Annotated in this window: 45 protein-coding genes and 5 pseudogenes (1 of these 50 running past the window's edge); 32 read left to right on the top strand and 18 right to left on the bottom strand. The window is 71.3% G+C overall.

Annotated elements, in window-relative coordinates:
- Together AB0F56_RS18300 and AB0F56_RS18295 are read left to right on the top strand one after the other, a co-directional pair.
- Positions 1 to 533: the 3' portion of a sigma-70 family RNA polymerase sigma factor gene (locus AB0F56_RS18300; protein WP_362010437.1), read on the top strand. Its footprint begins 64 nt before the window's first position; 533 of the gene's 597 nt are visible here — the last part of the coding sequence; its start codon lies beyond the left edge, outside the window; the stop codon is at positions 531 to 533.
- Positions 530 to 2,182, top strand: a complete 1,653-nt coding sequence (locus AB0F56_RS18295; protein WP_362010435.1) for an IclR family transcriptional regulator C-terminal domain-containing protein — start codon at positions 530 to 532, stop codon at positions 2,180 to 2,182. Before AB0F56_RS18300 ends, AB0F56_RS18295 begins: the two co-directional genes overlap by 4 nt.
- A 108-nt stretch (positions 2,183 to 2,290) precedes the next feature.
- On the opposite strand, the gene AB0F56_RS18290 is transcribed toward AB0F56_RS18295, so the two are convergent.
- The 3 genes from AB0F56_RS18290 to AB0F56_RS18280 form a co-directional block, all read right to left on the bottom strand.
- Entirely contained in the window at positions 2,291 to 2,800 is a 510-nt protein-coding gene (locus AB0F56_RS18290; RefSeq protein WP_362010432.1) for a DoxX family protein, read from the bottom strand.
- Positions 2,801 to 2,804: 4 nt separating this feature from the next.
- Positions 2,805 to 3,479 (bottom strand): hydrolase, encoded by a 675-nt coding sequence (locus AB0F56_RS18285; protein WP_362010429.1) that lies wholly within the window; start codon positions 3,477 to 3,479, stop codon positions 2,805 to 2,807.
- Positions 3,480 to 3,642: 163 nt separating this feature from the next.
- Complete coding sequence (locus AB0F56_RS18280) at positions 3,643 to 4,614, bottom strand: alpha/beta hydrolase (protein WP_362010427.1); 972 nt, start codon at positions 4,612 to 4,614, stop codon at positions 3,643 to 3,645.
- A 187-nt stretch (positions 4,615 to 4,801) separates the two neighbouring features.
- On the opposite strand from AB0F56_RS18280, the pseudogene AB0F56_RS18275 reads away from it, so the two are divergent.
- Positions 4,802 to 5,293 (top strand): annotated as a pseudogene (locus AB0F56_RS18275) (ATP-binding protein); the annotation flags it as partial.
- A 1,026-nt stretch (positions 5,294 to 6,319) separates the two neighbouring features.
- On the opposite strand, the pseudogene AB0F56_RS18270 reads toward AB0F56_RS18275, so the two are convergent.
- Positions 6,320 to 6,925 (bottom strand): annotated as a pseudogene (locus AB0F56_RS18270) (amidohydrolase family protein); the annotation flags it as partial.
- Between the two features lie 1,054 nt (positions 6,926 to 7,979).
- On the opposite strand from AB0F56_RS18270, the gene AB0F56_RS18265 reads away from it, so the two are divergent.
- The 3 genes from AB0F56_RS18265 (at position 7,980) to AB0F56_RS18255 (ending at position 12,678) form a co-directional block, all read left to right on the top strand.
- Positions 7,980 to 9,266 carry a hypothetical protein gene (locus AB0F56_RS18265; RefSeq protein WP_362010424.1) on the top strand — a complete coding sequence of 429 codons (1,287 nt, stop codon included), beginning with the start codon at positions 7,980 to 7,982 and terminating at the stop codon, positions 9,264 to 9,266.
- A gap of 90 nt (positions 9,267 to 9,356) precedes the next feature.
- Positions 9,357 to 10,592 (top strand): MFS transporter, encoded by a 1,236-nt coding sequence (locus AB0F56_RS18260; protein WP_362010422.1) that lies wholly within the window; start codon positions 9,357 to 9,359, stop codon positions 10,590 to 10,592.
- Between the two features lie 73 nt (positions 10,593 to 10,665).
- Positions 10,666 to 12,678 (top strand): NACHT domain-containing protein, encoded by a 2,013-nt coding sequence (locus tag AB0F56_RS18255; RefSeq protein WP_362010420.1) that lies wholly within the window; start codon positions 10,666 to 10,668, stop codon positions 12,676 to 12,678.
- Positions 12,679 to 12,885: 207 nt separating this feature from the next.
- Here AB0F56_RS18255 and AB0F56_RS18250 read toward each other — a convergent pair whose 3' ends face one another.
- Positions 12,886 to 15,135: an MMPL family transporter gene (locus AB0F56_RS18250; protein ID WP_362010417.1), complete on the bottom strand. Its 2,250-nt coding sequence runs from the start codon at positions 15,133 to 15,135 to the stop codon at positions 12,886 to 12,888.
- A 320-nt stretch (positions 15,136 to 15,455) separates the two neighbouring features.
- Here AB0F56_RS18250 and AB0F56_RS18245 point away from each other — a divergent pair, with 320 nt between their 5' ends.
- The 6 genes from AB0F56_RS18245 to AB0F56_RS18220 all read left to right on the top strand — a co-directional run bounded on the left by AB0F56_RS18245 (position 15,456) and on the right by AB0F56_RS18220 (position 20,434).
- Positions 15,456 to 15,986, top strand: coding sequence for a toxin-antitoxin system HicB family antitoxin (locus tag AB0F56_RS18245; protein ID WP_362010415.1), 531 nt, complete (start codon positions 15,456 to 15,458; stop codon positions 15,984 to 15,986).
- A 131-nt stretch (positions 15,987 to 16,117) separates the two neighbouring features.
- Positions 16,118 to 17,008, top strand: coding sequence for a DUF4097 family beta strand repeat-containing protein (locus AB0F56_RS18240; protein WP_362010412.1), 891 nt, complete (start codon positions 16,118 to 16,120; stop codon positions 17,006 to 17,008).
- A 49-nt stretch (positions 17,009 to 17,057) separates the two neighbouring features.
- A complete protein-coding gene (locus AB0F56_RS18235) occupies positions 17,058 to 18,098 on the top strand; it encodes an ATP-binding cassette domain-containing protein (RefSeq protein ID WP_362010409.1) in 1,041 nt (346 codons plus the stop codon).
- Positions 18,098 to 18,889 (top strand): ABC transporter permease, encoded by a 792-nt coding sequence (locus AB0F56_RS18230; RefSeq protein ID WP_362010406.1) that lies wholly within the window; start codon positions 18,098 to 18,100, stop codon positions 18,887 to 18,889. Before AB0F56_RS18235 ends, AB0F56_RS18230 begins: the two co-directional genes overlap by 1 nt.
- 80 nt (positions 18,890 to 18,969) lie before the next feature.
- Entirely contained in the window at positions 18,970 to 20,196 is a 1,227-nt protein-coding gene (locus tag AB0F56_RS18225; RefSeq protein ID WP_362010403.1) for a cytochrome P450, read from the top strand.
- 4 nt (positions 20,197 to 20,200) lie between these two features.
- Positions 20,201 to 20,434 (top strand): ferredoxin, encoded by a 234-nt coding sequence (locus AB0F56_RS18220; RefSeq protein ID WP_362010401.1) that lies wholly within the window; start codon positions 20,201 to 20,203, stop codon positions 20,432 to 20,434.
- Between the two features lie 99 nt (positions 20,435 to 20,533).
- On the opposite strand, the gene AB0F56_RS18215 is transcribed toward AB0F56_RS18220, so the two are convergent.
- Positions 20,534 to 21,517, bottom strand: coding sequence for a hypothetical protein (locus tag AB0F56_RS18215; RefSeq protein ID WP_362010398.1), 984 nt, complete (start codon positions 21,515 to 21,517; stop codon positions 20,534 to 20,536).
- Between the two features lie 597 nt (positions 21,518 to 22,114).
- Between AB0F56_RS18215 and AB0F56_RS18210 the strand changes: the two genes are divergently transcribed.
- From AB0F56_RS18210 to AB0F56_RS18195, 4 genes are all read left to right on the top strand, one after another.
- On the top strand, positions 22,115 to 23,602 hold the full coding sequence (locus AB0F56_RS18210) for an FAD binding domain-containing protein (protein ID WP_362010395.1): 1,488 nt from the start codon (positions 22,115 to 22,117) through the stop codon (positions 23,600 to 23,602).
- Positions 23,599 to 25,968, top strand: a complete 2,370-nt coding sequence (gene xdhB / locus AB0F56_RS18205; protein ID WP_362010392.1) for a xanthine dehydrogenase molybdopterin binding subunit — start codon at positions 23,599 to 23,601, stop codon at positions 25,966 to 25,968. Before AB0F56_RS18210 ends, xdhB begins: the two co-directional genes overlap by 4 nt.
- A gap of 1 nt (position 25,969) precedes the next feature.
- Positions 25,970 to 26,785: a xanthine dehydrogenase accessory protein XdhC gene (xdhC, locus tag AB0F56_RS18200; RefSeq protein ID WP_362010389.1), complete on the top strand. Its 816-nt coding sequence runs from the start codon at positions 25,970 to 25,972 to the stop codon at positions 26,783 to 26,785.
- Positions 26,786 to 27,206: 421 nt separating this feature from the next.
- Positions 27,207 to 27,560, top strand: coding sequence for a hypothetical protein (locus AB0F56_RS18195; RefSeq protein WP_362010386.1), 354 nt, complete (start codon positions 27,207 to 27,209; stop codon positions 27,558 to 27,560).
- A gap of 104 nt (positions 27,561 to 27,664) precedes the next feature.
- Here AB0F56_RS18195 and AB0F56_RS18190 read toward each other — a convergent pair whose 3' ends face one another.
- Complete coding sequence (locus AB0F56_RS18190; protein ID WP_362010383.1) at positions 27,665 to 28,732, bottom strand: substrate-binding domain-containing protein; 1,068 nt, start codon at positions 28,730 to 28,732, stop codon at positions 27,665 to 27,667.
- A 222-nt stretch (positions 28,733 to 28,954) separates the two neighbouring features.
- On the opposite strand from AB0F56_RS18190, the gene AB0F56_RS18185 reads away from it, so the two are divergent.
- The gene (locus AB0F56_RS18185; RefSeq protein WP_362010381.1) at positions 28,955 to 31,378 is read left to right on the top strand and encodes a polysaccharide lyase 8 family protein; all 2,424 of its coding nucleotides are present in this window, start codon (positions 28,955 to 28,957) and stop codon (positions 31,376 to 31,378) included.
- A gap of 81 nt (positions 31,379 to 31,459) precedes the next feature.
- A complete protein-coding gene (locus AB0F56_RS18180; RefSeq protein ID WP_362010379.1) occupies positions 31,460 to 32,173 on the top strand; it encodes a heparin lyase I family protein in 714 nt (237 codons plus the stop codon).
- Positions 32,174 to 32,209: 36 nt separating this feature from the next.
- Here AB0F56_RS18180 and AB0F56_RS18175 read toward each other — a convergent pair whose 3' ends face one another.
- On the bottom strand, positions 32,210 to 33,331 hold the full coding sequence (locus AB0F56_RS18175; protein WP_362010376.1) for a glycerol dehydrogenase: 1,122 nt from the start codon (positions 33,329 to 33,331) through the stop codon (positions 32,210 to 32,212).
- A 399-nt stretch (positions 33,332 to 33,730) separates the two neighbouring features.
- On the opposite strand from AB0F56_RS18175, the gene dhaK reads away from it, so the two are divergent.
- The 5 genes and pseudogenes from dhaK (at position 33,731) to rpmF (ending at position 37,068) form a co-directional block, all read left to right on the top strand.
- Complete coding sequence (gene dhaK / locus AB0F56_RS18170; protein ID WP_362010374.1) at positions 33,731 to 34,726, top strand: dihydroxyacetone kinase subunit DhaK; 996 nt, start codon at positions 33,731 to 33,733, stop codon at positions 34,724 to 34,726.
- Positions 34,727 to 34,786: 60 nt separating this feature from the next.
- A pseudogene (dhaL, locus tag AB0F56_RS18165) lies at positions 34,787 to 35,425 on the top strand (dihydroxyacetone kinase subunit DhaL); the annotation flags it as partial.
- Positions 35,426 to 35,428: 3 nt separating this feature from the next.
- Positions 35,429 to 35,929 carry a PTS fructose transporter subunit IIA gene (locus tag AB0F56_RS18160; RefSeq protein ID WP_362010880.1) on the top strand — a complete coding sequence of 167 codons (501 nt, stop codon included), beginning with the start codon at positions 35,429 to 35,431 and terminating at the stop codon, positions 35,927 to 35,929.
- A 74-nt stretch (positions 35,930 to 36,003) separates the two neighbouring features.
- Positions 36,004 to 36,792: a crotonase/enoyl-CoA hydratase family protein gene (locus AB0F56_RS18155; RefSeq protein WP_362010371.1), complete on the top strand. Its 789-nt coding sequence runs from the start codon at positions 36,004 to 36,006 to the stop codon at positions 36,790 to 36,792.
- Between the two features lie 105 nt (positions 36,793 to 36,897).
- The gene (gene rpmF / locus AB0F56_RS18150) at positions 36,898 to 37,068 is read left to right on the top strand and encodes a 50S ribosomal protein L32 (RefSeq protein WP_362010368.1); all 171 of its coding nucleotides are present in this window, start codon (positions 36,898 to 36,900) and stop codon (positions 37,066 to 37,068) included.
- A gap of 158 nt (positions 37,069 to 37,226) precedes the next feature.
- On the opposite strand, the gene AB0F56_RS18145 is transcribed toward rpmF, so the two are convergent.
- On the bottom strand, positions 37,227 to 37,739 hold the full coding sequence (locus AB0F56_RS18145; protein WP_362010366.1) for a hypothetical protein: 513 nt from the start codon (positions 37,737 to 37,739) through the stop codon (positions 37,227 to 37,229).
- Between the two features lie 96 nt (positions 37,740 to 37,835).
- Here AB0F56_RS18145 and AB0F56_RS18140 point away from each other — a divergent pair, with 96 nt between their 5' ends.
- Positions 37,836 to 38,399, top strand: coding sequence for a WHG domain-containing protein (locus AB0F56_RS18140; RefSeq protein ID WP_362010363.1), 564 nt, complete (start codon positions 37,836 to 37,838; stop codon positions 38,397 to 38,399).
- A gap of 10 nt (positions 38,400 to 38,409) precedes the next feature.
- Here the strand turns inward: AB0F56_RS18140 and AB0F56_RS18135 are convergent, their stop codons facing one another.
- From AB0F56_RS18135 to AB0F56_RS18110, 6 genes and pseudogenes are all read right to left on the bottom strand, one after another.
- Positions 38,410 to 38,907: a helix-turn-helix domain-containing protein gene (locus AB0F56_RS18135; RefSeq protein ID WP_362010360.1), complete on the bottom strand. Its 498-nt coding sequence runs from the start codon at positions 38,905 to 38,907 to the stop codon at positions 38,410 to 38,412.
- A 108-nt stretch (positions 38,908 to 39,015) separates the two neighbouring features.
- A complete protein-coding gene (locus AB0F56_RS18130; protein ID WP_362010357.1) occupies positions 39,016 to 40,077 on the bottom strand; it encodes an LLM class flavin-dependent oxidoreductase in 1,062 nt (353 codons plus the stop codon).
- Positions 40,077 to 40,601, bottom strand: coding sequence for an SRPBCC family protein (locus tag AB0F56_RS18125; RefSeq protein ID WP_362010354.1), 525 nt, complete (start codon positions 40,599 to 40,601; stop codon positions 40,077 to 40,079). The genes AB0F56_RS18130 and AB0F56_RS18125 overlap by 1 nt, the downstream gene beginning before the upstream one ends.
- Before the next feature lie 238 nt (positions 40,602 to 40,839).
- On the bottom strand, positions 40,840 to 42,339 hold the full coding sequence (locus tag AB0F56_RS18120) for a SulP family inorganic anion transporter (RefSeq protein WP_362010351.1): 1,500 nt from the start codon (positions 42,337 to 42,339) through the stop codon (positions 40,840 to 40,842).
- Positions 42,340 to 42,404: 65 nt separating this feature from the next.
- A pseudogene (locus tag AB0F56_RS18115) lies at positions 42,405 to 42,485 on the bottom strand (carbonic anhydrase); the annotation flags it as partial.
- Positions 42,486 to 42,554: 69 nt separating this feature from the next.
- A complete protein-coding gene (locus AB0F56_RS18110; RefSeq protein ID WP_362010348.1) occupies positions 42,555 to 42,938 on the bottom strand; it encodes a hypothetical protein in 384 nt (127 codons plus the stop codon).
- A 528-nt stretch (positions 42,939 to 43,466) separates the two neighbouring features.
- Here AB0F56_RS18110 and AB0F56_RS18105 point away from each other — a divergent pair.
- Complete coding sequence (locus AB0F56_RS18105; protein WP_362010346.1) at positions 43,467 to 44,642, top strand: DNA gyrase subunit B; 1,176 nt, start codon at positions 43,467 to 43,469, stop codon at positions 44,640 to 44,642.
- A 132-nt stretch (positions 44,643 to 44,774) separates the two neighbouring features.
- Here AB0F56_RS18105 and AB0F56_RS18100 read toward each other — a convergent pair whose 3' ends face one another.
- Positions 44,775 to 45,293: a hypothetical protein gene (locus AB0F56_RS18100; protein ID WP_362010343.1), complete on the bottom strand. Its 519-nt coding sequence runs from the start codon at positions 45,291 to 45,293 to the stop codon at positions 44,775 to 44,777.
- A gap of 59 nt (positions 45,294 to 45,352) precedes the next feature.
- Here AB0F56_RS18100 and AB0F56_RS18095 point away from each other — a divergent pair.
- Positions 45,353 to 45,418, top strand: a pseudogene (locus AB0F56_RS18095) (DUF6368 family protein); the annotation flags it as partial.
- Positions 45,419 to 45,445: 27 nt separating this feature from the next.
- On the opposite strand, the gene AB0F56_RS18090 reads toward AB0F56_RS18095, so the two are convergent.
- Positions 45,446 to 47,065: a nitronate monooxygenase gene (locus AB0F56_RS18090; protein ID WP_362010340.1), complete on the bottom strand. Its 1,620-nt coding sequence runs from the start codon at positions 47,063 to 47,065 to the stop codon at positions 45,446 to 45,448.
- A gap of 289 nt (positions 47,066 to 47,354) precedes the next feature.
- Positions 47,355 to 48,107, bottom strand: coding sequence for a YwiC-like family protein (locus AB0F56_RS18085; RefSeq protein ID WP_362010337.1), 753 nt, complete (start codon positions 48,105 to 48,107; stop codon positions 47,355 to 47,357).
- Between the two features lie 343 nt (positions 48,108 to 48,450).
- Here AB0F56_RS18085 and AB0F56_RS18080 point away from each other — a divergent pair, with 343 nt between their 5' ends.
- The 6 genes from AB0F56_RS18080 to hemG are packed head-to-tail and all read left to right on the top strand — an operon-like array spanning position 48,451 to position 57,565.
- On the top strand, positions 48,451 to 52,119 hold the full coding sequence (locus AB0F56_RS18080) for a nitrate reductase subunit alpha (RefSeq protein WP_362010334.1): 3,669 nt from the start codon (positions 48,451 to 48,453) through the stop codon (positions 52,117 to 52,119).
- Positions 52,119 to 53,657, top strand: a complete 1,539-nt coding sequence (gene narH / locus AB0F56_RS18075) for a nitrate reductase subunit beta (protein WP_362010332.1) — start codon at positions 52,119 to 52,121, stop codon at positions 53,655 to 53,657. The genes AB0F56_RS18080 and narH overlap by 1 nt, the downstream gene beginning before the upstream one ends.
- Positions 53,654 to 54,280: a nitrate reductase molybdenum cofactor assembly chaperone gene (narJ, locus tag AB0F56_RS18070; protein ID WP_362010329.1), complete on the top strand. Its 627-nt coding sequence runs from the start codon at positions 53,654 to 53,656 to the stop codon at positions 54,278 to 54,280. The genes narH and narJ overlap by 4 nt, the downstream gene beginning before the upstream one ends.
- Positions 54,280 to 55,005 (top strand): respiratory nitrate reductase subunit gamma, encoded by a 726-nt coding sequence (gene narI, locus AB0F56_RS18065; RefSeq protein WP_362010878.1) that lies wholly within the window; start codon positions 54,280 to 54,282, stop codon positions 55,003 to 55,005. The genes narJ and narI overlap by 1 nt, the downstream gene beginning before the upstream one ends.
- Positions 55,002 to 56,186, top strand: a complete 1,185-nt coding sequence (locus AB0F56_RS18060; RefSeq protein WP_362010327.1) for a TIGR04053 family radical SAM/SPASM domain-containing protein — start codon at positions 55,002 to 55,004, stop codon at positions 56,184 to 56,186. Before narI ends, AB0F56_RS18060 begins: the two co-directional genes overlap by 4 nt.
- Positions 56,174 to 57,565, top strand: coding sequence for a protoporphyrinogen oxidase (gene hemG, locus AB0F56_RS18055; RefSeq protein ID WP_362010325.1), 1,392 nt, complete (start codon positions 56,174 to 56,176; stop codon positions 57,563 to 57,565). Before AB0F56_RS18060 ends, hemG begins: the two co-directional genes overlap by 13 nt.
- Positions 57,566 to 57,671: the final 106 nt, after the last annotated feature.

The raw sequence follows: 57,671 nt of genomic DNA, 5'->3' as shown, positions 1-57,671 counted from the left end.
ACGACCACTACACCGTGTTCATGAGCCGGGAACCGCTCTTCCTGCGGAGGCGGAGCGACGAGAAGCTCTCCCTCCAGGCCTGCCAGGACGTGGCGCAGGAGGCGTTCCTGCGGGTGGCGCGCAAGGCCGCGAAAGGCGAGCTCGACGAGAAGGTGAACGTCCCGGCGTATCTGCGGGCCGCCGCCTGGAACCTGGCCAAGGACCGGCTCCGCAGCGAGGGCAGGCTGGAGCTCGCGGGCGACGCCCTGACGGTCGCTTTGCCCGAACAGCGGCAGGCGGTGGGCGAGTTCGACCCCTTGCGGGATCTCGTCCTGCCCGCCATCGACGCCATGCCGCAGAGCCGGCGGCGCCAGGTCGTACGGCTCCAGAGCCAGGGGCTCAGCGACGTGCAGATCGCGGCCTCGCTAGGCATGCGCACGGACCGACTCCACAAGGAGCGGCACAAGGCGGTGACCGAACTGCGGGACGCGCTCGGCGCGTTCATCCGCGACGAGCACCGAAGGACGACACGATGCTTGAAGAAGGACAGGTGACGGTTGTGAGCCGCTTCAACGAGGTCAGCGGCGGCCGCCCCGCGCCGGACGTCCCGGCCGGGCTCGTGGAACTGATGAGCCGGCTCGCCGGGCCCCCGGACTTCTGGGACCGGCCCGACGGGGAGTTCGGCCCACTCGCCGAGACGTACGAGACGGGCCGCGAGGAGCGCCAACGGGCCAACTCGCTGTACCGGCTCGGGTCGAAGGCCCTCGGCCGGGACGAGCTGACGAGCGCGGCGCAGTGGCTGGGCGAGGCGGCGGCCGTCGGCCACCCGGGCGCCCTGTTCCGGCTCGCCGTGGTCGCGCTGCGGGCCGGTGGCGAATGGGCCGACGACGCGAGCTATCTCGTCGCCGAGGCGGCCAGGCACGGACACGGGGACGCGGCACGGCTGATCACCGCGCTCGGGAACCGACGCCCGGCCCACGGCACGGCGACGCCCCTGGACGAGGACACCGAGTTCTTCGAGGAGGTCCGCACCGGGCTCGGCGTGCCCGAGCATCTGCTCGCCACCCCGTCGCACGCCGAGCCCGAGCCTCCCCTCCCTGGGACGGCCGACGGGGAAGCGGGCGCGCAGCCCCGGCTCTTCCTCGTACCGGCTCCGCACGTGCCGAGCGAGTACCGGCACCCGCCCGCGGAGGCGTCCGGGGCGGAGAGCGGGCGGCCGCGGCTGACCGCGCTGACGGGCGGACAGGAATCCGGGCCGGCGCTCGCCCTGCCCGAACTCCCCGCCGAGAGCTCGCCCCTGTTCACGCCGCTCCCCGCGGCCGGACCGGGCCGGCGCCCCGAGGAGCCGTGGTGGTCGGCGAACGCCCTGCGGCCCGCCGTCCTCAACGACATGGCCAGGCGGCACCACTCCCCCGCCGTGATCCCCGCCCGCTGGCAGGCCACCCAGCGGGCCAGGGACCTGCTCCACCTCATCGTGGGCGAGGGCGGCACCGACACCCGCACCCTCGCGCAGCGCGGAGGCATGTCCCTGAACGCGACCGCGCTGCTCCTGGAGTGGCTCCGCGCCCAGGGCCTGGTCGTCACCGTCGCGGGCGTCCACCACCCCGGACCGGTCATGGAGCTGGTCACCGCACCCGACCCCGACCGGCTGCTGCTCAAGCAGACCCTGGCCGGGCTGCGCGACGAACTCGACGCCGCCGTCTACCTCAGCAGCTACACGGACGGCGAGATCCGCATCCACGAGGCTGCGCACAGCGCCACCGCCCCACCGGTCGACGAGTGGGCCCCGTTCACCGACACCGGCCACGCCAGCGCCGTCGGCAAGAGCCTCCTGGCCCAGCTCGACTTCGACTCCCGCATGGACCACCTCACCCGCTACCCCTCCATCCCGCTCACCGACCGCACGATCACCAACCCGCGCGCCCTGATCGAGACCCTCGACGGACACGGCCCGCACGCTGCCCAGTTCGACCTGCTCGAATACTCCCGGACGGAGGTGTGCGTCGCGTACTCCCTGGGGCTGCCCGGCCGGGCCACGAGCGTCGCCCTCTCCCTCCCCGCCCACCGGCACCCCCGCCTCCTCACCGCCGCCCACTCCCTGAGCCACCGCGCCACCGGCCTCCTCCTCGCCCAACTCCTCAACGACGACACCCCTCCGACGGCCGCCACCACCACCCCGGAGCCACGCCGTGCCCTGCCCTGAGACGCGACCGCTCCGGGCACGGGGGCGGAGCCCATGCCCGGAGCGTCGGGGTGGCGGGGTACGGCGGGGGTACGGGTGCGGGGTGGCCCGGCGCGTCGGCGGCGCCGGTCAGGAGGGCGCGCCCGCCGCCCGTGCGGTGCGCCGGTGCAGGGCCGTGCGGGTGGCCAGGCCGCCGCCGACACCGAGGGCGAGGGCGCAGCCGAGCCAGCAGCCGGGCCAGGGCAGGAGGCCCAGGGCCTGGTCGGCGGACCAGGCGCCCGGTCCGGTGGACGCCAGGACCGCCGCGACAACGATCAGGAACAGCGGGTACTCGTAACCGTCGTTCTGCACCCAAAGACCGTGCGGCCACTTGACCGTCAACGCGACCGTCATCACGCCGATCGCGCCTGCGGCGGCCAGCGGTGTGAGCGCTCCGGCCGCCAGGAGCACTCCCGAGCCGATCTGGGTGGTGCCGGCCGCGAGCGCCGTCAGGACGCCACCGCGGAACCCGTCGTGCCGGAACTCCTCGGTGCCGCCCGCCAGTCCCTTGCCCCCGAGCTGGAAGCTCACCTTCTGCACCCCGTGACCGGCCAGGAGCAGGCCGGTCACGACGCGCAGGATCAGCAGACCGAGTTCCACCGGGTCAGCCGGCCGCGTGGGCGCCGATGAAGTGCTTCGCGTAGACGACACCGAGGCCGTAGGCGCCGGCATGCGCCTTGACGATCTCCATGACGCCGTCGTAGGTCTCGGTACGCGCCCAGTCCCGCTGGAGCTCGAGCAGGACCTGGACCCAGGTGACGGGCACGGCGCCGGCCCGGATCATGCGCTCCAGGGCGTGCTCGTGGGCCTGCGGGGTGACGCCGCCGGACGCGTCGGCGACGACGTACACCTCGTACCCCTGGCTCAGCGCGGACAGGACCGGCAGGACGAGACAGACCTCGGTCCACAGGCCGGATATGACGATCTTCCGACGGCCGGTGGCGCGGACGGCCTCGACGAGGTTCTCGTCCTCCCAGGCGTTCATCGAGGTCCGGTCGACGAGCTTGTGGTCGGGGAAGACGTCGACGAGCTGCGGCAGTGCCGGGCCCGAGAAGGACTCAGCGGCGACGGTAGTGATCACGGCCGGTACGTCGAAGAGCTTCGCGGCCTTGGCGAGCCCCACCGTGTTGTTGATGATGGCGCTGCGGTCCCCGCTGCCGGTGCCGAAGAACATCTGGGGCTGGTGGTCGACGAAGAGCATCATCGCGTTGTCGGGCGTGAGCAGGTCCGGGCTGGGCACGGCGCCGACACGGTCGAGGTCGAAGTCGATTTCGGGCATGGCTGACTCCCTTGGGTGGTCCGCATGAAAGGTGAAAGGTGTGAAAGGTGCGAATGGTGAGAGGCGTGAACGGTCCGGATCCGCCGGGGGCCGGATCCGGACCTAGCGGGCTGACGCGACGGCTGAAGCGGCGGTCGACGCGGCGGCTGCGGCCGACGGTGGGTCAGACGCTGTAGAGGGCCTTGCGGAGCGCGGCCACGGCCAGCGTGATCGCGGCCTCGGCGCCCTGGGTGCCGCGCAGCGCGTTGAGCATGACGAAGTCGTGGATGACGCCCTGGACGCGGACGGCGGTGACCGGGACCCCGGCCTCGCGGAGCTTGGCCGCGTACGCCTCGCCCTCGTCGCGCAGCACATCGGCCTCGGCGGTGATGACGACCGCCGGCGGCAGCCCGGTGAGCTGCTCGGTGGTGGCCCGGAGCGGGGACGCGGTGATCTGCGCGCGGTCCGCCTCGTCCGTCGTGTACTGGTCCCAGAACCACTTCATGCCGTCGCGGCGGAGGAAGTAGCCCTCGGCGAACTGCCGGTACGACTCGGTGTCGAAGGCCGCGTCCGTCACCGGGTAGAACAGCACCTGGGCGGCCAGGGACACATCACCGCGGTCCTTCGCCATCAGCGTCAGCGCGGCCGACATGTTGCCGCCGACCGAGTCGCCCGCCACCGCGATCCGGGTCGCGTCGAGGCCGTGGCCCCCGCCCTGGCTCACGATCCACTGGGCCACCAGGTAGTTCTGCTCGATCGCCACCGGGTAACGGACGTCGGGCGACAGGTCGTACTCGGGGAAGACGACGGCCGCGCGGGCTCCGACGGCCAGCTCGCGCACCAGGCGGTCGTGGGTGTGCGCGCTGCCGAAGACCCAGCCGGCGCCGTGGATGTAGAGGACGACGGGCAGCGGGCCCTCCTGCCCGACCGGGCGGACGATCCGCGCCCTGACCCGGCCCGTCGGACCGCCCTCGACCGTCACCCACTCCTCGTCGACCTCCGGCTTCGCGACGGCGCCGCTCTGCACCTCGTCGACCGCCTTGCGGCCCTCGCTCACCGGGATCTCGTACAGGTACGGCGGCTTCGCCGTCGCCTCGGCGAACTCCGCCGCGGCCTTCTCCAGCACGGGCCGGTTCCTGTTCTGCTCGTCGGACATGCGCGAACTGCCTTTCCTCGTACGGGCCCCTGGCTGGGGGACGGCCTCACGCTAGGAGCCGGCGAAGCCGCGGAGTGTGCCGTCCGTGCACACGCCATGACCACCAGGGCACAGATGGGATCCTCGCGCGGTTCCTCGTGAACCCCGCCCTCGGACACGCGGGCGATAATCTGACGTTCGCGTCGATGTGTGGGGAATCCCCCTGTGCGCAGGGGGACATGAGGGGGCCGTGTTGTCGTTGTCCGGTGGAAGGCGCCTGGTGGGCCGGGAACGCGAGACGGCCCTGCTCGGGCGCGCTCTGGACGAGGTCCACAGCGGCGACGGCGGTTCGGTGGTCCTGCTGCGCGGGGAGGCGGGGATCGGAAAGACCGCCCTGCTGGAGTGGACGGAAGCGCGGGCGCGCGAGCACGGGTTCGCCGTCCTGCGGGCGGTGGGCGCCGAGGCCGAGGCCGAACTGGCCTTCGGGGCGCTCCACCAGGTGCTGTGGCCACTGCTCGAACGGTCGGAGGCGCTCGCGCCCGCTCAACGCGAGGCTCTGGAGTGCGCGCTCGGGCTGCGCGAGGGAATGCCGCCCGGCGGCTTCATGGTCGGCGCCGCCGCCCTCGCCCTGCTCGCCGAGGCGTCCCGTGCACGGCCTCTGCTGCTGCTCGTCGACGATCTGCACTGGGTGGACGCGTCCAGCGCCGCCGTCTTCGCGTTCCTGCACCGCAGGGTCGGCGAACTCCCGCTGGTGATCGTCAGCGCGGCCCGGCCCGACGCCGCGGCCGTCGAGGGCTGGCCGGCTCCCCCGCTGGACGTGGCGGCGCTCGCGCACGCGGAGGCCGACGCGCTGCTGCGGCGGTCGCACCCGCGGCTCGCGGCCGTGACGGCCGACCGGGTCCTGGCGGAGGCCGGGGGCAACCCGCTGGCCCTCGTCGAGCTGCCGCTGCAACTGCACCAGGACCACGTCCGGGGCATCGTCCCGCTGCCGGACCGGCTGCCGCTCGGTCAGCGTCTGGAGCGGATGTTCGCCGACCGGCTCGCGTCGCTCTCCGACGAAGCCGCCCGGGTGCTGCTGCTGAGCGCGCTCGGCGGCGGCGCGGCGACGCGGAACATCGGCACATGGCTGCGCGCGGTCGCGGGTGAGGACTCCGACGAGGTGCTCGAACGCATCGCGGCCAGCGGCCTGGCCCGCCTTGACAGCAGGGGCGGACTCGCGTTCCGCCACCCCCTGGTCCGCAGCGCCGTCGTCTCCATGGCCTCGGGGCGGCAGCAGCGCGGGGCGCACCGAGCGCTGGCGGACGGGCTGCCGGCGGACGATCCGCGCCGGCTCGTCCACGAGGCCTCCGCCACGCTCCTCCCCGACGAGGAGCTCGCCGGCCGGCTGGACGAGGCGGGCCGGCGGATCGCGCGGCGCGGTGGCGACGCGGAGGGGGCGCTGCTCCTGGACCGCGCCGCCGCCCTCAGCACCGACCCGGACGCGCGCGCCCGGCGGCTCACCTGGGCGGCGGTGACGGCGGCCAGAAGCGGACGGCTGCGGTACACCGCGCGCCTCGTCGAGGAGCTGAAGCGCGGACCGGTGCCGCCGGACATCGCCCCGCTGTTCGCGTACGCGGCCGTGTACGTCGACCCAGAGCCACCGGACCGACTTCGCCTCGTCCTTCACGCTGCTGCCCGAGGCGCTCGACGCGCTGGCCGCGCAGGACCGGGAGGAGTTCGGCGGCCTCGAGGTGCGCTGTTCGTCGGGGTCGAGCGTCGGGGCCTTGGCGAGCGTCGAGTAGAGGATGAGTGCGCCCGGCGCCGCGAGGAGGACGCCGGTGGGGCTGCCGTCGCGGCCTCGGACGATCTGCCCGCCGGGCGGGTCGGGGGTCTCGGCGGTGAAGCCGGCGGCCCGGACGGCGGCGCGGTTGATCAGGGCCGACTGGTAGAGGTGCAGGACGAAGACCGGGGTGTCGGGGGCCGCCGCGTTCAGTTCGGAGACGGTCGGCATCCGCCGCTCGGCGAACTGGTCGGCCGTCCACCCGCCGACCACCCGGATCCACTGGCCCTTGGGGGTGCGTCCGGCCTGTTCCTTCAGCATGGCGAGCGCCTGGCGCAGTGAGGGAACGCCGTCCCAGCGCAGTTCGAGGACGTAGTTCAACCCGCCGCGGATGACGTGCAGATGGGAGTCGTTGAGTCCGGGGATCACGCGCCGCCCGAGTGCGTCGACGACCTTCGTGTCCGGTCCGACGAGCCCGGCGACCGCCCGGTCGCCGCCGAGCGCGACGACCTCGCCGCCCCGGATCGCGACGGCCGACACCGCTGGGCGCCGGGGGTCGCCCGCGACCGGCATGCTGGTCACGCGGCTCACCTCCGATGGGTCCTGGGGCCGCGACGAGCCCTCGCACTGGGGAACGGGCTCACCGTAGGAGCGGCCCGAGCCGCCGTGTGTCCCCTCCGCGCACAGGAGTTGCCCACGCGAGCACAGCCCGTCCGTGCTCCCCTACTCCTTCTCCTACTTTTGCTCCCCCAAGGGCTCCTGGCCCGTTCCTTCGCAGCTCGGGCAGGTGGCGCCGAGGCCGCACCAGGGGCAGGCTCGGCCGTTGTAGAAGCCCAGGCCCTCGCACGCGTAGCACGTGCCCCAGCCGTCGCACTCGCCACAGAGCCGGCGGCCGGGCCACAGAGTCTCCGGCGAGGCCGCGCGCGGGGGACGCTGCCAGCGGGAGTAGAGCCAGATGTCGGGGCCCGGCCCGAGATCCGCAGAGTCGAGCCCTCCGCGCCGACGCTCGCCTCGAAGCGGTCCTTCGTCGCCTTGAGGAAGGGACGGTCGCCGTGGGCCTCGCCGATCGAGACGGTCCAGCCCGCCGCGACGAGCACCTCACGAGCCACGTCGACGGTGGTCTCGTACGGCGTGTCGGGCAGGTGGAGGGAGATCCAGTACCGCTTCCCCATGGCACCGCGCGTGGTGCGCCGGTCGTCGGTCCGGGTCTGCACGCGCGGTTCGACGCCGGGGGCGACGGCCGACGCGACGGCGCCCAGCTCGCGGCGCAGAAACTCCACCGCCGAGGCGAACTCCTCCGCCCCGCCCACGATTTCGTCGCTCATGCGTCGCCCCCTCCGTCCCCTCACGGTCGGCCTACCCTCGGCCCGCGCGGACCACGCACACGCGCGCGCGTGTACACCCCACCGGACATGCCGAGCAGGCGGTGGCGAAGTAACGTGGAGAGAGGCGGGAGTCCCGCAGTTCATGCCCAGGAACACAGGCTGCTCGGGACGCGCCGGCGTACTTCGACCGGTGCAGGCACCTCGACTGGCGGCGCCCGAGCCGGAAACTGTGCAGTCGGGGGGCGGAGCAGCTTCCGGCATTGGTGCATTCTCAACCAGGCAGCACAGGAGAGGTACGGATCATGTCCGTCTCCGCCCCCTTCCCCGTCGCGTTCAACGGACCTGTGGACCGGTTCGTCGTCACGATGGGCAACCGCATCATCGTCACCACGCAGAACGGTGGCGTATTCGGCCACGACATCAACGGCAACACCGTCGGACCCGCCTTCAAATTCGGCGGATCCAACGTCGCCTTCAACGGCCCCATCGACCGATTCGTCGTCACCATGGGCAACCGCATCATCGTCACCACCCAGGACGGTGGCGTATTCGGCCACGACATCAACGGCAACACCGTCGGACCCGCCTTCAAATTCGGCGGATCCAACGTCGCCTTCAACGGCCCCATCGACCGATTCGTCGTCACCATGGGCAACCGCATCATCGTCATCACGAAGGACGGCGGTGTGTTCGGGCACGACATCAACGGGAACACGGTCGGACCGCCCTTCGCCTTCGGCGGATCCAAGGTCGCGTTCAACGGAGCCTTCGACCGCTTCGTCGTCACCGTGGGCAACCGCATCATGGTCATCACCCAGGACGGTGGCGTCTTCGGGCACGACATCAACGGCACCACCGTCGGACCGCCCTTCGCCTTCGGCGGATCCAAGGTCGCGTTCAACGGAGCCTTCGACCGCTTCGTCGTGACCACGGGCAACCGCATCATCGTCACCACGCAGGACGGTGGCGCATGGGCGCATGACATCAACGGCACCACCGTGGGGCCGCCCTTCCCGATGAACTTCGTCCTCGCGCACTTCACCTTCGCGGGCGACATCTCCGCCGGGAACCGGCAGCGGACGCTCGACCGCCACAGGTTCGCGCTGACGCGCATCGCGGCGTGCGGAAACCTGTCGGCGGACGAGCGGACGAAGCTCCACGGAGCCTACGACCGCGCGATCCACCACACGACCCTCACCACGGCCGGCGTGAACGCGAGCGCGACGGTCGGTGGCTCGAGCCTCAACGTCAACTTCGGGGTGCTGTTCCCGCAGGGCGATGAGGAGATCTCCCAGACCCTCATCCACGAGATGATGCACTGCGCGGGTTTCACCCACCCCAAGCGGCGTGACGCTCCCGCGGGGAGCAGCTGTGCCTCGCCCAACCCCGCCGTGTTCGACTGCCCCGGCGACAACGGCGTGTACTTCGGCACGCCGCCCCTGCGTGCGGAGTTCTGCATCGCGGGTGACCAGAGTGATGTGCGCGCCCGGCTCAGGGACAAGGCGGCCACGGAGAGCTGCGTGATCGACGACGACGGAGTGGCCACCCTGCACACGGAGGCCTCGCGTCAGCCGCTCGGGGCGTCGTAGCGTCCGCCTTCGCGGGGGATCATCCGGTTATCCGTCTGGTTGTCCGGACGGATAACCGGCCGGACAACCGGCCGATTAGACTCTCCGCCCATGACGACCGCCCCACCGCACGAGCAAGCCGGTGCGAGGCGGTCGCTGGGGCCGCGGTTCGGGCGATTGTGGGCGGCGTACGCGGTCAGTACGTACGGAACCTGGCTCGGGTTCGGCGCGTTTCCCCTGATCGCGGTCCTCGTGCTGGACTCCGGTCCGGCCCAGGTGGCGGCGCTGGCCGCCACGGGGCGGGCGGTGGGGGCGCTGGTGGCGGTGCCGCTGGGCCCGTGGGTGGAGTTCCGGCGGAAGCGGCCTGTCATGGTCGCCATGGACCTCACCCGGTTCGCGGCGCTGACGAGCGTCCCCGTCACGTTCGCGCTCGGGTGGCTCGGCTTCACCCAGCTCCTCGTCGTCTCGATCGTCGTCGCCGCGGCCGACATCGCCTTCAGGGCGGCCTCCGGCGCGTATCTGAAGGCGCTCGTGCCACCGGACGGCCTGCTCGTCGCGAACGGCCGGTTCGAGTCCACGATGTGGAGCGCGACCATGGTCGGGCCACCGCTCGGAGGCGCCGCGATCGGCGTGTTCGGCCCGGTGACGACCGTGCTGGCCGACGCGGTCAGCTATCTGCTCTCCGCCCTCGGCATCCGCTCGATCGGCGGCACGGAACCGGAGCCCCCGAAGGCGGCCGGACCGCGCCTGCGAGCGCGCGATCTGTTCGAGGGATGGCGTCACATCCTCGCCCACCCCACGCTGCGTCCGCTCTTCCTCAACACGATCGTGGTCAACGGCCTGATCATGGCCCCCGAGCCGCTGCTCGCCCTGCTCCTGCTGCGCGAACTCGGCTTCCCGCCGTGGCAGTACGGTCTCGTCTTCGCGGCCCCCTGCCTCGGCGGCCTCGTCGGCGCCCGCCTCGCCCGCCGTCTCGTGGCCCGGTACGGGCAGCGCACGGTGCTCCTCACGGCCGGGACGCTGCGCGCGATCTGGCCCCTGGGGCTGGCGTTCGTCCAGCCGGGCGTCCCCGGGATGGTGCTCGTCATCACCCTCCAGTTCGGCCTGGTGACCTGCTGCGGCCTGTTCAACCCGGTTCTCGCCACCTACCGGCTCCAGCACGCCGACCCCGCACGGCTTGCCCGCACCCTGGCCGCCTGGTCGGTCAGCACGAGCGCCGCCATCGCCGCCCTGACCGCCGCGTGGGGTCTCCTCGCCGCCGTCACCGGCCCCCGCGTCGCGATCGCGGCGGCCGGCGTCCTCCTCCTGGCGACGCCTCTGCTGCTCCCCCGGTCCTCGACGCGCTGATCCGCCCCGGACAGGTCACCCGTACGTGTTCGGGAGAGGCGTGGCGGGCAGCGCGCGGGTCCACAATGCGAGCGTGCAGAGTTGGTTGCAGCCCGGGACCGGCCCCTTCCTCGGGCGGGGCGACGAGGTCGCCGAACTCGTCTCCGTACTGGCGGATCACCGGCTGGTGACCCTGGTCGGGGTCGGCGGGGTCGGCAAGTCCCGCTTGGCGGCGCGGGTGGCGGAGGAAGCGTCCGCCGGCATGTTCGAGACCGTGTACTGGGCTCCGTTGTGGCCCTTGAGCGACCTGGCCCTGTTCGATGCCGTGGTCGCCGACGCGTGCGGGCTCGCCGACCATTCGCCGCGGGATCCGCTCGACGCGCTCTGCGCGTGGATCGGGGCGCGCCGCGTGCTGCTGGTCCTGGATTCGTGCGAGCACGTGGTCGCCGCCTGCGCCACGCTGGTGGCCGAGCTGCTCGCGCGCTGCCCGGGTGTGGCCGTGCTCGCCACGAGCCGGCAGCGGTTGGGGCGTCCCGAGGAGCGGGTGCATCCGGTGGACCCGCTCGATCCGGACACCGACGGGCTGGCCCTGTTCACGGCCGGGGCGGCCGCCGTCGGGGTGCGGTGGGCGGGTCCGGAGGACGTGGTCGTGGCCGTCGAGATCTGCCGGCGCCTCGAGGGCATCCCGCTCGCTCTGCGCCTGGCCGCCGCCCAGTTGCCGCAGCGGCCGGTACGGGTCATGGCGCGGGTGCTCCGCGAGCGGCTGGCGCTCGCGGCCCCCAAGGACGCGGGCGTACGGCCGGAACGGCACCGGACCCTGCGGACGACCATCGGGTGGAGCCACGAACTCTGCGAGCCGGTGGAGCGGTTGCTGTGGGCCCGGCTGTCCGTGTTCCGTGCCGAACCGACCCTGGAGGCGGTCGAGCGGGTGTGTGCGGGCGGTCCGCTGACGGCGAAGGCGCTGACGGAGGCGCTCGCCGGTCTCGAGCAGAAGTGCCTGGTGTCCGTGGTCGAAGGCCGGGTGCGGATGCTCGACACCGTCCGCGAGTACGGGGCGATGTGGCTGGCGCAGCTCGGCGAGGACGACTCCGTGGCCGATCGGCACGCGCGGTACTTCGGCGAGCTGGTGGCCCGGGCGGAGGAGAACTGGTGGGGGCCGGGCCAGGGGGCGGCGTACGCGGCGGTGGCGACGTCGCACGCGGACCTGTGCGCGGCGATGGAGCGGCTGCTCCTGGTGGAACCGGAGGGCGCGGTGCGCATGGTGGGCCGTGTGGGGTTCTTCTGGGCCTGCGGCGGCCGCCTGCACGAGGCGGGGCACTACCTGAACGAGTTCCTCCAACTGGTCCCGGCGTCGCCCGGGGCGCGGGCGAAGGCGCTGTGGGCGCTCGGCGTGGTGCGCTCCCTGCAGGGGGACTACGAAGGGGCGGCGCGGCTCGGCCGGGAGGCGCGGGCCGCCGCGCGGGCCGCGGGCTCCGGTGCGCTGGTCGCGGACGCCGGCTATCTGCTGGGTCTGGTGATGCTGCTACGGGGACGGCCGCTCGCCGCCCTGCACATCGCGGACCGGGAGTTGGCCGCGCGTCCGGGCGACGAGGCGGCGACCGCGCGGTGTCGTCTGGTGCGGGTGTTCGGGCTGACGGGGTCGGGGCACCTGGGCGAGGCGAGGGCGGAGGCGGAGGCGTTGCGGGCCCGGTCGGTGGCGATCGGCGAGCATTGGACGCGCTCGTACACCGAGTATCAGCTCGCGGTGATCGCCCTGTACGAGGACCGCGCCGACGCCGCCGCGGAGCACGCGCGGGCGATGATCCAGGAGAAACGGACGATCGGGGACGCCTTCGGGATCGCCCTCGGCCTCGACATCATGGCCGCGGCCCTGGCGGCGCGCGGCGACGGCGAGATCTCCGCGCAGGCCTTCGGGGCGGGCCAGTCGCTGTGGGAGACCGTGGGACATCCCCAGCGCGGGATCCCTGAACTGGCCTCGCTCCGTGCCCGGTCCCAGCGTTCGGCCCGGCAGGCGGCGGGCGACGACGCGTACGACAAGGCGTACACGTGGGGCAGGTTCACGGACCCGGGGGAGACGGTGGAGACGCTCCTGAGCCTGGGCCGCTGACAGCGCGCCCGTGTCGGGGGGGGCGCAACGCCCCCCCGGCACGGGCACGGTGTCATTGTCGTCGACGCCGAACATCTCCTCGACGGTGATCTTCAGGTCGGGGAAGGCCTCCCCCATGGCCTGGCTCCCCAGGCGCGGCGGAGCCACGCCCTCAGGCCCAGCGGCAGCGTGCCGCTGGGCCTGAGGTGTGGTGATGGCCGTCAGTCTCTAGTCGACCAGTTCGCGCTCCCGGCGGGGAGTCGCCACCCGCCCGGACGGGGCCATGCGGGAGAGCTTCTCGCCCTCGACGTCGAGGTTGGGAAGGAGCTTGTCGAGCCAGCGCGGCAGCCACCAGGCGCTCTTGCCGAGCAGGGCGAACAGGGCGGGCACGATCGTCATGCGGACGATGACGGCGTCGAAGAGGACCGCGGCGGCGAGGCCGAAGCCGATCATCTTGATGAAGTCGTTGTCCTCCACGATGAAGCCGGAGAAGACGCTGATCATGATCGCGGCGGCCGCGGCCACCACCCGGCCGCCGTAGCGGAAGCCGGTGACGACCGCCTCGGAGGGCCGCGCCCCGTGGACGTACGCCTCCCGCATGCGGGTCACGAGGAACACCTCGTAGTCCATGGCGAGACCGAAGACCACACCGATCATGAAGATCGGCATCGTGCTCATGATCGGGCTCGGCTGGTCGACGCCGAAGACATCGGCGAGCCAGCCCCACTGGAAGACCGCCACCACCGCGCCGAGCGCGGCCGTCACGGAGAGGAGGAAGCCGAGGGCGGCCTTGAGCGGGACGAGGATCGACCGGAAGACGACCATGAGCAGCAGGAACGCCAGGCCGACGACCAGGGCGAGGTAGGGCAGCAGCGCGTCGTTCAGGGTCTGCGAGAAGTCGATGAACATCGCGGTCTGACCGGTGACGAGCACCTCCGCGCCGGTGTCGGCCTGGAAGCCGTCGGCGAGGCCGCGGATCGATCGGACGAGGTCCTCGGTCGCGGCGTCGGTGGGACCGGTGGTCGGGACGACGTTGAGGATCGCGGTGTCGCCGGCCTCGTTGGGCGTGGCCGGGGTGACGACGGCGACGCCGTCCTGCGCGGCGAGACGCTCGCCGACGGTCTTGGCGGCGGCGGGCGCGTCCGGGCCCTCCACGGTGATCATCAGCGGCCCGTTGAACCCGGCGCCGAAGGACTCCGAGAGCATGTCGTAGGCCTTGCGCTGGGTGGTGTCGGGCGCCATGGTGCCCTCGCCGGGCAGCCCGAGCTCCAGGCTGGCGGCGGGTACGGCGACCGCGCCGAGGCCGACGACGGCCAGGAGCAGGACGGCGATGGGGTGGCGCAGGACGTAACTGGCCCAGCGGGAGCCGAGGTTGGGCTTGCGGCGGGCGTCCTTCTCGGCACGCTTCGCGGCCCTGCGCTGCCGGCGGGGGCTGAGCGGCTTGCCGGAGAACCGCGCCCGGTCGCGGCGGGCGAGGACCTTGACGGGTGCGAAGCCGAGCAGGGCCGGTACGAGGGTGAGGGCGACGAGCACGGCGATGGCGACGGTGCCGGCGGCGGCCATGCCCATCTTGGTGAGCATCGGGATGTTCACGACGGCCAGGCCGGCGAGGGCCACGATCACGGTGAGTCCGGCGAAGACGACCGCGGAGCCCGCGGTGCCGACCGCCCGCCCCGCCGCGTCGGCGCGGTCGCGGCCCTCGGTGAGCTCGGCGCGGTAGCGGGAGACGATGAACAGGGCGTAGTCGATGCCGACGGCGAGGCCGAGCATCATCGCCAGGGTCGAGGTGGTGCTGGACAGACCGAGGGTGGAGCCGAGGGCGGTGATCGCGGAGATGCCGACGCCGACACCGATGAGGGCCGTGAGGAGCGGCATTCCGGCGGCGATCACGGAACCGAAGGTGAGGACGAGGACGACCGCGGAGACGAGGATGCCGATCTTCTCGCCGGTGCCGCTCATCGCGGCCTCGATCTTCACGGCGTCGCCTCCGGCCTCGGCGGTCAGGCCGTCGGCGCGGGCCTTGGCCAGTGCGTCGTCGAGCGCGTCGTGCGCCTTGTCGCCGACCTCGGTGGCGGAGACCTTGTAGGTGGCGATGGCGTAGGCGGTGGTGCCGTCCTTGCTCACCGCCTGTGTCGCGAAGGGGTCGCTCACGGAGGCGACCTGCGGGGACGCCTTCAACTGCGTGACCAGCGCGGCGACCTTGTCCTTCTGCGCGGGGGCGGAGATCTTCTCGCCCTGCGGCGCGCGGACCACGATGCGCGCACTGGCGCCGTCGGCGCTCGCGGCCGGGAACTTCTCCTCGAGGAGGTCGAAGGCCTTCTGCGACTCCGTACCCGGCATGGAGAAGGTGTCGGCGGGCGGCATCGGCGCGGAGGAGGCGGCGACGCCCGCACCGCAGAAGATCACCACCCACAGCAGGAGCATCAGCCATCGACGCCGGAAGGCGAGACGGCCGAGTTTGTAGAGGAAGGTAGCCACGGCTGGGACTCCTGTCGGTGGGCCGGAAGAGGAAGAGCGGTACGAAAGCGGTGCGAAGCGGTACGAAATAGGCCGAGCGGGATGCGGTGACGCGAGGGGCGCCCTGGGAGATGACACCAACTGGGCGCCCCGATGGCGCCACGTTCGCCGCTGGAGTGGTGCCACCATGACATCACCGCGCCGCCACCGCAAGCCACCTTCCCGCCGCAGCACCACCGCGCCAGGCCCTGAAAGCCAAGAAACAGCAGGTCAGCGGTTGATGCGCCACAAAGAATCCACCATGGCTCGCCCTAGCGCCATGAGTGTGCCATCATGGCGTCATGGACCTCACCCCCTACGTCGACAACCTCCGGCACGAACTCGCCATCGCGGCGGACGCCGGCGGTGAAGAAGCCCGGGCCCTGGCCGAGCGGCTCACCGCACCCCTGGAGTCCGCCACCCGGCTGACCCTGCTCAACGCGCTGTCCGCGGCCATGGGTGAGGTCACCCGCGAGCTGGCACCCGGCTCGGTCGACGTGCGGCTGCGCGGACTCGACCCCGAGTTCGTCGTGACGCCGCCGCCGGCACCCGAGCCGTTCCAGGAGACACAGGCACCGGCCACGGCCCCCGCCGCGTCCGCGCCGCTCCAGGCACCCTCGGATGCCGACGACGGCACCATGGCGCGGATCAACTTCCGCCTCCCGGCCCACCTCAAGGCGCGTGCCGAGAGCGCCGCGACGGCGGAGGGCCTGTCGGTGAACGCCTGGCTGGTACGGGCGGTCTCCACCGCCCTCGACGGCCGGGAACGCGCGAATCCGCCGGGCCGCGGCAAGGACTCGGGCAGCCGGGGCTTCACCGGCTGGGTCCGCTAACACCCAGGGCACCGGGGTCCGGCCCACCGGACCCCGGCCGACTTCACCGGCGGGCCACCCACCCGCCGACGTCACTCATCACCCGCCCCACCAGCGGGAACACCCAACCGAACCAAGAGGACGGAACAGTCATGCCTACGTACGAGACCCCCGAGCCGATCTCCGCCGTCCTCGAACTCGAGGCCGGCACCGCCCGCATCACCGCGGGCAAGCGCAGCGACACGGTCGTCGAGGTGCTGCCGCGCGACGGCTCCGAGGACAACGACGTCCGCGCCGTGCAGCAGACCCAGGTGACCTTCTCGGGCGGCCGTCTGACGGTGAAGACGCCCAAGAAGCGGTCCCCGTGGGGCAAGCCCGGCGCCGTCGAGGTGAGCATCGAACTGCCCGCCGGGTCGGACGTCCGCGGCTCCACGGGCATGGGCGGCTTCCACTGCGAGGGCCGCCTCGGCCAGACGGTGCTCAAGACCGGCCTCGGCGACCTCCAGCTCGACGAGGTGGCGGGCGCCAACCTGAGGACCGACACCGGCCACATCCGCCTGACCCGCTCCACCGGGAACATCGAGGTCGTCGGCGCGGGCCGGATCGAGATCGACACGGTCGCCGGCGCGGCGATCGTCAAGAACGCCAACGGCTCGACGTCCATCGGCGAGGTCACCGGCGACCTGAAGACCAACGCGGCCAACGGCGACATCACCGTCCGCGTCGTGCACGGCAACGCCGGCGCCAAGTCCGCCAACGGCCGGATCGACGTCGGCGTCGCCCACGCCGACGTCGAGGCCTCCTGCGCCAACGGCGGCATCCGGGTCGGCGACGTCACGCGCGGCCGGATCGACCTGCGCACCGCGGTCGGCGACCTCGAAGTGGGCATCCACGAGGGCACCGCCGCCTGGCTCGACGTGACCTCGAAGTACGGCACGGTACGCAATTCGCTCGGCTCCGCCGCCGGACCGGAGTCCTCCGACGAGACCGTCGAGGTGCACGCCAGGGCCGGGGCCGGCGACGTCATCATCACCCGCGCCTGAGGCCCGTACCCCCGTACCGCTCTCCCCGAATCCCTTGAAAGGAAGCGGCATGACGACCACTCAGACATCCGTGCCGATCGCCGCACACACGGCGGAAGCGGCGATCACCGCCGTCGGTCTGCGCAAGTCCTACGGCGACAAGGTCGTGCTCGACGGCATCGACCTGAACATCGCAGAAGGCACCGTCTTCGCCCTGCTCGGGCCGAACGGCGCCGGCAAGACCACCACCGTGGAGATCCTCTCCACGCTCATCGACGCCGACGCGGGCGAGGCCTGGGTCGCGGGCCGCCATCTGACCCGGGCCGCCGACGCGGTGCGCTCCGCGATCGGCGTCACCGGCCAGTTCTCGGCCGTCGACAACCTGCTGACCGCCGAGGAGAACCTGCTCCTCATGGCGGACCTGCACCATCTCGACCGCCGCGAAGGCAAGTTCCGGGCCAAGGACCTTCTGCGCCGCTTCGATCTGTCGGACGTGGCGGGCAAGACCGCCATCACCTTCTCGGGTGGTATGCGCCGCAAGCTGGACCTGGCGATGACCCTGGTCGGCGACCCGCGGATCATCTTCCTCGACGAGCCCACCACCGGACTCGACCCGCGCAGCCGGCGCACCATGTGGGAGATCATCCGCGGTCTGGTCGCCGACGAGGGCGTGACCATCTTCCTCACCACTCAGTACCTCGAAGAGGCCGACCAACTCGCCGACCGTATAGCGGTGTTGGACCACGGCAGGCTGATCGCCGAGGGTACGGCCGACGAGCTGAAGCAGCGCATCCCCGGCGGTCACATCAAGGTGCGGTTCGCCAACATCCTGAGCCTCGACACCGCGGCGGGCATCTTCGGCGTCGCCACCCGCGACGACGAGTCCCTGACCCTCCAGATCCCCAGCGACGGCTCCATCCCGAACCTGCGGGCCGTCCTCGACACCCTGGAGGCCACCGCCGTCGAGGCCGAGTCGCTGACCGTGCACACACCGGACCTCGACGACGTCTTCCTGACGCTCACCGGCCAGCCCCGACCGGCCTACGCCGCCGCTTCGGCCGCAGCTTCCACCGGCGCTTCGACCGTCGCTTCGACCAAGGAGAACGTCTGATGGCCACCGTGTCCTTCGCCGCCAGGGACGCCAGGACGATGCTGCGGCGGAACCTCAAGAAGGCCATGCGCTACCCGTCCCTGACGCTCATGGTCGCCGTCATGCCGATCATGATGCTGCTGCTCTTCAACTACGCCTTCGGTTCCGCCCTGGGCGCCGGCATCAGCGGACTGCCCACCGGCAGCGGCGAGTACATCAACTACCTCGCGCCCGGCATCATCCTGATGGCCGCCACGTCCGGCGCGCTGACCACGGCGATCAGCGTGTGCGTCGACAAGACCGAGGGCATCGTCAACCGCTTCCGTACGATGCCGATCTCGCACGCCTCCTTCCTGACCGGCCATGTCGTGGGCAGCGTGATCCAGACGATGACCAGCATCGTGCTCGTCATCGGCGTCGCGCTCCTGCTGGGCTTCCGCCCGAACGCGACGCCCGTCGAGTGGGTCTCCGCCGCCGGCCTGCTGACCCTGCTCACGCTCGCGCTCACCTGGCTCTCCGCCGGCATCGGCCTGGTCGCCAAGACCGTGGAGAGCGCGAGCAACATCCCGATGCCGCTGACGTTCCTGCCGTTCATCGGCAGCGCCATCGTGCCGACCGAATCGATGCCGACCGGCCTGCGCTGGTTCGCCGAGTACCAGCCCTTCACCCCGATCATCGAGACCCTGCGCGGCCTGTGGCTGGGCACCGAGATCGGCTCCAGCGCGGCCGTCGGCCTCGCCTGGACGCTGGGGCTCTCCCTGGTCGGCTACGTGTGGGCCCGCCGCTCCTTCAGGACCGGCGGAAAGCGCTGACCGAGGCTCGCCCCTCCTCAGCCCACTTCCCTGACCACTCCGCACCATCCCGAGCACGTCCGACGACCGTAGGAGGACCCATGTCCAACGACCCGACACATACCAGCCCGAACACTGACGAACTGCCCACGCTCCCCACCGACCGGCGCACCGGCTGCCCCTTCGACCCGCCGGCCGAACTCACCGCGTTAAGCGACCGGCCGATCCGCCGCATGAAGTACGCGGACGGGCACATCGGCTGGCTCGTCACCGGCCACACCGCGGCCCGCGCGATCCTGGCCGACCCTCGCTTCAGCTCGCGGTACGAGCTCATGCACATGCCGATGCCCATGGAGGGCGCGCCGGAGCAGCTGCCCCCGGCGCAGGTCGGCGACATCGTGGGCCTGGACGCCCCGGAGCACACCCGCTACCGGCGCCTGCTCACCGGCAAGTTCACCGTCCGCAGGATGCGCCAACTCACCGAGCGCGTCGAGCAGTTCACCACCGAGCGGCTCGACGCGATGGAGGAGGCGGGACCCGGGGTCGACCTCGTCGAGGCGTTCGCGCACCCCGTGCCCGCGCTCGTGATCTGCGAGCTGCTGGGCGTACCGTACGCCGACCGGGAGCTCTTCCAGGGCCACGTGGCGACGATCTTCGACCAGACCGCGGGCCCCGAGGCCATGGGAGAGGCGTACCTGGCGCTGCTCCAGTACCTGAACGAACTGGTCCTCGCCAAGCGCGCCGAGCCCACCGACGACCTGCTCAGCGATCTGACCACCTCCGACCTCACGGACGAGGAGCTGGCCGGAATCGGCGGGCTGCTCCTCGCCGCCGGGCTCGACACCACCGCGAACATGCTGGGCCTCGGCACCTTCGCCCTGCTGAGCAACCCGGACCAGCTCGCCGCGCTGCGCGCCGACCCGGGCCTCGCCGAGCAGGCCGTGGAGGAACTGCTGCGCTACCTCAGCGTGGCCGACCCGCTGCCGCGCTCGGCCCTGGAGGACGTCGAGGTGGAGGGCCACCTCATCAAGGCGGGCGAGACGGTGACCATCTCCGTCCAGGGCACCAACCGCGACCCGCACAAGTTCCCCGAGCCCGACCGGCTCGACATCCGCCGCAAGGCCACCGGCCACATCGCCTTCGGGCACGGTGCCCATCAGTGCCTGGGGCAGCAGCTGGCCCGCGTCGAGATGACCGTCGCGTTCCCGGCGCTCTTCGCCCGCTTCCCGACCCTGCGGCTCGCGGTGCCGGCGGAGGAGGTTCAACTGCGCGACCGCTCCAACATCTACGGTGTCATCAGCCTGCCCGTCACCTGGGACAAGGAGTAGCCGCATGACCGACACCCGAGAGCCGCTGCACCTCAGAGTCGACCGCGACCGCTGCGCAGGCGCCGGGATGTGCGCCCTGACGGCCCCCGAGGTCTTCGACCAGGACGACGACGAGGGCCTGGTGGTACTCCTCCGCCCCGTCCCGGCCCCCGAACAGCGCTCCGCCGCCCGCATGGCCGTGGGCCTCTGCCCCGCCGAGGCCATCACCCTCACCACCCCGGCCCCGAAGGACGCGTAGCCACGCGCTCCCTCCCCCGGACCGAGAACCCGCACCGCACAGCGGTGGGGGCTCTCGTGTTGTACGGGCGCCAGAAGAGTCCCGCGCGCATGTGGTCCATCAGGTCGTCAGCCTCCGGCGCAGCCAAGGGCTGCGGGCGGCCGGCAGCCGGGCCAGGGTCCGCTCGAACACCCGCACGTCGTGCCGGAACAGGCTGTGCGCGCGCGGCAAAGGCGGTTCGTCGCGGAGGACGCCGTGGGGCATGCCGCCCGACGCGGGGTTGGGCAGGTGCGGCTCAGGGAGGACGAGCCACCGCCAGACACCGAACGACAGCGGCACCAGGTGAGCCGAGGCACCGGCGCGGTCGGCCGGAGCGGCCAGGTCGGCCGGGGTCCAGGCCTCCCCCGTCTGCGGATGGACGGGCACCAGCAGGATGTCGGCGTCCGCATCAGGAGTGGCCGGTCCAGGCCCGGCGAGAACGGCGCGCAGGTGCGGTGGGCCCACGGGGAGCAGCGCGTCGAGGGCACGCTGGAACACCTCGTTGGTCGGCCCGTCGGGAACCTGCACGGGCCGGCCCTCCGATGCGACCAGCAGGTGGGCCAACGCCCGCCCGGCGGCCGCCTCCCAACGCGGGCTCCAGGACCACCAGTACTGCAACCCGGCCGGCAGTCCCCACGAGGTGATCGGCTCGAACGGAGGCGTGCCCTCCCAGTCCGCCATCAGCTCCGCCCAGGAGAGCGGTACGGCCTCTTCGGCACCGTCGACGGGGAGGCGGCGCACGGCGTCCGGGGCGAGCCAGACCGCCTGCCAGAGCGAACAGTCGTCGATCCGGCTCGCCACGGGCAGCCCGCAGGCCTCGCAGGCCATGTTGGGACCGTCGGCCCCGTCGAGGCCGCAGCAGTAGCCGCCCGCCCGCTCCGGGATCCACACGGTTCCGCGCACATCACCGGGGGCGATCACGATCGCGCCGGGCGCGCCGTAGGAGAGGGCGAAGACCGGCGCGTAGAACCCTCGGGCGAGCGCCTCGTCCGGATCGACGTCCTCCCATCGCCGCCACGGCGGCCCCCAGGGCTCCGGGTCGACGGCGAACGTTCCGGGGTCCATGAGGACGGGGAGTTGAAGCCCGTTCCCGAATTTCTGATGAGCATGAGCCGGCAGGGCGACTTGGGACAGCGGGGCGGTCAGCTCGGCGCCGCACCCCACACACACGAAAACGAACAAACGTCCTCCGTCTGGGAAGCAGAGGCATCATCACCACTCAACGGCGACGGGGGCCAATCATTTTCTCGCTACCGATCGACGTCGGCCACGACCGCTGCTCCTTGACCTCAGTGGCATCAGCAACTACGTTGCGCTCAGCGTCGGACCCAACGACCGAGAGGAGGCGACCGGCGGATGAACACCAGCTCTGACCTGGCTCGCCTCGCCCACATCACCGTCTGGGTCACGGGTCGCATCGCGCACGGCTGCTGACACGCCGGCCGCCGAAGCCGTTCCCATGCGCCCTTCCGCGGCGCGTTCCGGGCTTCTCTTCACCGCCCCCTGCTCTTCGCACGCCGCCGGCGCGCGCCCCTGCCGCGCGCCGCTTCGCGCGCCCGTTCCTGCCACGCGGCGCCGCTGAACACAGAAAGCTGCCTGAAATTGGCGAATCTGGCGAATACTGTTGAATCGACCGATCATGCCCCGGAACGAGGGTCTGACATGGAAACGGCGCGGATCACCGTCAACGGGAACGAGGCACCGATCTCCCCGGCCGCACCCCACACCACCGTGCTGGATTTCCTGCGCGAGCGTGGCCTCACCGGCACGAAGGAGGGCTGCGCCGAGGGTGAGTGCGGGGCCTGTTCGGTCCTGGTGGCCCACCCCGGGGTGAACAAGCCCACCGACTGGGTGGCCGTCAACGCCTGCCTGGTCCCGGTCGCGGCGCTCGACGGTCAGGAGATCGTCACCTCCGAGGGTCTCGCCACCCCCGGCGCGCCCGGCACGCCGCCCACCCTGCATCCGGTGCAGGAGGAGATGGCGGTCCGCGGCGGCTCCCAATGCGGTTACTGCACACCGGGGTTCATCTGCAGCATGGCGGCCGAGTACTACCGCCCCGACCGCTGCGCGCACGCAGCGTCGGCGGCCGACTCGGGTGCCGTATCTGCCGACCACACCGACCCCGAGCACGGCCCGAACGGCTTCGATCTCCACGCGCTCAGCGGAAACCTGTGCCGCTGCACCGGCTACCGCCCGATCCGCGACGCCGCGTTCGCCGTCGGTCAGCCGACCGACGAGGACCCGCTGGCGCGGCGGCGCGAGCAGTCCCCGCCCGCGCCGGCCGTCACCGAGTACACCCAGGGCGGCCGCGCCTTCCACCGGAAGGAATCCCTGGCCGAGACACTGCGGTTGCTGCACGAGCGGCCCGACGCGGTGGTGGTCGCGGGCTCCACCGACTGGGGCGTGGAGGTGAACATCCGCTCCCGCAGAGCGGATTGTGTCGTCGCCGTCGACCGGCTGCCCGAACTGCGGGAGCTGCTCGTCGAGTCCGACCACATCGAGATCGGCGCAGCGCTCACACTCACCGAGATCGAACGACGCCTCGACGGCAGCGTGCCCCTTCTCGCCGAGCTGTTCCCTCAGTTCGCGTCCCGGCTGATCCGCAACGGTGCGACCCTCGGCGGCAACCTGGGTACGGGCTCCCCCATCGGCGACAGCCCACCCGTCCTGCTCGCGCTGGAGGCGGCGGTGGTGCTCGCCGGCGTCGACGGTGAGCGCGAGGTCCCGCTGGCGGAGTACTTCACCGGCTACCGGCAGAGCGTGCGCCGTCCCGGCGAGCTGATCCGCGCGGTGCGCGTCCCGCTGCCGCTGTCGCCGGTGGTGGCCTTCCACAAGATCGCCAAGCGGCGTTTCGACGACATCTCCAGCGTCGCCGTCGCCTTCGCGCTCGACATCGAGGACGGGACCGTCCGCAAGGCGCGGATCGGCCTCGGCGGCGTGGCCGCCACCCCGATCCGTGCCCTCGCCGCCGAGGAGGCCCTGGAGGGCGAGGCGTGGACGGCGGAGACCGTCGAGGCCGCGGCGCAGCTGCTGCGCGCGGCGGGGACGCCGATGAACGACCATCGCGCCAGTGCCGGATATCGCTCCGCGATGCTCGGCCAGAGCCTGCTGAAACTGTACGCGCAGACCACCGAGGCGGTGTCGTCATGAGCCAGTTGTCCGCTCGACCCGAGAAGCCGGTCGTCGGTGTCTCGATGCCGCACGAGAGTGCCGCTCTGCATGTCACCGGCACCGCGCTCTACACCGACGACCTGGTGCACCGCACCAAGGAGGTGCTGCACGCCCACCCGGTCCAGGTCATGAAGGCCCACGGCAGGATCACCGCGCTCCGCACCGAGCCCGCGCTCGCCGTGCCCGGTGTGGTCCGTGTGCTGACCGGCGCCGACGTGCCCGGCGTCAACGACGCCGGGATGAAGCACGACGAGCCGCTCTTCCCCGACGAGGTCATGTTCCACGGCCACGCGGTCGCCTGGGTGCTCGGCGAGACCCTGGAGGCGGCCCGGCTCGGCGCGGCGGCCGTCGAGGTGGAGCTCGACGAGAAGCCCTCCGTGATCACGCTGGAGGAGGCCATCGCGGCGGAGAGCTTCCACGGCGCCCGGCCCACGATGGTGACCGGTGACGTCGACGCCGGCTTCGCCGAGTCGGCCCACGTCTTCACCGGCACGTTCCAGTTCTCCGACCAGGAGCACTTCTACCTGGAGACGCACGCGGCGCTGGCCTACGTCGACGAGGCCGAGCAGATGTTCGTCCAGAGCAGCACCCAGCACCCCTCGGAGACCCAGGAGATCGTCGCGCACGTCCTCGGTCTGCACAGCCACGAGGTCACCGTGCAGTGCCTGCGGATGGGCGGCGGCTTCGGCGGCAAGGAGATGCAGCCGCACGGCTTCGCGGCCGTCGCCGCGCTCGGCGCCAAGCTGACGGGCCGGCCGGTCCGGGTCCGGCTCAACCGGACGCAGGACCTGACCATGTCGGGCAAGCGGCACGGGTTCCGCGCCGAGTGGAAGATCGGCTTCGACGCCGACGGCCGCATCCTGGCCCTGGAGGCCACCCTGACCGCGGACGGGGGCTGGAGCCTGGACCTGTCGGAGCCCGTGGTCGCCCGGGCGCTCTGCCACATCGACAACACGTACTGGATCCCCAACGCGCGCGTGACCGGTCGCATCGCCAAGACCAACAAGGTCTCCAACACGGCCTTCCGCGGCTTCGGCGGGCCGCAGGGCATGCTGGTGATGGAGGACATCATGGGCCGCTGCGCACCGCTGCTCGGCCTGGACCCGATGGAGCTGCGGAAGCGGAACTTCTACCGGCCGGGGCTCGGCCAGTCGACGCCGTACGGACAACTGGTCACCCAGCCGGAGCGGATCACCGCCGTCTGGCAGCAGGTCGAGGAGAACGGGGGCATCGCCGACCGCAAGCGCGAGATCGCCGCCTTCAACGCCGCCCACCCGCACACCAAGCGGGCGCTGGCGATCACCGGTATCAAGTTCGGCATCTCCTTCAACCTCACCGCCTTCAACCAGGGCGGCGCGCTGGTGCTGATCTACAAAGACGGCTCGGTCCTGATCAACCACGGCGGCACCGAGATGGGCCAGGGCCTGCACACCAAGATGCTGCAGGTGGCCGCGACCACGCTGGGGATCCCGCTGCACAAGGTGCGGCTGGCCCCGACCCGTACCGACAAGGTGCCCAACACCTCCGCCACCGCCGCCAGCGCGGGTACGGATCTCAACGGCGCGGCGGTGAAGAACGCCTGCGAGCAGTTGCGCGAGCGGCTGCTGCGGGTGGCCGCCACCCAGCTGGGCGCGAACGCCTCGGACGTCCGGATCGTCGAGGGCGTCGCGCGCACTTTGGGCAGCGACACGGAGCTGGCCTGGGACGAGCTGGTGCGCACCGCGTACTTCCAGCGGGTCCAGTTGTCGGCGGCCGGTTTCTACCGGACCGAGGGGCTGCACTGGGACGCGAAGGCGTTCAAGGGCTCGCCGTTCAAGTACTTCTCGTACGGCGCCGCGGCGGCCGAGGTCGAGGTGGACGGCTTCACCGGCGCGTACCGCATCCGGCGCGTGGACATCGTGCACGACGTCGGCGACAGCCTCTCCCCGATGATCGACATCGGTCAGGTCGAGGGCGGTTTCGTGCAGGGCGCGGGCTGGCTGACGCTTGAGGACCTGCGCTGGGACGCCGGTGACGGGCCGAACCGGGGTCGGCTGCTGACCCAGGCGGCGAGCACGTACAAGCTGCCGAGCTTCTCGGAGATGCCCGAGGAGTTCCACGTGACGCTGCTCCAGAACGCGACCGAGGAGGGTGCGGTCTACGGTTCCAAGGCGGTGGGTGAGCCCCCGCTGATGCTGGCGTTCTCGGTACGCGAGGCGCTGCGGCAGGCCGCCGCCGCGTTCGGGCCGAGCGGGGTCGCTGTCGAACTGGCCTCGCCCGCGACGCCGGAGGCGGTGTACTGGGCGATCGAGGCGGCTCGCGCGGGCGTCGCACCGAGGCGCGCCGAAGTGCTGAGCGGTGCCTGACATGACATGGGCCGCCGCGGTCGCACGGCTGCGAGCACGCCGGGAGTCCGGCGTACTGGTGACCGTCGCGACCGTGCGCGGCCATGCCCCGCGCGACGCCGGCGCGAAGCTCGTGGTGGGGCTGACCGAGACATGGGGCTCGATCGGTGGCGGCAATGTGGAGGCGGTCGCGATCGACCGGGCCCGGCAGATGATCTCCGTCCCCAAGCCCGCGCCGGAGCCGGAGCTGATCGACTTCGCCCTGAACGACAAGGTGACCAACCGGCATGGCGTGCAGTGCTGCGGCGGTACGGTCTCGGTGCTGCTCGAACCGCTGCCGGTGGTACGGGCGGTGGCGATCTTCGGCGTGGGCCACGTCGGCCTGGAACTGGCGCGGATCCTGGCACGCCAGGACCTCGACCTCCATCTGATCGACAGCCGCGCCGACATCCTCACCAAGGAGCGCCTCGACGTCCTGGCGGACGCGGTCGCGCAGGTGCACGTCCACCACACCCCCTTGCTGCCCGAGGAGGTCCTGGAGGACCTGCCGCCCGGCACCCACGTCCTGATCATGACCCACGACCACGCGGAGGACGCCGCCCTGTGCGACGCGGCCCTGCGGACCGCCCACTTGGGCTCGATCGGCCTGATCGGCTCGGCGGCCAAGTGGACCCGCTTCCGCAAACGCCTCGCCACGGAGGGCGGCCACGCGGACTCCACCATCGACCGCATCAAGACCCCGATCGGCCTCCCGGACATCACGGGCAAGGAGCCCGCGACGATCGCGGTGAGCGTCGCCGCGGACCTGCTCCGCACGTTCGAATCGGAAGGGGACTGACAGCGAGGGCCCGGGGCCAGGGACTCACCAGCTTTTGCCGGCCTGCTCGCGGACGGTGCGGTTGATCCGGTTGACCTGACCGCCATCATGGTCGTGGTCGACCCGGCGAAGCTCGCGCGGATGGACCTCCCCGTTCAGGGTCCGTCGCTCGAACCTTGAGGAGACGGCTCACCTTTCGACGCGGGCCGCCGGAACCCGCGCACTTCCCTCATGCGCCGACGGCAATATCCGCCAGTTGGCTGAGCCATGGCCAAAAAGCTGAATGCGGCCGGGCATCAAGACCTTCACGTCAGCCACCCGGGCCCCGAATTGGCCTGGACTGACAAGGCCATCACAGAGCGCTTCAAGCTACCTTTCCTGTCGATCCAGCGAGCACGCGCACGATTTCCACGTCCATCAACCGCAAAGGAATGAGGGCCTCATGAAATCAAGGCTGGCCACAGCGGCCGTTCTCGGCGTCGCCGCTATGGGAATGACCCTCACCGCACCCGCCGCGCACGCGGCCTCCCCCTCCCCCACGTCCGCCGCGACCTGCCAGAACTGGACCGTGAGCAGCGGGCAGGGCAAGGGTTCCGGCACGCACTGCTCCGACGGTGTCGTGTCCGGCTGGGTGGAGGACACCAAGGCCGACGGACGGTGTCCGTACGTGATCCTGAACACCAGCGGCGGCGCCATCCACAGTCCGTGGGTCGGGCCCAAGGGGGCGAAGAAGAACTTCTCCTTCTCGGGAATCTGGGGGACGGTGACGTACTCCATGGGCTACGTCAACTGCTGAACCACCCCGGCATTCCGAAGACTCCGGGGCTTGGGTTCCGACGAACCCAAGCCCCGGAGCACCACCTCCGAATTCCGCTACGAATCAGGCCCCTTGCGCGTCGCTCAGCTGCCGCTCGACGAGCGGGCCCGTAGCTGCGGGAGCACGAACAGCCGGTGCCGTGGGGCGTCGGGTTGGTCGAGTCTCCGTACCAGCAACTCCACGGCGGACGCGCCCACTTCGTACTTGGCGGGGGCGACCGCGCTCAGCGGGATGTCGGCGAGGCCCGCCACCTCGTCGTCGTACGCGACGATCGCGACGTCGCCCGGCACCTGGATCGACCGCGCGCGCAACCGTCGCAGCAGCGCGAGCGCCTCGTTGTCGGGGTGGGCGACGACGGCGTCGACGCGGCCCTCCGCCACGGCGTCGAGGAGCTCCTCGATCGGGCCGTCGTACCCCCGGTCCCCGGGGCCCGTGTCGGGGATGTCCAGGACGGGCGCCGGACCGGGGGCTTCGAGGCCCGCCGCGCGTACCCCCGCTTCGAAGCCCTCGATGATCCACGGCGCGGTCGGGCTCGCCCCGCGGACGAGCAGGACGAGGCGGCGGCGGCCCGCGTCCGCGAGGTGCCGTACGGCGAGGCGCGCTCCATGGACGTGGTCGGAGACGACGTGGTCGATCCCGGCCGACTCGTCCGCGTCCGGGCGGCGCTCCACGATCACGACCGGGACGGGCAGCTCCTCGTACCAGCCGCGCGGCCCCGACGGGACCACGAGCAGCCCGTCGATCCCGTCGCCGATCATCCGCTCGACCTGCGCGCGCTCCTCGTCGGCGTCGTACCCCGAGATGTCGAGGATCAGGCGGACGTTCCGAGCCGCGGCGGCTTCCCGCGCGCCCTTGATGACCTCGGGGTAGTAATAGTCCGCCGCCGGCACGATCAGGCCGACGACCCGCTCCCGGCCCGGGCGCCCAGGCGCCTGAGCAGCCCCCTCGGCGGGAGCCGTCTCCGCCCAGGTCTCGGGGAGCATGGCCCCGCCGTGCACCCGCGCCACCAGGCCACGGTCGGCGAGGATCTCGACATCCCGGCGGACCGTGACCGGAGACACCCCCAACTCGGCCGCGAAGTCGCTGACTCGAAGCGAACCCTCCTCCCGCAGCCTGCGCAGGATGGCCTGGTGCCTGTGTTCCGCGTGCACTGCCCCGCTCCCCTCCTAGGACACCCCAGTTCAGGCGCAGTGTAGCGAGCAACCCTCTAGGTCATCGATCGATTCTGAGTGTTTCTGTCTGTACGGACAACGTGAGGCTGTTTCTGTCCAAACCGTTGCCTTGTTGATTTTCAGCGTGTTAGAAACCCCACGCTTACGAGCCAGCGACAGCGCCGAGGCAACGACGCGCTCCTCCCGTAAAGGTCGTCTCCCATGCCATCTCCCTGGCGCCGCCGCACCTTCCTCCACGCCGCCGGTGGAGGCGCGCTCGCCCTCGGACTCTCCGGAACGCTCGCCCGTCCGGCCGCCGCCACGCCACAGCAAGTCCTCCCGTCCGACGCCGAGTTCGACGTGCTGCGCGCCAAGTGGCGTGACCTCATCCTCGGTACGGGCTTCAGCCCCACGGCGGAGCCGTACCGGACCATCCTCACCACCCTCGGCACCACTGCGGCCGGCTTCGCCGCGACCATGGCCCCGGCGAGCGGTTCGCTCTGGCCCGGCCGTTCCTGGACCGACCCCGAGCCGGACCTCGACGCCGAGTCGTACGCCTTCTCGGCGACGATGAACGACAGTTACAACCGGCTGCGCACCATGGCCGAGGCGTACTCCCAGCCGGGCACCGGACTGACCGGGGACACCGGCCTCCGTGACGCGATCCTCACCGGCCTCGACCACCTCCGCGCCGAGGTCTACAACGAGACCACCACGCGCTACGGCAACTGGTACAACTGGCAGATCGGCGCCCCGCAGGCCCTGATGGACACCTGTGTGCTGATGTACGAGCACCTGTCGGCGGAGCAGCTCGCCGGCTACTGCCGGGCCGTGGACGCCTTCGTACCGGACTCGGTCTTCGACTCGTACACGGGAACCAGTACGGGTGCCAACCGGGTCGACCTGTGCCGCGGGGTCATCCTGCGCGGGATCGTCGGCAAGGACGCGGGCAAGATCGCGCGGGCGTCCCAGGCACTGGCCCCGGTGTTCCCGTACGTCACCTCGGGCGACGGCTTCTATGACGACGGCTCGTTCGTCCAGCACCGCAACGTCCCCTACATCGGCGGCTACGGCGCGGTGCTCCACGACGGTGTGGGCCGACTGCTCGCGCTGCTGCGCGGGGCGAGCTGGGAGGTGACGGGCGCCGGCACCCAGCTCTTCCTCGACACGATCGAGAAGGCCGTCGCCCCGTTCATCTACAACGGCCTGATGATGGACAACGTCAGCAGCCGGGGCATCAGCCGCATCGGCACCAACGAACACCAGCGCGCGCACGGCCTGATGGCGACCATCCTGCTGCTCGGCCAGGGCGCGAGCCCCGAGGAGAACGCCCGCTGGCGCGCGATGGTCAAGGGCTGGCTGCAGCGCGACTACTACTACCCCGCGCTGAAGAACCCCGGCCTGAGCCTCATCAGGGCCTCACTCCTGCAGGCCCTGCAGGACGACACCTCAGTGAAGGCCGCCCCCGAGCCCGTCGAGCACCGGCTGTTCCACAACATGGCGCGGGCGACCCACCGTCGTCGCGACTGGGCGGCCTCCGTCTCCATGGCCTCGAACCGCATCGCCCACTACGAGTTCGGGAACGGCGAGCACGCCCGCGGCTACCACACCGGCGCCGGCTGGCTCTCCTGGTGGGGCAGCGACTTCGGCCTGGAGCAGTACTCGGACGCCTACTGGCCCACGGTCGACCCGTACCGCCTGCCCGGCATCACCGCGTCGCGCAAGCCGCTGGCCGACGGCGAGGGCGGCAACTGGGGGCAGCCGATGCCGGACGCCGCCTGGGTCGGCGGCACCACCGACGGCGAGTACGCCGCCGTCGGCCAGCACCTCAAGGGCATCTCCAGCACGATGGTCGCCAGGAAGTCCTGGTTCTTCCTCGACGACTCCGTCGTCTGCCTCGGCGCCGGCATCACCTCGGCCGACGGCCACGCCGTCGAGACGACCGTCGACAACCGCGCGCTCGGCGCCACCGGCGCCCCGGTCCTCACCGTCGACGGCAAGACACAGTCGCAGGCGCAGGGTTGGACGGGCACCTTCGAGGGCGCCGAGTGGGCTCACATCGCCGGGCAGGCAGGCTACGTCTTCCCCGGCGGGGCCAAGCTCCACGCCGTGCGCGAGGAACGCACCGGCTCCTGGCGGGACATCAACACCGGTGGCTCCCCCGACCCGATCACCCGCCGCTACCTGACCCTCTTCACCGACCACGGCGTCGACCCGACCGACGGCGACTACGCCTACGCCCTGCTGCCCGGGGCCAGCGCGCGGGCGACCGCTCAACGCGCGTGCGACAGGGGTTGGTTGAGGATCCTCACCAACTCGGCGGACCAGCAGGGCGTACGTGTACCGAAGTCGGGCTTCACGGCCGTCAACTTCTGGACCGCGGGCACCGTCGACAAGCTCCGCGCCAGCGCTCCCGCCTCCGTCCTCGTACGGGAGCACCGCAACGGCACGGCGACCATCGTCGTCTCGGACCCGGCGCGGCAGGCCACGTCCCTGGACGTCGTCTGGAACCGGCGCGTGAGCAAGGTGCTCTCGAAGCCCGCGACGGTCACCGCCGCCACGACCGGCTCGTCCCTGAAGCTCGTCTTCGGCGATCTCACCGGCCAGGCCGGCGCCCCCCAGAAGATCACCGTCCGTCTCGGCTGACCCCAGACCGCGAGGTGCCCGCCCCGGCCGGGCCGGGCACCTCGCGCGGAATCCCGCTCCCCCACCCCACCGGAGGAATCCATGCGTCTCAGCAACGTCCACGGTGTCGCCCGCTCCGCGCTCCCCCTCGCCGCGGCGTTCTCCCTCGTCCTCGCGACTCCGGCGCACGCCGCGGTCGAATGGGACGGCGACGCGGACAACGGCGGCACCGCCGTGTTCGCCTCGATCCTGTGCGACTCCCCTTCGTACGTGTACCAGCCGGACTGGAACGACGGTCGCGGGAAGATCTTCGGCTTCACCAAGGCAGCGGGCTCCGAGCGGTGCGAGGGGCACGGCATCGCCGGCCGTACCCTCACGTCCGGCCGGACGTACTGGTTCGGCTGGGAGTCCATGACCAAGACGGGCAACGCCCAGACCGTGTTCCAGTGGAAGTCCTGGGGAACCGGCGACGAGCACGACCAGAACTACCCGGTGCTCATGAAGGTCGAGGACAGCCGGCTGAAGATCTGGTACGTCGCCCCGGGCGAGCAGTGGATCTCCGCCGGCAGCGTCGCCTGGACGCCGGGCACCTGGAACAAGATCGAGCTCGGCATCAACGCCCAGACCTCGACGAGCGGTTCCTTCGCCCTGTACGTCAACGGCCAGCTGGTCGTCGACCGTCAGAACGCGCGGACCTGGGACCTCAAGGGCAACGTTCCGCGCTGGGGCTCGTACGGCTCCACCATCTTCGACGTCGAGTCGGTCCACTGGGTCGACGGTCTGAAGATGGGAACGACGCGCGCCGACGTCGACTGACGCATCGTGCGGGCGCTCCGCATGACGCCGCCCGGGTCAGCCGTGCTTCTTCGCGTAGGCGCGGGCGTAGGCGTCCGCGGCGACGAGTGAGTCCATCACCATGTCGGGCGTGACGGCGAAGGGCATGTTGTGCGTCGTCTCGCCCTCGGCGGTGGCCGCGCGGGCGATGGCGAGGAGCTCGTCGCGGCCCGCGTCGACGAGGCCGATCTCGGCGAGGGTGGTGGGCAGACCGACCTCACGGCTGAAGCGGAGGAAGGTGTCGATCTCCTCGGTCGGGGAGCCCTCCATGACGAGTTGGGCCAGCGTGCCCATGTTGACCTTCTCGCCGTGCATGAAGGCGCCGGTGTTCGGCGACGCGGTGAAGCCGTTGTGGATGCCGTGCGCGGCGGCCAGGCCACAGCTCTCGAACCCGAGCCCGGAGAGCAGCGTGTTCGCCTCGGTGATCTTCTCCAGGGCGGGGGTCACGACGTGCTGTTCGGCCGCGAGCTTGGCCTGGACGCCGTACTCCATGAGGGTCTCCCAGCACAGCCGGGCAAGGCTGAGGGCGGCGTCGGTGGCCAGGCCTCCGGCCATGGCGACACTCCGGGCCTGGACGCAGGCGCGGGCCTCGTACCAGGTGGCCAGGGCGTCACCCATCCCGGAGACGATGAAGCGGCTCGGGGCGTTGGCGATGTACGTGGTGTCGACGAGGACGAGGTTCGGGTTGCGGTGCAGCCCGAAGAAGTACCGGTCGAACGCTCCGTCCTCGGTGTAGATGACCGCGTGCGCGCTGGTCGGCGCGTCGGTGGACGCCACCGTGGGTGCGCTGACGGACGGGATGCCGTCGCAGATGAAGCCCACCGACTTCGCGGTGTCGACGGTCATGCCGCCACCGATCCCGATCACGACCTTCGCGCCGACCTCGCGGACCCGGGCCACGATCCGGTCGATCTCCACCTGTGTGCACCTGCCGCCGAAGGTCTCCCGCGTCATCCGGACGCCCGCGCCGGCGAGGGACTTCTCCGCGGTCTCCCCGGCGAAGCCCCACACGCCCTCGTCGGCGAGGACCAGCGCGTGGTCGCCCAGTTGGGCCACGTGCTGCCCCAACTCCCGCATGGCCCCCGCGCCCTGGACGTACTTGGGCGGGCTGATCAGGACGCGCGTGGTGACGGTGTTCAAGGGAGACCTCCTGTGGGGGCCAGGCGCTTGCTTGCCCTTCTTCCTGCTGTGCCGGAAGAAATCAGGGAAAGAAATGAGACGGGCATCCGGAGGATTCACGGAGCCTTCGAGTGGAGTATGGCACAGGGAATTCGAGCCCCGAATACGATGGCGATGGAGAATGCGGGCGAGAATTCCAAGGGCCTGCGAGATGAGGACCTTCGCCCAGGGCCTGGGGGACCAACGCCTCGTTCCTCAGGCGCACCGAGCGGGTGAGACTCGGATCGACACACCTCTTTTCGATATTCCCGTCATCAGCTCTGCCGCGGACGCCAAAGCCGCCTTTCAGAACTCCGCCACGCCGCCGCGCCGCCGCGGAAATTTCGCTACGAATAAAGCCGCACGAGGGAGACACCCGCCTTGAAGAAGCTCATCAACACTCCTCAGAGTGTGGTCTCCGACGCACTACGGGGCATGGCGGCGACACATCGAGAGCTGAACGTGCACGCGGAGGCCGGGATCGTCACCCGGGCCGGCGGGACGGTTCCGGGCAAGGTCGGCATCCTGTCCGGCGGCGGCAGCGGGCACGAGCCGCTGCACGCGGGCTTCGTCGGCCACGGCATGCTGGACGCCGCCGTCGCGGGCCCGGTCTTCACCTCACCGGTCCCGGACCGCATCCACGAGGGCATCACCGCCGTCGACTCCGGCGCCGGTGTGCTGGTCGTCGTCAAGAACTACACCGGCGACATCCTGAACTTCGGTATGGCCACGGAGGACGCCGACGACGAGGGCATCGCGGTCGAGACCGTCGTCGTGGACGACGACGTGGCCGTCGCCCGCGGTGAGGGTGCGGGCCGCCGAGGCACGGGCGCGACGCTCTTCGTGGAGAAGCTGGCCGGCGCCCTCGCCGAGACCGGTGCACCGCTCGCGGAGGTCGCCGCGCTGGCCCGCAGGACCAATGAGCGCAGCCGCAGCTTCGGCGTGGCCCTCTCCTCCTGCACCACACCCGCCAACGGTGCCCCCAACTTCGAACTGGGCGCGGACGAGATCGAGATCGGCGTCGGCATCCACGGCGAGCCGGGCCGCCGCCGCGCTCGCCTGACGACCGCGGCCGAGACGGCCGAGATCATGCTCGACGCGATCCTCGAAGACCTCCCCGAGGCGGACGGCGACCCGGTGATCCTCCTCGTCAACGGCCTGGGCGCCACCCCGCCGGTCGAGCTCTATGTCGTACGCGCCGAGGTCGAGCGGATTCTCACCGCGCGTGGCATCCACACGGCCCGCTCGCTGGTCGGCAACTACGTGACGAGCCTCGACATGGCCGGCTGCACCCTGACCCTGTGCCGCGCGGACGAGTCGATGCTCGACCTCTGGGACGCGCCGGTGCAGACGCCTTCGCTGCGCTGGGGCGTCTGAACCCCCGCCATCCGGCCCCCTCCCCTCACCCGCAGGCCCCCCATCAGGAAGAACGATCCCGTGACGGCTGCTACCCCCACCCCCGACCCCGCTCTCGATGTCACGTACTTCCGCCGCTGGCTGACCGCGGCCTCCCAGCTCTTCGAGCGGGACGAGGCACGTCTGACCGCCTTGGACGCGGCGATCGGTGACGGCGACCACGGCGCGAACATGGTGCGAGGCTTCGCCGCGGCACGCGTCGCCGCCGACGAGTCCCCGGCATCGACTCCCGGTGAGCTCCTGGGCCAGGCCGGCACCACCCTCACCAACACCGTCGGCGGCGCGTCCGGCCCTCTCTTCGGCATGGCGCTGCGCCGTACCGGCAAGCGGTTCGGCTCCGAGACCGACGTCCCCGCCGAGCAGTTCGCGTTCTCGCTGCGTGCGGGAGCCGAGGCCGTGAGCAAGCTCGGCGGCGCGGGTCTCGGTGACGCGACGCTGCTGGACGCCCTGCTCCCGGCGCTCGACGCCCTCGACGCCGAACTCGCGGCCGGTACCCCTCTGACCGAGGCCCTGCGGAAGGCGCGCGCGGCGGCCGAGCGAGGGGCCGAGGCCACCGGCCCGATGCAGGCCCGGAAGGGCAGGGCCAGCTACCTCGGCGAGCGCTCCATCGGCCACGAGGACGCGGGTGCCAACTCCGTCGTACTCCTCTTCGACGCCCTCACCATGGCGGCGGACCCCTCGTGGGAGCCCGCCCCGGCGACCACCGCGGCGCCGCAGGAGTCTGTCGAGACAGCTCGGAGCACGCCCCGGTCGGGTGGTGGACGCGTCGGTGTCGTACTCGTCTCGCACAGCCGCGAAGTGGCCGATTCCACAGCCGAGTTGGCCAAGGCCATGGTCGGCTCCGGTGACATGGCCCCGGTTCTGGCGGCCGGAGGCACCGACGACGGCCGGATCGGGACCAGCGCGGAACGCATCCACGCCGCGGCCGTGAGGGCCGACGAGGGCAAGGGTGTCGCGATCCTCTGCGACATGGGCAGTGCGGTGCTCACCGTCCAGGCGCTGCTCGGCGACGGCGACGAGCGCACGATGCCCGCCGACTCCCGGATCGTGGACGCGCCGTTCGTCGAGGGAGCTGTCGGCGTCGTCGTCACCGCTTCGGTGGGCGGGGACATCGACATGGTCGTGGCGGCCGGCGAGGACGCGCGCAACTACCGCAAGGCCTGAAAGGCTGAAAGGCCCTGCCCGACCGAGGGCGTTGACGCTGGCCCCCGGTTCGCGGCCCCGCGAGAATGCGGGCCATGACCGATGACTCAGCGCATCCCGCCGTCCGCGTCGAGCGTGAGGGGCCCGTGACGACCGTCGTGTTGTCACGGCCCTCCGCCCGCAACGCCGTGGACGGACCGACGGCCCGCGAACTGGCCGACGCCTTCCGCGCGTTCGACGCGGACCCCGACGCCTCGGTCGCCGTCCTGTGGGGCGAGGGCGGGACGTTCTGCGCGGGCGCCGACCTCAAGGCGATCGGCACCGAGCGCGGCAACCGGGTGGAGCCGGACGGCGACGGCCCGATGGGCCCGACTCGGTTGCACCTCTCCAAGCCGGTCATCGCGGCCGTCGCCGGTCACGCCGTGGCCGGCGGGCTGGAGCTCGCCCTGTGGTGCGACCTCCGCGTGGCCGAGGAGGACGCGGTCTTCGGGGTCTTCTGCCGCCGATGGGGCGTCCCCCTGATCGACGGCGGCACGGTCCGGCTCCCCCGCCTGATCGGCGAGAGCCGCGCGATGGACCTCATCCTGACCGGCCGAGCCGTACCGGCGGCCGAGGCGTACGCCATGGGCCTCGCCAACCGCCTCGTCCCGCCGGGCCAGGCCCGGGCGGCGGCGGAAGAGCTCGCCCGGGAGATCGCGGCCTTCCCCCAGCTGTGCCTGCGGCACGACCGACTGTCCGTACGGGAGCAGCACGGCATGCCCGAGCCCGAGGCCCTCGCGGCGGAGCTCCGACACGGCATGGTGCCCCTGTCGGCGGGCGAGACGACATCGGGAGCCGCCCGCTTCACCGCAGGCCAGGGAAGGCACGGCTCCTTCGGCGACTGACGGCCTCCTCGCCGGCCGACCAGACCGAGGCCCTTTTGCTAATGGAATCCATTTTCATATACGGTCTCGGGGACAGCACCGCCCTCGCCACACCCAGGAGCCCCCATGGCCGTCCCCAAGCGGAAGATGTCCCGCAGCAACACCCGTCACCGCCGCGCACAGTGGAAGGCCACCACCCCGCAGCTGGTGCCGATCACCCTCGACGGCTCCGTCCACCATGTGCCGCAGCGCCTGGTGAAGGCGTACGAGCGCGGTCTGCTGCGCCCCGAGGGCTGAGCCCACACCCCGTACGAACGACGAACGGCTACCCGTCACCGTGCTCTCGGGATTACGCCTGCCTCCTCCGCCCGAAGGAGCCCGTCCCCGTCGACGACGACTTCCCGGCCTGGGAGACGTACGGCATCGACGACGTCTGGGCACACGAACCCTCGGATTCAACGGCGGCCTGATTCAACGGGCTTGCGCAGCACGGAGGTGGGCAGCGGCTCTGCTCCGCGAGCGGCCCACAGCACCACTCCGATGTAGAGGATCTGCTCCGGGATACGCTGCCACAGAGGCGAGGCGGGCTCGCCCGCGAACGGGATCTCGGCGACGGCGGCGTGGATGTTCGCCGGCAGCATGACGACGAACAGCAGCGCCAAGCAGTAGCCGGCGGCGCGGCGGGTCCGGCCGATGATCAACCCGACCGCGCCGAGGAACTCCAGCACGCCGGTGAGGTAGACCATCGCCGAGGCGAACGGTACGGCCGACGGGACCATGGCGACGAGGTCGGCATGGTTCGGCATGACGGTGACGCCCGCCGGGACGAAGTGAGCACTGGCGGTCATGAACAGCATGACCGCGACCGCATGGGCCGCCGCCGCGGGCCAGGTCGCGAAGCGCCGTACGCCGAGTGCGCCGAGGCCACGCAGCAGGGCCAGCGAGGTGAGGAGAACGGGCAGGGTCATCTTCGCACTCCGGGGATCTAGTCATTGTCAAGTTCTTGGGTCGAACGTAAGCCCGGTGCGATATCTTGTCAATGACAAGTTGAGAGGATCGCGCCTGTGCCCAAGAGCGGATACCACCATGGAGATCTCCGCCGGACGATCGTCGCCGCCGCCGTCGCGGCGATCGACGAGTCCGGCCTCGACGGGTGGAGCCTGCGCGAGCTCGCTCGCCGCGCGGGGGTCTCCCACGCGGCGCCCGCCCACCACTTCGGCGACAAGACCGGCGTCCTGACCGCCATCGCCACCGATGGGTTCACGCTGCTCGCCGACGCCCTCGAAGCCGCGGAGTCGGACTTCCTCGCCGCAGGCCTGTCCTATGTGGACTTCGCCGTCAACCATCCGGTGCACTTCGCGGTGATGTTCCAGCCCAGCCTCTACCACGCGGACGACGAGGCCCTCCAGCAGGCGGAAACGCGCGCCGGTGACGCGCTCCGCAAGGGGGCCGGCGCGGCGGCCGCCACCTCGAACGATGCCCCCGAGCACACCACACTCGCCGCGTGGTCCATCGCGCACGGCTTCGCGAATCTGTGGATCAGCGGGGCGCTACGACCGGCACCGGGCGCCGACGCCGTCGACGCGGCCCGCCCGGTGCTGCGGATGCTCCTCAAACGGTCGTCGTGAAGGAGCCTTCTCAGGTGGTGAAGCGGCGCCGGATGTCCGGGCGTTCGGCGAGGTGCTGGGGGTAGCCGGGGCCGAAGCGCGGGCGTGTGTCGTCGGCCGTCATCGGCTCCTTGCAGGAGGCGCAGACGACCTCGGCGTCGCCCTCGTGCCCGCAGCGGTCGTGGTGGAAGACCACCGGCGGCCCCTGCTCGCCGCTGAGCCAGCGGTTGCCCCAGGTGTTCATCGCGGCGAGCACACCGAAGAAGTCGCGGCCCTTCTCCGTGAGGACGTAGTCGTAGCGCACCGGCTCGTGCTGGTAGGCCTGCTTCTCCATGAGGCCTTCGTCGACCAGGCGGCGGAGCCGGTCGGTCAGGGTGTTGCGGGCGATGCCGAGCTCCTGCTGGAACGCGTCGAACCGCTTGATCCCGTAGAAGGCCTCCCGCAGGACGAGCGGCGTCCACCAGTCCCCGAGCATGTCCATGGTGCGCGCGACGGAGCACGGCCAGTTCGCGAAAGAGGTCCGCCTCATGAGCTCAGCATAGAGGTCTCATGACGGGACTCAGCAGGTCGCCCGCGTTCCTGGACGCACCCGCCGCGCGCGGGCCCTCTGACTCTCGGGCTCGGGCTCGGGCTCGGACTATCGGGCCCCCTCGGCTTCCATCTCCCGTACCAGGTCGAGCGCTCGGCCCAGAGTGGTCAGCCGGGCTTCCAGCGTCTCGCCGGCGGGGTAGAAGCGGATGGTGTCGACGCCGGCGTCGCGCCACACCCGCAGCCGGTCCCGCACCATGTCCTCGGTGCCGATGAGCGTCGTACCCAGGACCATCTCGTCGGTGACCAGATCCGCCGCCCCGTCCCGGTCGCCGGCCTGCCAGCGTTCGCGGACCTCGGCGGCGACGTCGGCCCAACCCTGGCGGCTGTACGCGCTGTTGTAGAAGTTGGTGCTCGCGGAGCCCATGCCGCCGAGGCTGAAGGCCAGTTCCTTCTTCCGGCCGGCCACCATCGCACGCAGCGCGTCCTCGTCCTCGGCGAAGGCCACCTCGGCGCCCTGGCAGATGTCGAGGTCCGCGCGTGAGCGGCCGGAAGCGGTGAGGCCCGCGTCCAGGTGGTCGAAATAGGCCTCTTTGGCGCCCTCGGGCACGAAGCTCGTACCCAGCCAGCCGTCGGCGATCTCGCCGGTCAGGTGCAGCATCTTCGGCGAGAGGGTCGCCAGGTGGATCGGGATGGGGTGCTCGGAGCGGACGGCCACGCGCATGGGCTTGGCCTCTCCTCCAGGCAGCGGGATCGTGAACTCCCTTCCGGTGTACGAGACTTTCTCCCCCGCTGCGGCCTGCCGCACGATCTCGACGGTCTCCCGCATCCGTGACAGCGGCCGGTCGAAGGGCACGCCGTGCAGCCCTTCGATCACCTGCGGGCCGGACGGGCCGAGCCCAAGGAGGAAGCGCCCCTGGGAGATGTGCGACAGGGTGATCGCCGCGCGGGCGATGGCCACCGGCGTACGGGTGGCGAGCTGGATGATCCCCGAGCCGAGGAGCATGCGCTCCGTCCTGGCGGCGAGGTACCCCAACGGCGAAGGCGCCTCCGCGCCCCAGGCCTCCGCCACCCAGCAGATGTCCAGGCCCAGCTTCTCCGCCTCGGCGACGAAGTCCACCGTCTCCTGCCAGTCGGCCCCGGACGCCTCGATCGTGGTCGACGTACGCATCACACATCCGCCTTTCCGGACTCTTCCGCGAGCTTCTTGATCGCCGTGAGCGTGGCGCCGATGTTGGCCTCGAACTCGCGCATCCGCACGAAGACGATCTTCTGTTCCTTCTCCGGCATGCTGTCGATGGCGACGGACAGACCCGAGCGGCCCGGCCCCAGCTGCATCCACTGCCGCAACAGCGTTCCGCCGTCCTCGGGTTGGAGGGTGAACCGCCAGATCGCCGCGGGCTGTTCGGGGTCCTCGACCGCCCAGGCGAACACCCCGGGCGGCTCGCACTCCACGACGTGGGAGGTGGTGGCCCATTCCCCCAGCGCCTCGTGCCTGCTGCGGCCCACGAAGCGGGCCCCCGGGGCGGGTCGTGTCCCGCCGTCCAGCCACTCCACCGACTGCAGCTCCGCGCTCAGACGCGGCATCAACTCGATGTCGGAGACCAGCTCCCATACCCGTTCGGGCGGGGCGGCGATCCAGATCGGCACCTCGACCGTCGGCTTGTCCGCGTAGCGTGTGCCTGTCCACTCCATGGGCTTGTCGCCTCCTACGTTCCGTAGTTGAAGTCACGTCACGAGCAACCGCGCTGCGGGTCAGGCGAGTTCGTACCGCTCACCGGTGGGCACGCGGCGCATCGGACGAAATCCACGGCGCCCAGCATCGACTAGTGAGTCTATCTAGGCAACTCTTCTGGTCATTGACTTACGGCAGACATGGGAGGACCGCGAACGGGGGCGACGCGGCGCGCGTCGCCCCCGTATGCCCACCGGTTCAGTGCGGGCTGCTCACCGAGCCGGCGGACGCGCCCTCGGCGCGGACGGCCTCGGCGTCGGCGCCGCTGTGCCGTTCGGCCCACGTCTCCAGTGCTGCCCGGCAGGCGTGGTCGAGGTGGTGGACCCCGGAGAGATCCAGGACCACGCGTCGGTCGGCGGGCAGGGCTTCCAGGCTGTCGAGTATCTGCGGCAGCCGAAGGAAGGTGACCGTCCCCTGGAGCCGTACGCGGACCGCGCCGCGCCCGTCGTCACTGTGCTCGATCCGCAGGTGCGAGGCCTCCCAGGCGGCCTTCGCGACCGACAGGACGAGGCCGATCAGGACGCCCTCGAACATGCCGACCGCGACGATCGCCGTCGCCGTCGCCACGAGGACGAGGGCCTCACCCCGGTGACGGTGCCAGAGTGTCATGACGCCCTTGAACGGGATGAGCTTCCAGCCCGCGTGCACGAGGATCCCGGCCAGCGCCGCCAACGGGATGTACGCGAGGACGGCGGGCAGCAGGGCGACGAAGAGCAACAGCCAGACACCGTGCAGGACTCGGGACGCCTTCGTCCGGGCGCCGGCCTCGACGTTGGCCGAGCTGCGCACGATCACCGCGGTGAGCGGCAGGGCACCGAGCAGGCCGCAGAGCGCGTTGCCCGAGCCCTGGGCGACGAGTTCCTTGTCGTAGTCCGTCCGCGGTCCCGAGTGGAGCCGGTCGACCGCCGCCGCGCTGAACAGCGACTCGGCGGAGGCGATCAGGGCGAACGCGAGGACCGTGCCGAGGAGGGCGGGATCGGCGAGCGACGAGAGGGCCTCGACGCCCGGCAGATGGACGGCCTCCAGTACGCCGCTCACCCGCACGGTCTCCACCGGAAGGCCGAACACGGCGGTCGCGAGGGCGGCCAGCAGGACCGCCACGAGGGCCCCGGGCACCGCCCGGGCCCGGCGCGGCAACCGCCGCCAGCCGACGATGACGAGAACGGTGCCGGCCCCGAGGGCGAGCGACACAAGGGCCGTACGGCTGCCCAGCGCCCCGACCAGGGCGCCCGGCAGGCCGGTCAGCTTGTCGAGACCGGAAGCCGGGGCGGGCAGGCCCGCCGCGGCGTAGAGCTGCCCGGCGATGATGATCAGGCCGATGCCGGCGAGCATGCCCTCGACGACGGAGAGGGAGATCGCACGGAACCAGCGCCCCCACCGGAGCAGACCCATGGCGATCTGCAGCAGGCCGGCCACCAGCACGATGACCCCGAGCGCGGGGAGGCCGAAGGCCCGGACCGCCTCGAGGACGAGCACGGTGAGCCCGGCGGCGGGTCCGGAGACCTGAAGGCTGCTCCCCCGCATGAGGCCGGTGACGATTCCGCCGACGATGCCGGTGATGAGGCCCAGTTCGGCGGGGACACCCGAGGCGACGGCGACGCCGAGGCAGAGCGGGAGGGCGACGAGGAAGACGACGAGCGAGGCGGCGAAGTCCTGCCGCAGGAAGGGGAACGAGAAGGAGGGGAACGAGCGCGGCATCCGAACGTCCCTCCTCACAGCGCGGACCAGCCGCGCAGCCGGCGCAGGGGGGTGGTGGCATCGGTCGGGGACTGGCCCGCGGTGGGTGGGGCGAACTCCTCAGGGCGCTGTCCGAGTCGGCGGGCGTTGTCGATGAGGGGCTGCATGAATGTTTCCTCCTGGCGCGCCGTGGGGGCGCGTCGGGCTGACAGGTCGGCGCGGAGTGGTGCCGCCTGTCAGCAGAGGAACACCTGGAGGGCGGAGGGTTCGTGGGCGGCGAGGGGTCTCGGCCGAGTGTCCGGGCCACCGGCCGAGGGATGCGTGAGCGGCGGTGAGGTGCGGGCGACGAGCGGCGGCGGGCCGGGAGGGCCTACCGGCGCGGTGACGGCCCGCCGCCGGTCACGAGGGAGGACGGAGCCCCTGGGCGCATCGACCTCGCCGCCCCCGGCATGCGCGGACTCGTACGCCACGGCCGACGCGGCCTGCTGGACACGAGGCTGCTGGAGTTGGGGCACCACGGGCCCGGCGGCGGAGGTGGGCAGGACACACGTGCCGCAGAGGAGCGCGAGGACGAGAAGGAGCGTCGCGCGCAGGGCCACGGACACGCGGGAGGAAGACATCGCGAACACACCTCCCTCCGGTCGCGCCATCACCAAACTTCACCAAAGCAAGCCCAAGGGCGAGTCAACGAAGAGTAATGCGCCCATGTGGAGGGCACGCCGCAACACCCGTGGCGTACGAAGGTTTTCGAATGGAATCAGCCTGATGTTGACGCGAACGGCAGCGTCGGAAGGGGTCCACACGCCGAGAGTCCGTCAGGTCGAGCCCTGCGTGGCCCGTCCTCACGGCCGTCGATGGAGGCCACCACGTAGCCGTACGCCGCGCGGCGCCGACCGAATTCTCGCGCGAGCTCCGTCACCGGACACCACAGAATCGGAGGCCTCGAGGCTGCCGAAAATCGGCTCGGCAGCGGGATTGCCGGCACCTCGGGCGCCCTCCGACCGGCGTTCGTGAGCCCCAGGCCGTTCGACTCCTGACAGGCCGCCACCCGCCCACCCACGACCCCGACAAGTAGGCTCTGACCTGGTGTTTTCCGCCCAACTCTCTAGGCTGGAGGCTGCGCTGGACACCCGTTGGAGGGGGACTTCATGAGTGACGCCACGAATCCGTACACGGCCGCCCACATTCAGGTGTGGGAGGGGCTGGAGGCCATCCGGAAACGCCCAGGGATGTACGTGGGATCGACGAGTGAGCGAGGGCTGCACAACCAGGTGTACGAGGTCTCCGACTGGGCGGTGAACGAGGTTCTCGCCGGTCGTGCCCACCACGTCGATGTCACGCTGGAACCCGGCGGCTGGGTGCGGATCGCCATCGATGGACCCGGGATTCCTGTCGAGGCCGCCGGGCACGCGGGTGGACCTGCTCTCGAAGAGCTCCTGACTCGGATGCACGCGGGGCCGCGGCGCGACGGCCACCGTTTCGTGGAGGTGGGCCTCTGCGGCATGGGCCCCTTCGTCGCCAACGCCTTGTCGAGCCGTATGACGGCGGAGGTCCGGCGCGAGGGGGTGCGCTGGGTACAGCACTTCGACTGCGGCACTCCAGCCGGCCCACCGTCGGCCGAGGGGCCCACAAAGGGAACCGGAACCGTCATTGCGTTCCGACCCGATGCCGACATCTTCGGTGCGGCGGAGTGCTCGTTCGACGCGCTGGCGAAGCGCTACAGAACATTGGCCTTCCTCAACCGCGGCCTCAGCATCTCCCTGACCGACCGTCGCCCTCCGAGCGAGCGATCGGAACGGTTCCTCTTCCCGGGCGGTGCCAAGGACTTCGTCGCCTTCATCGCCGCGCAGGCCGGGACATCCGATGCGACGAACGTCTTCGGCTTCGAGCACGAGGATGCTCGGATCGCCGGGTCTGTCGAGGTCGCCCTGATGTGGAGCCGCACCCTCACGGGCGGCATCCATGGCTTCGCGAACAGCAAGCCAACCCCGGGGGGCGGGACGCACGTGGCGGGCTTCCGAGAGGGGGTTGCGGCAGCGATCAACACCTTCGTACGAGACAGGCAGCTGCTGTCCGAGACGGATACCGATCTCACCCCTGACCAGATCTGCGACGGCCTCACCGCGGTCGTCTCGGTGAAACTCGACCGTCCCGAGTTCGCGGGCGCCACACGCGGCATCTTGGGCAATGCCGAAACGCACGAATCCGTCGCATCGGCCGTCCAGGAGCGGCTGGTCACGTGGTTGGCGGAGAACCCACGTCTGGCCTCGGCCGTCGTAGGCCGGATCGCCGCCGATCCATGGCCAGGGCCGGCTGGGGCTTGAGCCTCGGTGGCGAACGCGGGATCCCCCATGGCCGGGGGCCTCGGCCGTGGACCACTTGGGCGTGACCCCCTACCCGTCTTCTGCCTGGCGGGCCATCTGCTCACGCGGAGCCGCCCCGGTACTCCCCGACACCTACCGGCCCACAGTGCTCCAGTCGGCGGGCGCCGGCGGCACCGAGCGGCCTGCGGCGTGTTCGCGGAGGCGCCGGGTCAGTTCCGGCAGGTCAGAGGCCGGAAAGCTCACCTGGAGCAGTTGCTGGCGGAATCGCGAGGGGAGATCCTCGTCGAACATGGCCGCGTCCATCGGCTTGATCGTCACGTCCCATGCGTCCGGGGCTGCCCAGTGCGTCATCCGCACGTAGAACGCATCCCGCGGACCGGCGTTCGCGACGGCGGAGAGGAAGGCGAGTCCGTCGTCGACCGCGAAGTCGATGAGCATCCATCCACGCCGGGAGTCCACCCACTCCGCCATGTGCGGTAGCTTCTCCGGCCAGTCCGCGTTGCTCTCCGCGAGATCCTGACAGCAGGTCAAGGTGTCGTACCCGCACTCCCAGATCGCCTGGATCGTGGGGGCGAGCTGCTCGTCGATCCGGGCTTGGCGGCCACCCACCTGGACGGGAACGGTTCGGTGCGTGCCTTCGTAAGAGGTCATCGCAGGAGCATAGGAGCGGGGTACGACAGAGAGGCTGGCGCCGCCCCCTCCGGGCCGAGCACGTGGGCGACCGGGACTTCCTGAAGGCTTGGCTCGGCCACCCCGGCTTCCGCATGATCAAGTAGGAATGGCGGCTTCCCTCTGCTGCGACTTCAACCGCGAGCGCCCACCAGCCACTCCACGACATCCGACGCCGTGTACTCCTCGCCGCTCGGGCTGAGGTCGTTCAGGAAGTCGAGGTCCTGGCCGAGGGTGACGACCGGGGCTTCCACCGTGCCGCCGGGGCGGCGTTGGCCGAGGCCGATCGTGGCGAGGAGTCCGTTGCACAGGCAGAGCTTGCCGTCGGTGGCCGCAGGGTCGCCGCCCTTGCGGACGTAGGCGGCCTCCGGCTCGGCGGGGCAGCGGTAGCCGATGCCGCCCTTGGGGGTGCGGTAGGGCGTACGGAGGTAGGCGAGGTCGCAGACGCGGCGGCGGTTCTCGGCCGCCGTGGGTTCGGAGAGGGTGCCCGGCAGGTCGGCCACCTTGAAGGGGAAGGCCGTCGGGGACGCGGACGGGTTGTTCCGCACCTTCAACGTGCCTTGCCGCGCACGGGACGTGACCTCCGTACGCAGCTCGGCCGTCATGCCGGAGTCCTCGCACAGGGCGAAGGCGCTGCCGACCTGTACCCCCGCCGCACCGGCCGCGCGCGCCGCGGCGAGCCGCTCGGGGTGGGCGGCGCCACCCGCGAGCCAGTAGGGGATGCCGAGCGCGCTCATCTTGGCGAGGTCGGGCATGTCGCGCGGGCCGTAGATCGGGTTGCCGTCGTCGTCCAGCGTGAGCGCACCTCGCGGCGGGGCGCTGTGGCCGCCGGCCCCATGGGTTTCGATGACGAAGCCGTCGGGCTTGGTGGCCTCGTCACGGGCGAGGTACGAGGCGAGGACGGGCAGCGAGACGATGGCGAGCACGTCGGGCCGCTTGAGCCCGGCCACGACGTCCGCGCCCAGGCTGCCGGCCACCACATCCGCGCCGAGGCTGCCGACCGGTGTCGGCCGCGCGCCTATCTCCACCGCCTGAACCCGGCCCTCCCCTGCCTTACGCCCCTTGCCCGCGCCCCCACACGCACACGGCCCCTCGCCACCGCCGCACTGGGACTCGGACCCGGCCGCTGGAGCCGGCAGTTCCGTCTCCAGCAGCGCTCGCGGGTCGAAGTGGTGCTCGTACGCCGCTTCGTCGCCGTCGACCGCGATCTTCACCGTCACGGGCTCCGCGCGGGACAGCCGAGTGGCCAGGTCGGGAATGTGCCCGGGAACACCGGCGCCCACGAGCACGTGGTCGACGCCGGCCAGGATGGCGCCGAACAACGCCGGGGCTAGGGCTAGTTGGATCTTCTCCAGGTAGTTCACGCCGACGAGTCCGTCGTGACCCTCCTTGGCGAGCCATACCTCGACGAAGTTGCCGATCACGGTGAGCAGGTCCGCCGCCTCACCGCGTTCGACGCGCAGCATCGGCTCCGTGAGGAAACGTTCCCCGTCGGGGAGGCCGCCGGGTACGTAGTAGCGCTCCAGGACGGCGGCCGCCAGGGCCGGCACCGGGAAGGCGGCCAGCGCGCGGCGGACGTCCCCGTCGGCGTCTCCGAGCTGGAGCCTGCGGGCGAGGACGGTGCCGAGCGCGGTGCCGGAGACGACGCCGAGCTGTCCCGTACGGGAGACGGCACGCGCGAGCTGCCAGCCGGACACACCCACCCCCATGCCGCCTTGGATGACCTGGGGCAGTGCTGCGTTCGTCGTCGGCATGGGGCTCTCATCGCTCTCGCCTCGTCACCTACGGAACCGTAGGTTCTCCATGTCCTCATTGTTCGGCATATCGGAGAGGACCGTGGGCGTCGAACGGCCCCACTGGACGGGACCAATGGCCTGCGGGACCCCTTGGGTCGTTCCAGACCGCTCGCAAATGGACCACGACAACGACACGAGCCCCTTCGATGTACGGGTCCTCGCTGGGCCATAGGTCGTCCCGTGTCGCATCAATGACCAACCGGGCAGGCAGGTCCAGTGACTGCCCGAACCATCAGGGAGACACGCTCTAGCCGTACGCGACCACCACCGCTGTCAGTAGCAGTACGGACAGCACCACCTCCACGGCCCCCACCGCCGCCGGCCTCATCCTCCCGAGCCGCGGCATCACCAGCGCCCTGGCGAAGCAGACCACGAAGAACGCCGTGAGCCAGGGTGAGAGGCAGAGCCAGGCCACCGCGAGTGCCGCACCGTGGAACAGTGCCGACGCCCAGCCGTACGCACGGCTGTCGCGCTCGCGGATCATCGTCTTCACGTACCAGACCGTGCCGATGAAGTAGAGGAGGCAGGCCAGCGCGGGCAGGCCTGCCTGTACCCACGTACCCCCGCCCAGCAGCACCGCGACCGGGAGTACTCCGCACGCGGGGACCACCGCTACGAGGCCGTTGACCAGGGCTCGCTCGCGGTTGGCCCGTGCGTAGCAGCAGTTGACCGCGAGGAGCGGCAGCGCGCAGGCGGCGGCGAGGAGCAGCCACGGGGCGTGGATGACGAGTGCCGCGGCGAGAGGGAGGAGGGCCGCTGTGAAGACCAGGGCGGGGCGCGTGTGGCGGCCGGCGGCCCGGGGGTTGCGGGAGTGGCGGCGCAGGCGCAGCCACTGCTGGGCGTGGAAGAGGGCCATGTACGTCAGCAGCCACGCGGCCAGCAGCACGGCGTGCCAGGGGCTCGGCTCTGCCAGCAGCATCCCCGCGAGCAGCGGCACGAGCAGCATCGCCCAGGCGCCGTGCTGTTGCGGGAGCCATCGGCGCAGGGCACGCGAAGCCATCCGGTCCATCCCCTCAGGTGCGTTGTCGATGCGCCGCCCCGAACCCTCGCGGTCGTACGGTCGCCGCCTTTCAGGCTGACTGGTCGGCCGTACGGCGTGCAGGTGCTGTGGGCCCGCCGCCGAGGGGCGAAGGTCCTGCGTGTGAGGTGACCGGGGTCCCACCAGGTGGCCTTCGTACGTCCTCGGGACCGGAAGGTTGCTCCATTGGGCCCGGGGTGACGGGACCAATGGCGGCACAACCCCTCACATACCCCTCATAGGCTCACCAGGTCGTGGCCGCGCGGCGCTCATGCCCCGTCGAGCACGACCCAGGCGCATTCGCACATGCTCAAGAGGAGTCCCGTTGCAGAAGAAGCAGGGCGGTGACCCCGCCGACCTCCTGATCAAGGCCGGACGGTTCTTCAGCCGCGACACGGTCTCGGACGACCTGCGGACGGTGACGCGCACCGGCGGCCGTGAAGCGGAGTCGTTCTACCGGGACCGCTGGAGCCACGACAAGGTCGTGCACTCGACGCACGGTGTGAACTGCACCGGCTCGTGCCGGTGGAAGGTGTACGTCAAGGACGGCATCATCACCTGGGAGACGCAGGCCACGGACTATCCGAGCGTCGGCCCGGACAGCCCCGAGTACGAGCCCCGCGGCTGCCCGCGCGGCGCCTCCTTCTCCTGGTACACGTACTCGCCGACCCGCGTGCGCTACCCGTACGTCCGCGGCGCCCTGCTGGAGATGTACCGCGAGGCGAAGAAGCGCCTGAAGGACCCCGTGCTCGCGTGGGCGGACATCCAGAACGACCCCGAGCGGCGCCGCCGTTACCAGATGGCGCGCGGCAAGGGCGGCCTGGTGCGGGCGACTTGGGACGAGGCCGTGGAGATCGTCGCGGCCGCCCATGTCCACACCATCAAGCAGCACGGGCCCGACCGGGTCGCCGGCTTCTCGCCGATCCCAGCGATGTCGATGGCCTCCCACGCGGCCGGCGCCCGCTTCCACTCGCTGATCGGCGCGCCGATGCTGTCGTTCTACGACTGGTACGCCGACCTGCCGGTCGCCTCACCTCAGGTGTTCGGCGACCAGACCGACGTACCGGAGTCGGGTGACTGGTGGGACGCCGCGTATCTGATGATGTGGGGCTCGAACGTTCCCGTCACGCGGACCCCGGACGCCCACTGGATGACCGAGGCGCGCTACCGCGGCCAGAAGGTCGTCGCCGTATCCCCGGACTACGCGGACAACACCAAGTTCGCCGACGAGTGGATGCACCCGCACCCCGGGACCGACGGCGCGCTCGCGCTGGCGATGGGGCACGTGGTCCTCAAGGAGTTCTTCGTCGACCGGCAGACGCCGTTCTTCAGCGACTATGTGCGCCGGTTCACCGACCTGCCGTTCCTCGTCACCCTCAAGGAATCGGACTCCGGTCTCCTCCCGGACAAGTTCCTCACCGCCGCCGACCTCGGCCAGGACGTCGAGAACGCCGAGTGGAAGCCGGTCCTCCTCGACGACGCCACCGGGGATCCGACGGTCCCCAACGGGACGCTTGGTCACCGCTGGAGCGACGGCGACAAGCCCGAATGGAACCTCGACCTGGGCGATGTCGTGCCCCGGCTGAGTCTGTACGAGGCCGGCGGCGACGGCACCGAAGGTGACCGCGCCGAAGTCGTCCTGCCCCGCTTCGAGGAGGGCGCGCCCGGCACCGTGACGCGTGGGGTGCCCGTGCGCCGCGTCGGTGGCCGGCTCGTCACGACCGTGTTCGACCTGATGCTCGCCCAGTACGCGGTCGGGCGCCCGGGCCTTCCGGGGCAGTGGCCCACCTCGTACGAGGACGCGACGACGCCCGGCACCCCCGGCTGGCAGGAGACGCTGACCTCCGTTCCCGCGGCCCAGGCCGTGCGCGTGGCGCGCGAGTTCGCCGACACGGCGGAGCGCTCGAACGGCCGCTGCATGATCCTGATGGGCGCCGGCACCAATCACTGGTTCCACTCCGAGACCATCTACCGCGCCTTCCTGGCCCTCCTCACCCTCACTGGCTGCCAGGGGCGCAACGGCGGTGGCTGGGGCCACTACGTCGGCCAGGAGAAGTGCCGCCCGGTCACCGGCTGGGCCACTCTCGCGGCCGCCTCCGACTGGTCGCGTCCGCCGCGTCAGATGATCGGCGCGGGCTGGTTCTACCTGCACACCGGGCAGTGGCGCTACGACACGCTGCCCGCGGAGTCGCTCGCCGCGCAGACGGGTGAGGGGCGCTTCGCGGGGATGTCGGGCGCGGACTGCCTGGCCGCGTCGGCGCGCATGGGCTGGATGCCCTCGTACCCCACCTTCGACCGCAACCCCCTGGAACTCGGCGCGGGTGAGGACCCTGTCGCAGACGCCGTGCGGGAGCTCAAGGCGGGCACGCTGAAGGTCGCCGCCGAGGATCCGGACGCCCCGGAGAACTGGCCGCGCGTGATGACCGTGTGGCGGGCCAATCTGTTCGGCTCCAGCTCCAAGGGCAACGAGTACTTCCTCAAGCACCTGCTCGGGACGCACTCCAACCTGCCTGCGGACGGCCCTCGTTGCAGCCCGCGCGACATCCGGTGGCGGGACGAGGACGTCGAGGGCAAGCTCGACCTGCTGCTGTCGCTCGACTTCCGGATGACGTCGACGACCCTGCTTTCGGACGTGATCCTGCCGGCGGCCACCTGGTACGAGAAGCACGACCTGTCGTCCACCGACATGCACCCCTTCCTGCACGCGTTCACGCCCGCCATCGACCCGCCGTGGCAGGCCCGTACGGACTACGACGCCTTCCTGACGATCGCCCGGCGCTTCAGCGACCTGGCTCGCGAGCACCTCGGCGTACGCAAGGACCTGGTCGCCACCGCCCTCCAACACGACACCGCGGGCGGCGAGATGGCGCAGCCCGGTGGCGTCGCCCGGGACTGGGCACGCGGCGAGTGCGAACCGGTTCCCGGCCGCACCATGTACAACCTGACCGTCGTGGAGCGCGACTACGGCGCGGTCGGCGAGAAGTTCGCGGCCCTCGGCCCGCTCGTCGACACGCTCGGCGTGACGACGAAGGCGGTCACCTTCGACGTCGGCGAGGAGGTCGCCCATCTGCGCGCGAAGAACGGCGCGGTACGCGGCGGTGTCGCCGACGGCCGGCCGCGCCTGGACACGGCGCAGCGCGCCTGCGAGGCGATCCTGAGCCTGTCCGGCACCTCGAACGGTCGCCTCGCCACCCAGGGCTTCCACACCCTGGAGGCCCGTACCGGACAGGAGATGGCGCACCTGGCCGCCGAGCACGAGGGCAAGCGCATCACCTTCGCCGACACCCAGGCCGCTCCGGTGCCGGTCATCACCTCACCGGAGTGGTCCGGCAGCGAATCCGGAGGCCGTCGCTACACCGCCTTCACCATCAACACCGAGCACCTCAAGCCCTGGCACACCCTCACCGGCCGGCAGCACTTCTTCCTCGACCACGACTGGCTGCACGAGGTCGGCGAGGCCCTGCCCGTGTACAAGCCACCGCTGAACATGCACCGCCTGTACGGAGAGCCCGAGCTCGGCTCGGTGACCGACGGGCGTGAGGTGGCGGTGCGGTTCCTCACCCCGCACAACAAGTGGGCCATTCACTCCCAGTACCAGGACAACCTCTACATGATGACCCTGGGCCGCGGCGGTCAGACCGTCTGGATGTCGCCGCACGACGCCGAGGCGATCGGGGTCCGGGACAACGAGTGGGTGGAGGCCGTCAACCGCAACGGTGTCGTCGCGGCCCGCGCGATCGTGTCCCACAAGATGCCGCCCGGCACGGTCTACATGAACCACGCCCAGGAGCGCACGGTCGGTGTGCCGAAGACGGAGAAGACGGGCCGCCGCGGCGGCATCCACAACTCCCTCACCCGAATCATGATCAAGCCCACCCATCTCATCGGCGGCTACGCCCAGTTGACGTGGGCCTTCAACTACCTGGGCCCGACCGGGAACCAGCGTGACGAGGTCACCGTGATCCGCCGTCGCAGCCAGGAGGTCGACTACTGATGCGTGTCCTCGCACAGATCGCGATGGTCATGAACCTCGACAAGTGCATCGGCTGCCACACCTGTTCCGTCACCTGCAAGCAGGCGTGGACCAACCGGCGCGGCACCGAGTACGTGTGGTTCAACAACGTCGAGACCCTGCCCGGCCAGGGCTATCCGCGCCGCTGGCAGGACCAGGAACGGTGGAAGGGCGGCTGGGAGCGCACCCGCTCCGGCCGGCTGCGGCTGAAGGCGGGCGGCCGGCTGAAGCGGCTCGGCACCATCTTCGCCAATCCGGATCTGCCGACGGTCGACGACTACTACGAGCCGTGGACGTACGAATACAAGAACCTGACCGATGCCCCGGCGGGCGACGACATGCCGGTGGCGCGCCCGTACTCGCAGACGACGGGCCTGCCGATGGACACCATCGAGTGGGGCCCCAACTGGGACGACAACCTCGGTGGCGCCCCCGAGCACGGGGCGAAGGACCCGCTGGTGGAGCAGGTGCGCGACCAGGTCGGCGAGCGGATCCGGTTCGAGTTCGAGCAGAGCTTCATGTTCTACCTGCCGCGGATCTGCGAGCACTGCCTCAACCCGGCGTGCGTCTCCGCCTGCCCGTCGGGCGCGATGTACAAGCGCGAGGAGGACGGCATCGTCCTGGTGGAGCAGGACCAGTGCCGCGGCTGGCGGATGTGCGTCAGCTCGTGCCCGTACAAGAAGGTCTACTTCAACCACGCGACCGGCAAGGCCGAGAAGTGCACCTTCTGCTTCCCGCGCATCGAACTGGGCATGCCCACCATCTGCTCGGAGACGTGCGTGGGCCGCATGCGCTACCTGGGCGTGATGCTGTACGACGCCGACAAGGTCGCCGAGGCCGCGGCCGTCAAAGACGAACACGACTTGTACCCGGCCCAGTTGGAGTGCTTCCTCGACCCGAACGACCCGGCGGTCGCCGAGGCGGCGCGGGCGAGCGGGATCACCGACGAGTGGCTCGACGCCGCCCGCCGTTCCCCCGTCTTCGACCTGATCCGCACCTATCAGGTGGCGCTTCCGCTGCACCCCGAGTACCGCACGATGCCCATGGTCTGGTACGTCCCGCCGCTGTCCCCGGTGGTGGAGGCGGTCGCCGCGACCGGCCACGACGGCGAGGACGCGGGCAATCTGTTCGGCGCGATCGACAACCTGCGCATCCCCGTCGAGTACCTGGCCGCACTCCTCACGGCGGGTGACACGTACCCGGTCGAGGCGGTGCTGCGGCGGATGGCCGCGATGCGGGCCCATATGCGCAGCCGGAACCTGGGGGAGGAGCCGGATCCGGCGATCGCCGACGCGGCACGGCTGACGGGCCAGGAACTGGAGGACATGTTCCGGCTGCTCGCCGTCGCCAAGTACGAGGACCGTTACGTGGTCCCCTCGGCGGCGCGGGCGGACGCGGACGCGCTGGCCGACTCGCACCCCCTCGACGGCTCGCAGCCTCTCGACGGCGACTGCCCCGTGGCCTCCGCCCCCGGGCAGCCCGTCCTGCTCAACCTTTCCAGGACCCGGAGGTCCTCATGACACCGCACGCACGGATCCGGCTCGCGGCCGCCCGGCTGCTGGTCCACCCCGACGAGCAGATGTACGGGGAACTGCCCCTCCTGCGGGAGCTCACCGCGCAGGTGGAGATCCCGGAGCTGACGCGGTTCCTGGCCTTCGTGGAGGGCGAGCGGCCCCTGGACCTCGCCGCGCACTACACCTCGGTCTTCGACACCCGCAACCGCCGGTGTCTGTACATGACGTGGTGGACCGACGGCGACACCCGCAACCGCGGCCTGTCCCTGGTGGGCGTCCAGCGCACCTACCGCGACCACCGCCACCGCTTCGACGGCGGTGAACTGCCCGACTTCCTGCCCGTGATGCTGGAGTTCGCGGCCCTGGAGGAGGAGGCGGGCACCGCGCTCCTCGAGGAGCACCGGGCCGGCCTCGAACTGCTCCGGCTCGCCCTGACCGACCACGGCACGCCGTACGCACTCCTCCTGCAGGCCGTCAGCGCCACCCTCCCCGGCCCCATACCGGCCACCCGTGAGGAGGCCAAGGCCCTGGCCCGCAAGGGGCCTCCCCGCGAGAGCGTCGGCCTCGAACCCCTCGGCCCCGGCGTCGACCTGCCCTGGCCCAAGCTGCCCGAAAGGACCTCGGCATGATGGACCTGCTGCTGTGGGGCGTCCTGCCCTACACCGTCCTCGTCCTGCTCGTCGCGGGCCTGGTGTGGCGGGGACGCCACGACCGGTTCGGCATCACCACCCACTCCTCGCAACTGCACGAGTCACGGCTGCTGAGGATCGGCTCGCCGCTGTTCCACTTCGGCATGGCGTTCGTCGTGGTCGGCCATGTCGTGGGCCTGCTGATCCCGCAGAGCTGGACCGACGCCGTCGGCGTGGACGACCACCTGTACCACCTCCTCGCCGTGAGCACCGGCACGCTGGCGGGCGTCGCGGCGATCGCCGGCATCGGCATCCTCGTGTACCGCCGCCTCAGAGTGCCGGCCGTGCGCCGCGCCACGCTGCGCAGCGACCACCTGATGTACACGGTCCTGATCGGTGCGATGCTGCTCGGCCTGACCGCCACCGTCCTCAACTCGGTCGGGGCGACCGGCGAGTACAACTACCGCGAGGGCATCTCGGTCTGGTTCCGCTCCCTGTTCGTCCTCCAGCCGGACTACGCGCTGATGGCCGGCACCCCTCTCGCCTTCAAGCTGCACATCCTCTTCGGCTTCGCACTCATCACCCTCATCCCGTACTCGCGCCTGGTCCACATGTTCACGGCCCCGGTGCGCTACCTGTTCCGGCCGTACGTCGTCTACCGGCGCCGCGACCCGCGGCAGCAGGCCCAGCGGCCGAAGCGGCGGGGATGGGAGCGCGTCTCATGAGCCGCGCCATCCGCTCACCGCGCCACAGCATCGCGGAGCGACCCTTCATCGTCATCTGGGAGGTCACCCGGGCGTGCCCCCTCGCGTGCCACCACTGCCGTGCCAGCGCCCAGCCGGCCCGCGACCCGCGCGAACTCGACGGCGCCGACGCTCGTGCCCTCATGCGCCAGGTCGCCGCGTTCGGTCGCCCCGCGCCCCTGTTCGTGATCACCGGTGGAGACCCGTTCCAGCGGGAGGACCTCAACGAGCTGATCTCCTACGGCACTTCGCTCGGCCTTCGCGTCGCCGTGTCCCCCTCGGGGACACCCACCCTGACCCGCGCCAACCTTACCGCCGTCCGCGACGCGGGCGCGGTCGCCCTGTCCTTGTCGGTCGACGGCTCCACCGCAGCGCGGCACGACGCCTTCCGCGGTGTCGACGGCGTGTTCCAGTGGACGGTCGACGCGTGGCGCGCGGCCCGGGAGCTGGGCCTGAAGGTCCAGATCAACACCACCCTCACCCGGCACAGCCTTCACGACCTCGCGGACATCGCGGCCCTCGTACGCCGCGAGGGCGCCATGCTGTGGTCGGGATTCCTCCTCGTGCCCACCGGCCGCGGCGCCGGCCTGGACGCGCTGACGCCACAGGAGGTCGAGGACGCCCTGCACTTCCTCTACGACTGCGGATCCGTCATCGCGACGAAGACCACCGAGGCCCATCACTTCCGGCGCGTCGTGCTCCAGCGCACCCTGCACGAGCAGTGCGGAACCCGGCCCGCACTCGGCCCGCTGCACCGCCGGCTCACCGCGCGCGCCGACGAACTGCGCCTCTTCGACGGACCGCACCGCGGCGTCCGCAGGCCGCCCATGGACGTGTCGTCGGGGCGCGGCTTCGTCTTCGTCTCCCACACGGGTGAGGTGCACCCGAGCGGCTTCCTCCCCGTGTCGGCCGGAAACGTCAAGGACCGCCCCCTCACCGACCTCTACCGCACCTCCGACCTGTTCACCTCCCTGCGCGAGGTGGGGAACCTGCGGGGTGCCTGCGGGCAGTGCGAGTTCAACCGGCTGTGCGGCGGCTCCCGTTCGCGCGCGCACGCCGTGCACGGCGACCTGTTCGCCACCGACCCCTGGTGCGCCTACGAGCCCGGCACCTTCCTCCACCGGACCGAACTGCAGGAGGTGCTCGCTTCATGCGCACCGTGACCGTCATCGGCGGAGGCATCAGCGGCCTCGCCGCGGCCTGGGCCCTGCGCGACACCGCCCACGTGGTCGTCCTCGACACCGCGCCCCAGGTCGGCGGCAAACTCCGTACCGGACACGTCGCAGGCGTCCCCGTCGACCTCGGCGCGGAGTCGATGACGGCGAAGCGGCCCGAGGCCGTGCGCCTCGCCGAGGACGTCGGCCTCGCCGACGCGCTGTGCACACCACGGCCCGCGCCGGTCACCATCTGGAGCCGTGGCACCCTGCGCACGATGCCACCCGGGCACGTGATGGGGATCCCGACCCGGCTCGACGAAGTCGCGGCCTCCGGCCTGCTGTCCGACGACGGGATGGCACAACTGCGCCGCGCCGAGGACCTCGTACCGCCGACGACGTCGACGGATGTGACCGTGGGCGAATATCTCAAGCCCGTATTGGGTGAGGAGGCGGTGGAGCGGCTTGTCGCGCCGCTGCTCGGTGGCATCCACGCGGGTGATGTGAACCGTCTGTCGCTCGCCTCGGTGATGCCCCAGCTGGCCGCGATCACCCAGGACGGTGAGCCGCTGCTCGCCGCACTGCGCCGCAAGGTCTCCACGAGCGGGAACGTACCGCGTCCCGCGCCGGTACGGGGCATAGCCGGAGGCCTGGGCCACTTCGCACAGGAGGTCGCGCGGGCCTCGGGCGCCACGGTCCTGACCGGCACCACGGCCCTGGCGCTGGACACCGAGCCACGGGGAGCCGGCGGTTGGCGTACGCACGCGGCGACGGCCGACGGTCTCCTCACCATCGACTCGGACGCCGTGGTCCTGGCCCTGCCGGCCCACGGGGCCGCGCCTCTGCTCCGGCCGCACGCCCCTCTCGCCGCCGAAGCCCTGGCCGGGATCGATCACGCGACGAGCGCGGCGGTCACCCTCGCGTTCAGCCGGGACGGGACGACTCCGGGCGCCCTCACCGAGCGCAACGGATTCCTCGTACCCCCAGGCGAGGGAGGCGCCGTGAAGGGCGCCACGTTCCTGTCCACGAAGTGGAGCTGGCAGTCCGACGCGGCACCGGACGTGTTCCTTCTGCGCGCGTCGCTGGGCCGGGCGGGCAACGACACGGTGTCGTCGCTCACCGACCGGCAGCTGATCCGGGCCACCTTGGCGGACCTGACCGCGGCCGTCGGCCCGCTCGGCAGCCCCCTCGCGACAGAGGTGACCCGTTGGGACAGGGGCCTCCCCCAGTACCACGTGGGCCACGGCGAACGGGTCCGCCGCATACGAGGCGGTCTCGCCGGGCATCCGAACCTGGCCGTGTGCGGAGCCGCGTACGACGGGGTCGGCGTCTCGGCGTGCGTCGCGAGCGGCTTCACGGCGGCGCGGGCGGTGATGGGCGGGCTCTGAGTGCGTCGGATACGCGGCAGGCCCCGCCCCTCCGTGAGGAGGGGCGGGGCCTTGCGGGGTGCTGCGTGTGTTGCCGGCGCTACATCGTGCGGTGGCTGGGAGTCGG

Origin of the sequence: Streptomyces sp. NPDC026092 (genome assembly GCF_040638605.1) — a bacterium.
In the GTDB taxonomy this organism is placed as follows: domain Bacteria; phylum Actinomycetota; class Actinomycetes; order Streptomycetales; family Streptomycetaceae; genus Streptomyces.
Note: the sequence above shows the minus strand (reverse complement) of the source record. Positions and strands in the feature narration are given on the sequence as shown.

Coding starts and splice junctions, on each gene's coding strand:
- AB0F56_RS18210 (WP_362010395.1), top strand. CDS start 22,115: ATGGAAACGGCGCGGATCACCGTCAACGGGAACGAGGCACCGATCTCC.
- AB0F56_RS18220 (WP_362010401.1), top strand. CDS start 20,201: ATGACCGACACCCGAGAGCCGCTGCACCTCAGAGTCGACCGCGACCGC.
- AB0F56_RS18125 (WP_362010354.1), bottom strand. CDS start 40,601: ATGGAGTGGACAGGCACACGCTACGCGGACAAGCCGACGGTCGAGGTG.
- AB0F56_RS18060 (WP_362010327.1), top strand. CDS start 55,002: ATGAGCCGCGCCATCCGCTCACCGCGCCACAGCATCGCGGAGCGACCC.
- AB0F56_RS18130 (WP_362010357.1), bottom strand. CDS start 40,077: ATGCGTACGTCGACCACGATCGAGGCGTCCGGGGCCGACTGGCAGGAG.
- narJ (WP_362010329.1), top strand. CDS start 53,654: ATGACACCGCACGCACGGATCCGGCTCGCGGCCGCCCGGCTGCTGGTC.
- narH (WP_362010332.1), top strand. CDS start 52,119: ATGCGTGTCCTCGCACAGATCGCGATGGTCATGAACCTCGACAAGTGC.
- xdhC (WP_362010389.1), top strand. CDS start 25,970: ATGACATGGGCCGCCGCGGTCGCACGGCTGCGAGCACGCCGGGAGTCC.
- hemG (WP_362010325.1), top strand. CDS start 56,174: ATGCGCACCGTGACCGTCATCGGCGGAGGCATCAGCGGCCTCGCCGCG.
- AB0F56_RS18240 (WP_362010412.1), top strand. CDS start 16,118: ATGCCTACGTACGAGACCCCCGAGCCGATCTCCGCCGTCCTCGAACTC.
- AB0F56_RS18230 (WP_362010406.1), top strand. CDS start 18,098: ATGGCCACCGTGTCCTTCGCCGCCAGGGACGCCAGGACGATGCTGCGG.
- AB0F56_RS18225 (WP_362010403.1), top strand. CDS start 18,970: ATGTCCAACGACCCGACACATACCAGCCCGAACACTGACGAACTGCCC.
- AB0F56_RS18110 (WP_362010348.1), bottom strand. CDS start 42,938: ATGTCTTCCTCCCGCGTGTCCGTGGCCCTGCGCGCGACGCTCCTTCTC.
- AB0F56_RS18245 (WP_362010415.1), top strand. CDS start 15,456: ATGGACCTCACCCCCTACGTCGACAACCTCCGGCACGAACTCGCCATC.
- AB0F56_RS18085 (WP_362010337.1), bottom strand. CDS start 48,107: ATGGCTTCGCGTGCCCTGCGCCGATGGCTCCCGCAACAGCACGGCGCC.
- AB0F56_RS18155 (WP_362010371.1), top strand. CDS start 36,004: ATGACCGATGACTCAGCGCATCCCGCCGTCCGCGTCGAGCGTGAGGGG.
- AB0F56_RS18160 (WP_362010880.1), top strand. CDS start 35,429: ATGGCGGCGGACCCCTCGTGGGAGCCCGCCCCGGCGACCACCGCGGCG.
- AB0F56_RS18180 (WP_362010379.1), top strand. CDS start 31,460: ATGCGTCTCAGCAACGTCCACGGTGTCGCCCGCTCCGCGCTCCCCCTC.
- AB0F56_RS18090 (WP_362010340.1), bottom strand. CDS start 47,065: ATGCCGACGACGAACGCAGCACTGCCCCAGGTCATCCAAGGCGGCATG.
- rpmF (WP_362010368.1), top strand. CDS start 36,898: ATGGCCGTCCCCAAGCGGAAGATGTCCCGCAGCAACACCCGTCACCGC.
- AB0F56_RS18280 (WP_362010427.1), bottom strand. CDS start 4,614: ATGTCCGACGAGCAGAACAGGAACCGGCCCGTGCTGGAGAAGGCCGCG.
- AB0F56_RS18120 (WP_362010351.1), bottom strand. CDS start 42,339: ATGCCGCGCTCGTTCCCCTCCTTCTCGTTCCCCTTCCTGCGGCAGGAC.
- AB0F56_RS18265 (WP_362010424.1), top strand. CDS start 7,980: ATGTCCGTCTCCGCCCCCTTCCCCGTCGCGTTCAACGGACCTGTGGAC.
- AB0F56_RS18185 (WP_362010381.1), top strand. CDS start 28,955: ATGCCATCTCCCTGGCGCCGCCGCACCTTCCTCCACGCCGCCGGTGGA.
- AB0F56_RS18285 (WP_362010429.1), bottom strand. CDS start 3,479: ATGCCCGAAATCGACTTCGACCTCGACCGTGTCGGCGCCGTGCCCAGC.
- xdhB (WP_362010392.1), top strand. CDS start 23,599: ATGAGCCAGTTGTCCGCTCGACCCGAGAAGCCGGTCGTCGGTGTCTCG.
- AB0F56_RS18145 (WP_362010366.1), bottom strand. CDS start 37,739: ATGACCCTGCCCGTTCTCCTCACCTCGCTGGCCCTGCTGCGTGGCCTC.
- AB0F56_RS18195 (WP_362010386.1), top strand. CDS start 27,207: ATGAAATCAAGGCTGGCCACAGCGGCCGTTCTCGGCGTCGCCGCTATG.
- AB0F56_RS18100 (WP_362010343.1), bottom strand. CDS start 45,293: ATGACCTCTTACGAAGGCACGCACCGAACCGTTCCCGTCCAGGTGGGT.
- AB0F56_RS18135 (WP_362010360.1), bottom strand. CDS start 38,907: ATGAGGCGGACCTCTTTCGCGAACTGGCCGTGCTCCGTCGCGCGCACC.
- narI (WP_362010878.1), top strand. CDS start 54,280: ATGGACCTGCTGCTGTGGGGCGTCCTGCCCTACACCGTCCTCGTCCTG.
- AB0F56_RS18235 (WP_362010409.1), top strand. CDS start 17,058: ATGACGACCACTCAGACATCCGTGCCGATCGCCGCACACACGGCGGAA.
- AB0F56_RS18105 (WP_362010346.1), top strand. CDS start 43,467: ATGAGTGACGCCACGAATCCGTACACGGCCGCCCACATTCAGGTGTGG.
- AB0F56_RS18215 (WP_362010398.1), bottom strand. CDS start 21,517: ATGGACCCCGGAACGTTCGCCGTCGACCCGGAGCCCTGGGGGCCGCCG.
- AB0F56_RS18260 (WP_362010422.1), top strand. CDS start 9,357: ATGACGACCGCCCCACCGCACGAGCAAGCCGGTGCGAGGCGGTCGCTG.